The sequence below is a fragment of the Kribbella sp. NPDC050459 genome (genome assembly GCF_040655315.1).
Classification (GTDB): Bacteria; Actinomycetota; Actinomycetes; order Propionibacteriales; family Kribbellaceae; genus Kribbella.
Map to the genome: position 1 here is coordinate 56,744 of NZ_JBFAJQ010000019.1, position 56,993 is coordinate 113,736.

Below are 56,993 nucleotides of genomic sequence, written 5' to 3' on the forward strand. Positions count from 1 at the left end.
CATCGGCTTCGGCGAGCAGGCGCACGCTCGGGTTGAAGACATCGAAGACGAACCGCGCTCCAGGAGCCAGGTGCCTGCGCACCGACCGGAAGCAGCTCGTCAGATCCTCGGCCTCCTGCAGATGCAGCAAGGAATTGGCGGTGATGAACACGAAGTCGAACGTGCGGCCCAGATCGAACGATCGCATGTCGCCCTGCACCCATTCGACCACTGCACCACGATCGCTCGCCTTCCGCCGAGCCTCAGCCAGCATGTCCGGCGAGAAGTCCAGTCCGACGCACTGATGCCCGTCTGATGCGATCGGGATCAGCTTGTCCCCGGTGCCGCAGCCGAGCTCCAGCACGCGCCCACCGTGCCGAGCAACCGCGGCCCGGTAGAAGTCGACCGCCGGCCCGCCACCCGGAAACATCAGGTCGTACAACCGCGCGTGCGAGTAGAACTCTCGACTCACCAAGCACCCCTCCTCAGTTGAAGTGAATGACGTTGGTCAGCAGGCTGGTCAGGTCTTCGCCGAAGGGGCGGTCGGTGGTGATTGGGGGGATGGCGGCGTCGACCGAGTGCATCAGGTTCTGGAGGCCTGGTGGGATGTCTCGCCTGGACAGGGCGAAGGATTGGCGTACGGCGAGGAGTTCGCAGGCGAGGGTGGTGCGGGTCAGGCGGATTGCTTCGAGCAGGTTGCCGGCGGCTTCCCAGGAGAAGGTCTGGACGTCCTCCTGGCCGTTGGACGTCTCCGCCGTACTGATTGCCGTCGGCAACGTCAGGCGGCGGAGCTGGTGGGTGGTGGCGACGGCGCGTTTGTGGACGGCGACCAGGCCGGCCTGCGGACCGGGATCGTGGGCGAGCTGCGCGGGCAGGCCTGTGACCGCCGGGTCGAGCAGGCGGTGCAGCCGCGCGGCCGAGACCTCCGCGGCGTGCGCCAACGCGGCGGTCAGGTGATCGCAGGACGCCGCGAGCTCGATCCCATGGAAACCGGCGGTGCTCACGAACTCGCCGTCGAGGTACGCCGGGGAGTCCGTCACGCCGCTGAACGCACGCTCGATCGCGCCGTCCAACTGCTCCACCGTGCGCCGCACATGCGCCACCACGTGTCCCGCCACGCGGAACGAGACCGGCGCCTGGAGACTCCGCGGCTCCGCCTCGGGGCCCGCGAGCTCCCGCAGCCGCGCCAGCTCCGCCGCCAGTACGTCGTCCCCACGCCCCGCGGCTCGGCGGTACGGATCCCGGCCGGCCCCGACCACCGCGATCGCCCCCGCCCCCACGGCCGTGAGCTGATCAGCAAGCTTCCGTACACGATCCGCGGCAAGAGCCGCGCGCCCGGTCGCACCGGGGATACCCGCCAGCAAGGCGATCCCCTCCTTCGCCCCGAGCTCGAACCCCGGTAACACCCCGGCCGCGGACCGCACGCCCTGGCCGTCGTGAACCCATCCGAGGCCGACCAAGGGGCCCGCGGCGTGGGCCAGCGGGATGATCTCACCGGCGGACCCGGCGCCCTCGGCGGGGATCGCCGGCGTGAAGCCGCTGTTGATCAGGGCCACCAACTGATGGATCAGGTCGACAGAGACCGCAGCGTCGCCGGTGAGGAAGGTGCGGAGACGGGCGATCAGGACCGCGCGGGCCTCGTCGGGCGGGAGCCAGGGCGGGCCGCCGACAGCACGGCCGAGCAGCAGGTTGTGTTGGTGGACGCGCTGCTCGGCCTCGGTCAGACGGATCTTGCTGAGGTTCCCCATGCCGGTGTTCACGCCGTACACAGGCTCACCGGACCGGAGCGTTTCCAGCGCGGCGCCACGGATCGCGGCCAGGCGGTCGAGGAGGGCCGGCGCCGGCTCGATCGGTTCCGGGCTCGCCGGGTCCAGGTCGGCGGGATCGTCGACGATCATCAGTGGAACCGCAGCATCGTGCCGGCGTCGGCGGCTTCGGCGCGGCGCAGGATCAGGTGGGCGATCGCGACGTCCAGCAAGGACAGGCCGCGATGCCAGAAGAGGTTGCGCTCGGCATCGTTCTCGCGACCGGGTCTGCGGCCCGCCACGATCTCCCCGATCTCGGCGTACAGCGTCTCCGGCGACAGCCGCCCGCTGTCCACGTGCCGGCGCAGCGACCCGAACCGCCCGGACTGCGCCTCGCGCCAGTCGTCCACCACGACCTTGTCCATGACGTCGAGCAGGTCGAGCTCAACGGCCGACACGGTCCCGTACGGTACGACGAACGCACCCGGCCGCACCGCCGCCGTACGCAGCAGCGGCTCGGGCTCGGTGAGCCGCGTCGCCTCGACCAGGACGTCGGCGCCGTCGAAGGCCTCCGCCGCGGTCGCACACACCCGCACCGGCGTGGTCAGCTCCGCGGACAGGTCCGCCGCGAACTTCTCCCGCGACTCCGGCCGCCGCGACGTCACCCGGATCTCGTCGAGATCGAACAGGTCGTCGAGCATGGTCACGTTCCACCAGGCCGTGCCGCGGGCGCCGGCGTGCGCGAGGATCTTGCTGTCCCGCCGGGCCAGGTGGCGGGCGCCGACGGTCGTCATCGCACCGGTCCGGGCCGCGGTGATCATCGTCGCGTCGAGAACGGCCAGCGGTACGCCGGTGGTCGGGTCGAACAGTGTCGCCATCGCGAGCTCGCTCGGCAGGCCCTGGCGGTAGTTCGGCACGAAGTCGCCGACCACCTTCACGCCGGAGATCCCGTGCTCGCCGAGGCCGTCGAGGTGCCCGCGGAGGATGTTGAAGTGCCCGATCCCGCCGTTGTCCGGGGTGAGGTGCACGCGCGGCTCGAAACTGGTCCGCCCCTCGCCGTGCTCGCGTACCGCGTCCTCCACGGCGTCGACGATCTCCAGCCGGGTCAGCCCCAGCCCGTCGATGTCCGGACCGCTGAGGAACCGCAGCCAGATCCCGTCCGTCACGTGGCTCCTTCGGTTGCCGTCGGTCGATACTTTAGTTTCACGCCGTCACGCTACGTTCGTGCCATGGGGTCGACGACTGCGGATCGCACGGTGATCGGGCATTCCGCCGCGGACAAGGCGCTGCTGTTCGGCGGGCTGCCGCTGGCGGGGCTGGTGCTCGGGTTCTTCCTGCCGCGGATCGCCGAGTGGGCGGCGGGTCGCGAGTGGGTGCCGTTCCAGGGACCGTTGCGGTTGATCGCGGCCTGGGACGGCTGGTGGGTCGTGGTGATCTGCGTGGCCGTCGGGCTCGTGGGCGGTGTCCTGCTCGCCGGGATGGCGCTGGACGACACGTTGAAGGTCACGATCACCGGCCAGTCGGTGGAGTTCCTGAAGAACCAGACCACCGTCACCGTGCCGCGGGTGAAGGTCGCGGTGGCGTTCCTGGACGGCAAGGAGATCGTCCTGCAGGACGCGTCGTCGAAGGAGTTGGCCCGCGAGAAGCACGACCAGTTCGCGTCCGAGAGTCCGAAGATCGCCGCCGCGTTCCGCGCGCACGGCTACCCGTGGTCGGAGGCCGGCGACCCGCACGCGTCGGAGTTCCGCCGCTGGGTCGAGGCCGATCCGGACCTGTCCCCGGCGGCCAACGCGCTGCTCAGGGCCCGTTCCAAGGCGTTCGACCAGGGCGACAAGGGCAAGGCCGACCTGCGAGAGCTCCGCGGAGAGCTCTCGGGCCTCGGCTACAGCGTCAAGGACAAGGACAAGAAGCAGTACTGGCGCGCAACCGGCTAGGCGTCCAGCAGTTGGAGGACTGCTTCGGCGTAGGCCTGCTCGGCGTCGTCCGCGGTGCAGGAACCGCTGGTCAGATTGACCCGGTAGCCGTCGGGCGTGGCTTCGAGGGACCGGAAGTGCGGGCCGAGGAGGGCGCGCAACTGCTCCTCGCGCGGAAGCCAGATGACTTCGCGCTGCTCGATGCTGTCCAGGGCCCACTCGGTGGTGCCGTTGAAGCCGATCACCTTGCTGCCCTGGTAGTCGTGCACCTCGACGGTCATGTCGCTCACCACGAACACGTCCTCGTCCATGTCGCGGTCCGGTACGACGAAACGATCCCCGGCCGAGGGCGTCCACAGCACCCCGGCCTTGCGCAGTCGTCCGGCCTGCTCGATCGTGATCACCCCTCCATCCTCCCCACAGCGGGCAAACCGCGCAGGTCCACGCGAGCCGCCACCACCGAGACGCGGCTCGCGCGGAGGACGCGGGTCAGCGCTCGAGGGCGGTGCGGAGCTCCTCGGCACGGTGGGCGATGCGGTCGCGGCACTCGGTGGTGAGCGGCAGGTCGATCAGCGCGGTCGCCTGCAGATGGCTGAGCCCGAACTCGTCACGCAGGCGACGTACGGCGGTCGAGCGGTCGGCGGCGGCCCGCAGCACCGCGGCGACCTCGTCGCGACGCTCGAACGCGGCCAGGATGCCGTCGTAGATCTCCAGCTGGGTGTACGCGGAACGATCCGGCTCCGGCATCGTGTGCTCCGTCTTGTCACCGGTCCGGATCACCTGGCGCCACAGGGCGGGTACGGCGAGCCGGGCGCGCGTGTAGCGCCGGGTCAAGGGCTGGGCGTAGGTCATGGTCATCGGTAGATCCCCCTAGTAATCAATCTGCCTTGGCCACCGCGTGCGGTTCGCGCGGCGGGCACTTCGTGCCGGGCGTTGTGAGCGCCTCGAAGTGCCAGGGTTCGTTGTCGTACCGGCGGCACACGCCGTACCGCCAGCCGTTCTTGTTCAGCCAGGTCATGGCGGCCGTCGGACCGATGTCCACGGCCTTGCCCTGCACATGAGCGGAGTACTTCGGCGGCAGCACCCAGCGCGTCGCCGCCTTGTACGAGCCGTACTTCTTGATCGCCTCGTTCAGCAGCCGCTGCTGCTTCGCCGCGCTGCGCCGGCCGGAGGTGATCCGGATCGTGACGCCGTCGGCCTTCGCGGCCGCGATCGCCTTCGTCAGCCGCTTCTTCAGCGTCGGCGAGAGGCCGTCGATGCTCTCCTCACGGGAGATCTTCGCGGGCTTCTTGGTGGGCTTCTGTGTCGGCTTCTTGGTGGGAGTCGTGGCGGTCCTGGGCGGAGTCGTCGGGGTCGCCGGCGTCTTCGTCGTACGGCGCGACGGCGTCGGAGTGATGAGCGTCGTCGGCGGTTCACCGATCGCGGGTGCGCCGACTGTCGACACCACGGGCGTCTTGTCCGCACCGAGGCCCAGCACGTCGGTGACCTGCCCGTGCCACAGCAGCAACGATCCGACGACCGCACCGACCCCGACCACACCGATCACGGACAGCAACCGGGTCCGCGCCGCACCGTCCCGGCGCGGCGGCAGGTCGTCACTCATGGGGTACAGCCTTTCGGATCGGGGCGGCGGGCACATCGGTCCCAGGGACCGTTCTGATGCCCCATCTGTAGCCCCTGAGTATCAGTTCGGACGCCGAGCCTCCTCCAAAAGTTGGAGCGAGCGCCCGTCCGGGCAGATGAAGCTTTGGCGAACACAGGCTGACTACCCTGGGCGACGTGAAGAGTATCTGGCGCCGATTGTCGCAGGGGCAGCAGGATGCGCTGCTCGCTGCGGTCATCGGGCTGGTCTGGTTCGTCACGCTGAACTTCGTCAACGGCACCGGTCTGCGCCCGCACAACCCGGCGGTGTCGGTGGTGACGGGCGTGTTCCTGGTCGCCACCGTCGCGTTCGTCCGCCGGATCCCGCGCACGATGCTCGTCACGGTCTCGTTCCTCTACCCGTTCCTGTACGCCGCGGTCGGCACCGGCCTGGCGGCGCAGCTCGGCCTGGCGATGTTCGGCCAGCCCGAGATCAGCGACGCGGCGCTGCAGTCCGAGATCCACCTGGTGCCGCTGCTCGTCGTCGGGTACCTGGCGGCGTCGGCGGGCGTCCGGCGGTTCACGTGTCTGTTCTTCACGATGGGCAGCCTGGCCGGGTTGATGATCGGGCTGCCGACCGTGGTCGCGATCGTCCTCAGCCGCGTCAACCGGGCCATCCTGTACGGCGACCGGTACCGGAGCCTCCCGCGGGACGTGCCGAGCCTGTACTCGTACATCGACGTGTCACTGTTCGTGTTCGCCGAGGCACTGATCTGCGGGATGGTGCTGCTGGGTGCGGACGCGCGCCGGCGCCGCAAGTCCGTCGCACTGCTCGAGCAGCGCAACGCCGAACTGGTCCGGCTGCGCGCGGTCGAGGCGGAGCGGGCCGCGGTGGCCGAGCGGACCCGGATCGCCCGCGACCTGCACGACGTGATCTCGCACCACGTGAGCGCGGTCGTGATCCGGGCGCAGGCCGCGGACCGGGTGGCCGACGAGCGACCCGAGGTCCTGCGGGAGGCGATCCGCTGGATCATTGCCAGCGGCAAGGAGGCGCTGACCGCGATGCGCGAGACCGTCCGGGTGCTGAACACGGCCTCACCGCAGATCGCGGGCGACACCGGCTCGGGCGGCGGGACCGCGCCGGTTCCGGACCTGGCCGATGTGGCGCGGATGGGTGAACGGCTGAAGGCGGTCGGGATCGACGTCACGATGGACCTTCCGCCGCGGCAGCGGCAGCTGACGTCGGCCACCGACCTGACCGCGGTGCGGATCATCCAGGAAGCACTGACCAACGTGATGGTGCACGCCAAGGCGACCGCGGCGCGGGTGACCTGGCAGAGTGGTCCGCAGGGCGAGCTGCTGACCATCGACGACAACGGGAACGGCGGGCCGCCGCCGGTGAACGTGCTGGAGACTGCGCGCCGCAAGGAGAGCGGCCGCGGCAACGGACTGATCGGGATGCGGGAACGGGCCACAGCGGTCGGCGGCACGCTCGCCGTCGCGGCCGGCCCCCTGGGTGGATGGAGAGTGCAGGCATGGCTGCCGCCGCAGAAGTGAGCGAGCCGATCCGGATCCTGGTGGCCGACGACCAGGGCGTGATCCGGATGGGCCTGGCGATGATCCTGGACCACGAGCCGGACCTGACCACGGTCGCGCAGGCCGAGAACGGCGAGGAGGCGCTCCGGCTGATCGAGCAGCACGACCCGGACGTCGTCCTGATGGACATCCGGATGCCGGTGATGGACGGTCTGGTCGCCACCGAGCGGATCACCAGCGCCAACCGGGAGACCGGGCGCGCGCGGCCCGCCGTCCTGGTGCTGACGACGTTCGACGACGAGGCGTACGTGCTGGCCGCGGTCCGCGCGGGAGCGTCCGGGTTCCTGCTGAAGGACACCGATCCGGATCTGCTGGTGTCTGCCGTCCGGGCAGTGCACCGCGGCGACTCGCTCGTCGATCCGGCCTCGACCCGGGTGCTGCTGGAGCGCTGCATGGAGCTGGAGCGCCAGGTCGACGGCGGTACGGCGGTCAGCGCGCCATCGCGACCGGACGCCCGCTGGGCCGGACTGCTGTCCCAGCTGAGCGAGCGGGAACGCGAGATCCTGGTGTGGATGGCGCGCGGTCTGTCGAACCGCGACCTCGCGACCAAGCTGTTCGTCAGCGAGACCACGGTAAAGACCCACGTGAGCTCGGTGCTGTCGAAGCTCGGCCTGTCCAGCCGGGTCCAGGCCGTCGTCGTCGCCTATGAGGCGGGCGTGGTCCGGCCCGGCGAGGCCGACGTGCGCTGGGACACCTAGGCGAACAACCAGAGGCCTACCGCGGCGGCGGCGAGCAGGATCACGACGGTCACGGCTTGGCTGAGCACCGACGCCTTGCGGCGTTGCGGCAGGAAGTCCCCGGTCATGATTCCAGGGTGCGTCGCGAAAACGCCGTACCCATCGGCCGTCAGGATGGTTCCGGACTACTACCAGAGGATGACCGGTCGTTGCCGGGGGCACCCGAAAGAGCCGCCCGGCGGAGACGATCGGACAGGGCGAGGAGCGCGGCCGAGAGCTCGGGCGCGTCGAGGACCTCGAAGTCGACGTCCAGCAGCCCCAGGTAGAGCGTCAGCATTTGCGGGGTGTCGGAGCCGAGCCGGATCAGACAACGGTCCGGGCCGAGTTCCTCGATCTCCACCGGCAGCGGCAGCTTGGCGCGGATCTCGGCGGCCGGCCCGTGCAGGAGCACGCGGGCGACGTACCGCCAGGTCGCCGTGCCGACGCCGCGCTGCAACCTCGCGGTGACCTCGGCCTCCGGCAGCTCCCGGGGCGTGAACCGCGGACCGCCGGGGATCTTCGGCGTGATCCGGTCGGCGCGGAACGTCCGCCAGTCGTCGCGGTCCGGGTCCCAGGCGATCAGGTACCAGCGGCGCCCCATGACGACCAGCCGGTGCGGCTCGACCTCGCGGCTGCTCGCGCTCCCGTCGTGGCTCGCGTAGTCGAAGCGCAGCCGGTGCTCGGAGCGGATCGCGGCCGCGATCGCGATCATCACGTCGGCGTCGACTTTCGGTCCGGTCGCCGGTACGGCGAGCGTCGCCGACTGCATCGCCCTCACCCGATGGCGCAGACGTGGCGGCAGTACCTGCTCCAGTTTGGCCAGGGCGCGGATCGAGGTTTCACCGATGCCCTCCACGCCTCCGTTGGCGGCCGTCCGCAGCCCGATCGCGACCGCCACCGCTTCGTCGTCGTCCAGCAGCAGCGGTGGCAGCGCGCCGCCGGCGCCCAGCCGGTAGCCACCGGTGAGACCGGGCGCGGCCTCCACCGGATAACCGAGCTGCCGCAGCCGGTCGATGTCGGTGCGGATCGTCCGGGTGCTGACGTCCAGCCGCTCGGCCAGCTCGGGACCGGTCCACAGCGCGCGGGTCTGGAGCAGGGACAGCAACCGGAGCAGACGAGCGGACGTGTTCAGCATTTCTCCAGAATGGCGCACATTGCGGAAGGAAGTCTTCCGCAATGGCTTTTACGGTCGAATCATGACGAACACACCGGAGATCCACCCGTTCCTGATCGACATCGACGACGCCGAGCTGGCCGACCTGACGTTCCGGCTCGAGCACACCCGCCGGCCGCGGCCGGTCCCGGGCGACAGCGACGACTGGAGCCGCGGTATCCCCGGCGGCTACCTGTACGACCTGGCCGAGTACTGGCGGACGTCGTACGACTGGCGGAAGGCGGAGCAGGAGCTCAACAGCTATCCGCAGTACACGACCGAGATCGACGGTCAGGTGATCCACTTCTTCCACGTCCGCTCCCCCGAGCCGGATGCGACACCGTTGCTGATCACCCACGGCTACCCGGGGTCGGCGGTCGAGTTCCTGCGGCTCCTCGGGCCGCTGTCGGATCCGGTCGCGTACGGCGGCGACGCTGCCGACGCCTTCCACGTGGTCGTGCCGTCGCTGCCGGGGTTCGGGTTCTCGACCCCGTTGTCCGGCGGCGGCTGGGAGCTGGGGCGGACCACGGCCGCGTTCGCCGAGCTGATGACCCGGCTCGGGTACGAGCGGTTCGGCGCGCAGGGCGGTGACATCGGCGCCGGCATCACCGGGCATCTGGGCGCCACCGTGCCTGACCGGGTGATCGGCACGCACGTGAACAGCGACCGGGGGACGCTCAGCCTGGCCGGCGAGTTCGTACCGCTGCCGGACGACCTCGACGAGCAGGACCTGGCGGTCGTCCAGGAGGCCAAGGCGGTCTGGCAGGCGGGACGTGGCTACCTGGATCTGCAGAACCACACGCCGGACACGATCGCGGCCGGGCTGACCGATTCACCGGTCGCGCAGCTGGCGTGGATCGCGGAGAAGTTCCAGCTGTGGACGGATCCGGCGAAGTCGCCCGAGGAGTCGGTGGACCGGGATCAGCTGCTGACGCTGGTGAGCATCTACTGGTTCTGCCGTGCGGGTGCGAGCGCTGCCCGGTTCCTCTACGAGGCGGCGCACTCCGATCTCGGCTGGGGTGCGCAGTCGACGGTGCCGTCCGGCTGGGCGGTCTTCAACAGCAGCCCGGTGGTTCGCCGGATCGCCGATCCGGAGCGTCGCGTCGCGCACTGGTCGGACTTCACCGTCGGCGGGCACTTCCCGGCGATGGAGTGCGGCGACTTGCTCGTCGAGGACGTGCGCGCCTTCTTCCGTACGCTTGCCCGATGAACGCATCGATCCGCGTGCTGAGCCGGCGGGACCTGAACCGCGCGACCCTCGAGCGTCAGCAGCTGCTGCGCCGCGAGAGCGGACCGGTCGCCGAACTGATCGAGCGGCTGGTGGGGATGCAGGCGCAGGCCCCGCTGGCCGCGTACGTCGCGCTGTGGTCGAGGCTCGAGGGCTTCGATCCAGCCGAGCTGTCCACGCTGATGACCTCACGGCAGGCCGTTCGTGCCTCGCTGTTGCGGTCCACGATCCACCTCGTCACCGCCGAGGACTGCCTGATGATGTGGCGCCTCGTGCATCCGGTCGCGGACCGCGGCCTGCGCGGCGCGTTCGGCAAGCAGCTGGCCGGCGCCGACATCGACGCGGTCGTTGCGTTCGGCACGGATCTGATGAGCCGGGAGCCGTACAGCCGCAGCCAGCTCCGGGAGGTGCTCGGCGAGCGCTGGCCCGACTGGGACGCGAACGCGATGGCGTACGCCGTCAGCTATCTGGCCGGCACCGTCCAGGTGACGCCCCGCGGCGTCTGGGGTGAGACCGGTCCGGCGGCGCTGCAGACCATCGAGAGCTGGCTCGGCCGGGTGCCGATCACGAATCCGTCGATCGACGATCTGGTGCTGCGGTACCTGGCGGCGTTCGGTCCGGCGAGTGTCGCCGACGTCCAGCTGTGGTCGGGGCTGACGAAGCTGCGTGAGGTCGTGGACCGGCTCCGGCCCGGGTTGCGCCTGTACGCCGACGAGGACGGGCGGGAGCTGTTCGACGTACCCGACGGGCCGCTGCCGGCGGCGGACACGCCCGCGCCGATCCGGTTCCTGCCGGAGTTCGACAACCTGCTGCTGTCGCACGCGGACCGGCGGCGGGTCAACCCGTTCAAGCGGGCGGTGCCGCTGCCGCCCGGCAACGGCGCCGCGATGGGCACCGTCCTGATCGACGGCGACTACGCGGCCGACTGGCGTCACCACCGCGGCGCCGACGCGAGCCTGCGGGTCACCACGCACGCGCCGGTCACGGCGGCCGTACGAGACGCGATCGAGGCCGAGGCGGTCGCGCTGCTCGGGCTGATCGGCAGCAAGGACACGCCTGTGGTGGTCACGTCCTAGGTCCCGAAGAACTCGGCGCGGACCTTCTTCGGGACGCACAGCGCCCAGGCGTCGATGATCAGCTCGCGGAGCTCCTCGCGGTCGAGTGCCGCGAGGCGGACCTGGATCCACTGGTAGCGCTCGTCGGAGGGGCGCGGCGGGAAGAACTTGTCGGGCTCGGCGGCGAGCGCGGCGGCCCGCTCCTCGCGGGGGAAGCCGATGCCGATCGTCTCCTCGTCGCGGGAGACCGCGAGATAGACGATCTGGCCGACGCGGAACTTGATCTGGTCGCGGACCAGCACCTCGTAGCTGCGCGGGAGGTCCGCGGTGATGTCGCGGATATCGGTGAGATCGACCACCTTCCTACGATAGAACCTCATCGCTGACAGCTGTTGTCAGTGTTTCCGTGGGTACGGTGGTCGGATGGTCGTGAGCGCAGTCGAAGGTGCCGAGGTGGTTTTCCGCCTCGGCGACACCGCGCATGCGTTCACGGGCGTCCGCCTGTGGCAGGAGCTGGGGCTCGCGGCGGAGTTGCTCGAGTTCAAACCCGTCGACTACGGCTGGGAGTTGCGGCTGCCGCGCCCCTCGGTGCACCGGATGGAGTACCTGTTCGACATCGCCGACCTCGGCATGCGGACGGACCCGACCAACCCGCGGGTGGTCGGCGGCGCGTTCGGCGACCACTCGTGGCTGCCGCTGCCCGGGTACGTCGAGCCGGCCTGGATCGCCGTACCGCCGCTTCTGTCGACGCTGACGCCGCTCGCCGTCGACTCGCCGGTCGGGCCGGTCGACGTCCAGGTCTGGGCGCCGGACGGGATCGCGCCGGCGTTCGAGCTGCCGCTGCTGCTGTCCCACGACGGGCCCGAGTTCGCGTCGTACGCCGGTCTGACGCACTACGCCGGCGCGATGGTCGCCTCCGGTGCGCTGCCGCCGTTCCGGCTGGCGATGCTCCGGCCGACCTCCCGCAACCTCTGGTACGCCGCGAACCCGCAGTACGCCGAGGCACTGACGCAGTACGTCGTGCCGGCCGTGCGGGAGCAGTACGGGAGCCGGCGGCCCGTGATGATGGGCGCGAGCCTCGGGGCGCTCGCGGCGCTGCACGCGGAATGGCAGTTTCCGAACACGTTTTCCGCGCTGTTCCTGCAGTCGGGGTCGTTCTTCACGCCGCAGACCGACCCGCAGGAGTCCGGGTTCGAGTTCTACGCCGAGGTGACCGGGTTCGTCGAGCAGGTGCTGACGGCAACCACGGCGCCGAGCACCCCCAGGATCGCGATGACCGCGGGGACCACCGAGGAGAACGTGCACAACAACCGGGTGATGGCCGCCCGGCTGGCCGAGCTCGGGCTGGACGCGACACTCGACGAAACTCCCGACATGCACAACTTCACAGCGTGGCGGGATGTGCTGGATCCTGATCTGACGGAGCTACTGCGACAGACCTGGGGTGGGGCTGATGGAACGGGAACAGGTCGAGCTGGAGGCGCCGGGGCTTGACCGCCGCGGCACCCTGATCCGGTACGGCCACTACGGCCGGCCGGTCCTGGTCTTCCCGAGCGAGCAGGGACGCGCCTGGGACTACGAGAACAACGGCATGGTCGACGCGGTCGCCCCGCTGATCGAGGCGGGCCGGGTGAAGCTGTACTGCGTCGACTCCTACGACCACGTGAGCTGGTCGGACCGCAGCATCCAGCTCGAGGACCGGGCCCGCCGGCACGAGCTGTACGAGTCCTGGATCGTCGACCAGGTGGTGCCGACGATCGGATCGGACTCACCGGGCGTCAGCGACATCATCACCACCGGCTGCAGCCTGGGCGCGTTCCACGCCCTGAACTTCGCGTTCAAGCGCGCCGACCTGTTCCCGATCGCGATCTGCCAGTCGGGCAACTACGACGCGGCCAGTTGGCACGCGTGGGGCGAGCGCGGCGACGCGACGTACTTCAACAACCCGGCCGACTACCTGCCCAACCTGTCCGGCGACCACCTGGAGTGGCTGCGGAGCCGGCTGTTCATCCTGCTCACCGTCGGCCAGGGCGACTGGGAGACGCACCCGACCGGCTCCCTGCCGTCGGCCCGCGCCACGGCCGCCGTACTGAAGGACAAAGGCATCCCGCATGAGCTGGACCTGTGGGGGTACGACGTAGCACACGACTGGCCCTGGTGGCGGCAGCAGATCGCCCACCATCTGCCCCGATTCTGCTGAGGAGACTCACGTGAGTGATCGTTCGCGTCATCTGATCGGGTTGTTGCTCGGTGCCGAGGAGGACTGGCCGCAGGCGTTCGAGGCGCTGCTGCAGCGGGTCGGGCCGGTGACGATCGACGGGCGCGAGCACGAGTTCGGGTCCCGCCGGCTGACCATCGAGCCGTTCGACCTGAACGACCCGGTCCGGGTCGGGCTGGTGATCGACCGGCTCGCGTACTGGTACTACCACCCGCGCGAGTGGCTGAAGAAGGCCGCGCTGATGAACGGCACCTACCTGCTGAACTCGCCGTTCACGTTCCAGTCGATGGAGAAGCACTCGGCGTACTGCGCGATGCTCCGGCTCGGGCTGAAGATCCCGCGGACCGTGCTGGTGCCGTACAAGAACCCGGTCGACAACGTGCGCTGGGCGTACACGTCGGCGACGTACAACCGGCCCTTCGACCTGGACGCGATCGCCGAGGACCTCGGGTACCCGCTGTACATGAAGCCGTTCGACGGCGGCGGCTGGCGCGGCGTGTCCCGGATCAACAACAAGGTCGACCTGCACCAGGCCTACGACCAGTCCGGCGAGATGCTGATGCACCTGCAGGCCACCATCGAGTACGACAAGTTCGCGCGGGCGCTGTCGATCGGCGCCGAGACGATGGTGATGGACTTCCGGCCGGACGAGCCGATGCACAACCGGTACGCCGTCTCGCACGACTTCCTCAGCCCGTCCGCCGGCCACGAGGCGGTCGCGATCAGCCGGATCGTGAACGCGTTCTTCGGCTGGGAGTTCAACTCCTGCGAGATGCTGGTCAAGGGCGACGCCGTGCACCCGATCGACTATGCCAACGCCTGCCCCGACGTCGCGGTCACGTCCCTGCACTACTACTTCCCGTGGGCGCTGAGCGCGTTGGTGAAGTGGTCGGTCTTCTGCCTGGCGACCGGCCGCCGCTCGTCCGTGGACCTGCACACCGAGCGGTACTTCGAGATCGCGGACGACGAGTCACTCGACTACGAGGCCAAGCTGAACGGGTACCTCGCACTCGCCGACGAGCACTTCGAGACCGCGAAGTACCACGAATGGTGCGCCTCGCACCTGGGCGACTTCGACCTGCGGGTCCGGGACTGGGTGGCCGGCCCCGACTTCGACCGCCTGCTCCGCGAGACCGTCACCGCGACCTACCCGACCCACGAACACGAGAAGTTCTTCGCCCACTTCAAGGGCCTCACCAACCTCTGGCTGGCCGATCAGGCAGGCTAGTGGGCGTGCGAGATGTTGAGGTACCGGCGTGGTGGCGGCGGCTCGGGCTGGACGGGCTGGTGGACGTGCATGTGCACTTCCTGCCGGACCGGGTGCTGAACGCGGTCTGGGCGTACTTCGACCAGGCGTCGTCGCACTACGGGACGGAGTGGCCGATCACCTACCGGACCTCGGTGGAGGAGCGGCTGAAAACGCTGGATTCGCTGGGGGTGCGGGCGTTTCCGGCGCTGGTCTATCCGCACAAGCCCGGGATGGCGGCCTCGTTGAACGCGTGGGCGCGGGACTTCGCGGCGGTGACACCTGGCTGTGTGCCGAGCGGGACGTTCTTCCCTGAGCCCTCCGCGGCCGACTATGTGCGCACGGCCTTGGAGTTGGGGACGCGGATCTTCAAGGTCCACGTCCAGGTCGGCGACTACGACCCGCGCTCCGGTGAGCTCGACGACGTGTGGGGCCAGCTGGCCGAGGCCGGAGTACCCGTCGTCGTCCACTGCGGCTCCGGTCCGATCCCGGGCAGGCACACCGGTCCGGGGCCGATGGGTGAGGTCCTGCGGCGGCACCCGCGGCTGACCGCGGTCATCGCGCACCTCGGCATGCCGGAGTACGCCGAGCACCTGGCGCTCACGTCGTACCCGAACGTCCACCTGGACACGACGATGGCCCTGACCCCCTTCACCGAGGCGATGATGCCCTTCCCCGGCGACCTGATCCCCCGCCTGGCCGACCTCCAGGACCGCATCGTCCTCGGCTCCGACTTCCCCAACATCCCCTACGAGTACGCCGTCCAACTCGCCTCACTCGAGGCACTGGACCTCGGCGACACCTGGCTCCGCGCCGTCTGCTGGACCAACGGCACCCGCCTCCTCGGCCTGCCAAGCGCCTGCGCCGCGCCCTGACCAACGCCCGGGCAGGCTGGGACTGGCCGTTGCCCGGGTCATTTCAACGTTGTAAAGTGCTGCCGTCCCGCCATCGACCAGCATCACGGGAGAGCACATGTCACAGCCTCGTGCGGAGTACCCGCGTCCGCAGTTCGTCCGGCCCGAGTGGGTGAATCTGAACGGCGAGTGGCAGTTCGAGATCGACCGGTCGGACTCCGGACTGGAGCGCGGCCTGCGCGAACGCGAGCTCCCGCAGCGGATCGTCGTGCCGTTCGCGCCGGAGACCGAACTGTCCGGGATCGAGGACGTCGACTTCATGGAGGCGGTCTGGTACCGCACGACCGTGACGATCCCGGCGGACTGGGTCGGGAAGGACGCCGTCCTGCACTTCCAGGCCGTCGACCACGACGCCACCGTCTGGGTGAACGGCGAGGAGGTGGTCCGGCACCGCGGCGGGTTCACCCCGTTCAGCGCGAACCTGCGCCACGTCGCCCGGCCCGGCGAGCAGGCGACGATCGTGGTCCGCGCCCGCGACAGCCACCGCGGCCCGCAGGCCCGCGGCAAGCAGAGCCAGCTGTACTTCAACCACAGCTGCCTCTACACCCGCACCACCGGCATCTGGCAGACCGTCTGGCTCGAAGCCGTCCCGACGGTGCACCTGAAGCGGCCGCGGATCACCCCGGACGTCGCCGGCTCCAGCTTCCACCTCGAAGTCCCGGTCTCGGCGAACAAGACCGGGTACAAGATCAAGGCCACCCTGAAGGACGCCGACGGCGAGATCACCACCGCCGAGGTCCGCGCCGACCTCGACCTCGCCCCGCGCCTCACCCTCCAGGTCCCGGCCGGCCGCGTCCGCCTCTGGGACACCACGGACCCGCACCTGTACGACGTCCGCCTCGAGCTGATCGATGCCGACGGCAACGTCGTCGACGGCGCCGACTCGTACGCCGGCCTGCGGTCGGTGAGCATCAACGGCAAGGCGATCCTGATCAACGGCAAGCACGTGTTCCAGCGGCTCGTGCTCGACCAGGGGTACTGGCCGGAGAGCCTGATGACGGCCCCGTCGGAGGAGGCCATCGTCCGCGACATCGAGCTCAGCCTGGCGGCCGGGTTCAACGGCGCGCGGCTGCACCAGAAGGTGTTCGAGGAGCGGTTCCTGTACCACGCGGACCGGCTCGGCTACCTGGTCTGGGGCGAGTTCGGCGACTGGGGTTCGGGCGGCGACACCAGCGAGAACAACCAGCAGCCGACGGCGTCGTACGTCGCGCAGTGGCTCGAGGCGGTCGAGCGCGACTACAGCCACCCGAGCATCGTCGGCTGGTGCCCGCTGAACGAGACGCACCAACTGCTGCACGACCGGATCACGCAGCTCGACGACGTCACCCGGGCGATGTTCCTGGCCACGAAGGCCGCCGACACCAGCCGCCCGGTGCTGGACGCGTCCGGCTACAGCCACCGCGTGCCGGAGACCGACGTCTGGGACTCGCACAACTACGAGCAGGACCCGGCCGAGTTCGCGAAGCAGATGGCGGACCTGGTGAACGACAAGCCGTACGGCAACACCGGCGGCCCCGACGGCAAGCCGATCTCGCTGGCCTACGACGGGCAGCCGTACTTCTGCAGCGAGTTCGGCGGCATCTGGTGGAACGCCGAGAAGGCTGCCGCCGGGAAGAGCGGGAACTCGGCGGACTCGTGGGGCTACGGCCAGCGGGTCGCGAACGAGGAGGACTTCTATGTCCGCTTCGCCGGCCTGGTCGACGCGCTCCTCGACAACGAGTTGATGTTCGGCTACTGCTACACGCAGCTGACCGACGTCTTCCAGGAGGAGAACGGCATCTACAACTTCGACCGCAGCAACAAGCTCGACGTGCCGCGCATCAAGGCGGTCCAGGACCGCCAGGCGGCCTACGAGAAGGACTGAAGCACCAGCGAGCCGACAGCGACCAGGGCCCAGAGAATCGCTCCGAGCAGGAGCGGCCTGGGCCCTGCGTCGCGTAGCTCACGCGGGCGCAGGGACAGGCCGATCGCAGCCAGCGCTGCGGTGATCAGACAGGTCCCGATCACGGTCAGCGTCGGCAGCCAGGACTCCGGTACGGCGCCCGCGGAGCGCAGGCCCGCGGCGGCGACGAAGCCGATCAGGAACAGCGGGACGAGCTTGCGCCACGGCAGCGGCTGACGGATCGAGGCCGTGGCGCCCTTGTACGACCCTTCACCGACGGCGTCGAGGGCCCGCGCCGCGCGGTTCTCGCGGCGGATCTTCAGCGCGGCCAGCGTCAGCACGATCGGGATCAGGGTCAGCGACCGGGTGAGCTTGACGACGATCGCCTGGTCGCCGGCCGCCTGGCTGTACGCGTACCCGGCCGCGACGACGGACGACGTGTCGTTGACCGCCGTACCGGCCCACAGGCCGAAGGCCTCGGAGCTCAGGCCGAGCAGGTGCCCGAGCGGCGGGAACGTCAGCACGGCGACGATGTTGAAGGTGAAGATCGTCGCCAGCGCGTAGGCCACCGACGAGCGCTTGGCGCCGATCGCGGCGGTCGCGGCCGCGATCGCGGAGCCGCCGCAGATCGCCGTACCGACGCCGATCAGCGTCTGGGTGTCACCGCGGACGCCGAGCAGCCGGCCGAACACCCATGCACCGCCAAGGGCGAGGGCCAGCGTGCCGAGCATGACCGGCAGCGACGAGACGCCCACCCGGGCGACCTGCTGCAGCGACAGCCCGGTCCCGAGGACGACGATCGACAGCTGGAGCAGTGTCTTCGAGGCGAAGTCGTACCCGGGACGCCAGACGTCGGAGCGCAACGCCGGGATCACACTGCCCGCGATCACGCCGAGCAGGATCCCGAAGACCGGCCCGCCGACGAGCGGTACGAGTCGCCCGAGCGGCACCGCCACGGCGGTCACCAGCAGCACGATCCCGAGGCCGCGCAGGCGCCGTACGACCGGATCCAGGCGGCGGTGGGCGGTAGCGACGGCGGGGTGGCTGTCAGGTGTCCTAACCTCGAACTGCACCACCAGCCGGTCCCCTCCTGCGAGAAATGTACGTACATTGAAGGTAGGAGATGACCGGACATTTGGCAACTCTGGAGGGAACCCGCGTGCGCAAGCTCGAACGTGGCGGCGGCGAGCCGCTCTGGAAGCAGTTGCAGGCGGACCTGGTCCGGCGGCTGCGGTCCGGGGAGTTCGACGACGCGTTCCCGGGTGAGCTCGCGCTGGTCGAGGAGTACGCGGTCAGCCGGCACACCGTCCGCCAGGCACTCGCGCAACTGCGCACCGACGGCCTGATCCTCGCCGAGCGCGGTCGGCAGCCGCGGGTCGCGACAGCGCCCGAGATCCGGCAGCCGATGGGCGCGCTCTACAGCCTGTTCTCCTCGGTCGAGGAGTCCGGCCTGCCGCAGCACAGCGTCGTCCGGGCGCTCGACGTCCGCGCCGACGGGGTGCTCGCGGCCCGTCTCGACCTCGAGGCGTCGATCCCGCTGCTCTACCTCGAGCGCCTCCGGTACGCCGGTGACGAGCCGCTCGCGCTCGACCGCGTCTGGCTGCCTGCCACCCTCGCCGAGCCGCTCCTGGACGCGGACTTCACGCACACCAGCCTCTACAACGAGCTGGCCGAACGGGCCGGCATCACTCTCGACCACGGCCGCGAGGACATCCGCGCCGTCGTCCCCACGACGGCCGAGCGCGCGCTCCTGCACTGCCCGCCCGAGGCCGCGGCGTTCTCGATCATCCGTCAGGGAACGTCACAGAACCGCCCCGTCGAGTGGCGCCACACCCTCGTCCGCGGCGACCGCTTCGGCCTGTCCGCCGAGTTCTCGGCCCACACCGGCTACCGCCTCACGCCGTCCACCACCACCGCCCTGACCCAGGCCTGGTGATCAGCGGAACGGGTCGTCGGCCGGCAGCCAGGCGTCCGGGTCGAACTCCACCTTCACGTCCCGCGTCAGCGCCTCGATCGCCGCGAGTACGGCCGGGCGCTCCTCGTCGCGGCGTGCCACCAGAGCCCAGGTCCAGACCGGGATCGGGTCGACGACCTGCCGCCGGGCGAAGTCGCGCGGCAGCGGCGTCGCGTCCCGTTTGGGTGAGCTGACGACCGGACGGCGCAGACGGCGTACGTGCTCGTAGAACGCCGGCCCGGTGATGCCGTGGTCGTCGATGCGCGCCACCGACGCACCGGTCGCACGGGCGAACTCGATCGCGTAGATGTTCCAGGAGGCCCAGGCCTCGGTGTCCGCGTCCACCAGTACGACGGTGTCGCGCGCTCGCACCGGTGAGTCGTCGCCGATCGAGACCGCGAACAGCCGGTCCGCCCCCAGCAACGAGCCGGACAACTCCTGTTCCGCAAGGTCGGTCGCGCGCACCCAGCAGATCGCCAGGTCGATGCTCCCCTCCGCGACCCGGCCTGCCTGCGTGTGCGACGGCATCACCCAGGTGTCGACGAGCAGTTGCGCGACCCCGGACACCCGCTCGGCCAGATCGGGCGGCCGCCAGCTGACGTATCCCAGCCGCACCGGCTCGCTGGCCGCGAACCCCCGGGCCGTACGCCGGAGCGCGTCGGCCTGCTCGAGCAACGCTCGCGTCTGCGGCAGCAGCGTCTCCCCGAACGCGGTCAGCCGCACGGTCCGGCGATCGCGTTCGAACAGCGGTACGCCGAGGTCCCGCTCGAGCGACTTGATCTGCTGCGACAGCGACGGCCCCGCGATGTGCAGCCGCGCCGCGGCCCGGCCGAAGTTCAGCTCCTCGGCGACCGCCACGAAGTACCGCAACTGGCGCAGCTCCACGCCCCGCAGCCTAGTAGGCCGAGCCTCCCAGCTGAGAGCAAACCGGTCGTGGAAAAGCCTCCATGGTTCGACAACTATCGAACTACAAGCAGCACCATTTCCCGAACAGGAGCACCATGAACCACCAGAAAGTCGCCGTGATCACCGGAGCCTCCCAGGGCATCGGCGCCGGGCTCGTCACGGCCTACCGCAAGCTCGGCTACGCCGTGGTCGCGAACTCGCGCACGATCACGCCCTCCGACGACCCCGGCGTCCTGACCGTTCCCGGCGACCTCGCCGAGCCCGGCACCGGCGCCCGGGTGATCGAGCAGGGTCTGGAGGCGTTCGGCCGGATCGACACCCTGGTCAACAACGCGGGCATCTTCGTCGCGAAGCCGTTCACCGAGTACACCGACGAGGACTACGACGTCGTCACAGGCCTGAACCTGCGCGGTTTCTTCGACGTCACCCGGCGGGCGATCGCCGCGATGCTCGAGAACCCCGACGGCGGTCACGTGGTGAGCATCACCACGACGTTCGCCGACCGCGGCTTCAGCAATGTCCCGGCCGTCCTGGCCGCGCTGACCAAGGGCGGTATGAACTCCGCCACGAAGTCGCTGGCCACCGAGTACGCCGCGCGCAACATCCGGGTGAACGCGGTCGCTCCGGGTGTCATCCGGACGCCGATGCACCCGGAGGAGACGCACGAGTTCCTCGCGGCGCTGCACCCGGTCGGCCGGCTCGGTGAGATCGAGGAGATCGTCGACGCGGTCACGTACCTGGAGACCGCCAAGTTCGTCACCGGCGAGATCCTGCACGTCGACGGCGGCCAGCAGGCAGGTCAGTGACATGAAGCAGTGGCGCCTGGCGGGACAAGGCGCGGCGGCACTGGCCGGCGGTATGGGCATCGGCCGGTTCGCGTACACGCCGATCCTGCCGCTGATGCACTCGCAGGCCGGCCTTTCGCCGCGTCTCGGAGCAGCGCTCGCGACGGCCAACTACACCGGCTACCTGGCCGGTGCGTTGGCGGCGGTCGTCGTACCGCGGCTGCTGCACTCCCGCTGGGCGCTCCGGCTGTCGCTGCTGATCCTGGCCGCGACCCTCGCGCTGATGCCGGTGAGCTCTTCGCTCTGGCTCGGTCTGCGCCTGGTCGCGGGGATCGCGAGCGCGTTGGTGTTCGTGATCGCTGTCAGCGCCGTACTCCCCCGGCTGCAGAGCCATCACGTCGGCTGGACGTTCGGCGGCGTCGGCGCGGGCATCGCCGTGTCGGGCATGGTCCTGGTCGGCGGCAGTTGGCGTACGGCGTGGTGGATCACCGCGCTGCTGACGGTCGCCTGCGCGATCCCGGCGTGGCACCTGACCGGCTCGTCGACGCCTGCCGCTGGTGGCGGCGGGACCAGGTCACGTCACTTCACCGCGCTGCTCACCAGCTACACGCTGGAAGGGATCGGCTACATCATCGCCGGCACGTTCCTTGTTGCCGCGATCAACGAAACCGCCTCCGGTCCGGTCGGCAACGGCGCCTGGATCGTCGTCGGGCTGGCCGCCGTACCGTCGACCGCGCTCTGGGCTCGGCTCGGCCGGCGCTGGTCACGGTCGGCGCTGCTGCTGGTCGCGTTGCTCGTCCAGGCAGTCGGTATCGCGTTGCCGGCCGTCCTCTCCAGCGTTGCCGCGGCGCTCGTCTCGGCCGCACTCCTCGGCGCCACGTTCCTCGGCGTCGCCAACCTCGCTATAGCGCTCGGCACCGAACTCCGTGTTCCGCACGCCGTTGCGATCCTCACCACCGGCTACAGCCTCGGCCAGATCGTCGGCCCGCTGGCGGTCGGTCCGCTACTGCACAACGGATACCACCAGGCGCTCCTCGTCAGCGCCGGCGTCGTCGCGCTGGCTGCGATCGCCGCTCATCCCCTCAGGAGAATCGCATGAACCACGTCCTCACCACCGTCCTCGCCACCGTTCTGGAGCAGTGGAAGTCGGGTATCGACGACCACGATCCGTCCCGTGTCGCGGCGCTCTTCACGAAGGACGCCGTTTTCCAGGGCTTACACCCGTACGGCGTCGGGCGCGACGCGGTCGCCGAGTACTACGACTCGCAGCCGCTCGGCCTGTCGCCGCGGTACCGGATCCTGGAGACCCGGGAGCTGGCCGACGATCTGATCCTCGGCTATATGACGGTCGACTTCACGTTCACCGACCGGCCGACGCTGACCGTCAACCTCGGCGTACTGCTGCGCCGGAGCGACGAAGGCTGGCTGATCGCGCACTACCAGGTCTCGCGGTTGTAGATACTGGCCGCATGAGTGCCAAAGAGCTTCGGCTGGTGGTGACGGTTGACGACTACGACGCCGCGGTGACGTTCTACCGGGACGTGCTCGGGCTGCCCGAGCGCGAGTCCTACACGACGGGCGATGCCGAGGTGATGATCCTCGAGGCCGGACGCGCGACGCTCGAGATCGCGAATCGCGCGCAGGCCGAGTACATCGACGAGGTCGAGGTCGGGCGGCGGGTGGCCGGCAAGTTCCGGGTCGCGCTCGAGGTCGACGACTCGGCCGGGACGACGGCCCGGCTGGCCGCGGCCGGCGCCGAGGTGGTCGCCGAACCCACCCGGACGCCGTGGAACTCGCTGAACGCCCGCCTCGAAACCCCGGGCGGCATCCAGCTCACCTTGTTCACGGAGCTTGACCTCAAGTGAGCTGGAAGTGTTGAGGTAGCGGGCATGTGGAACATCGACAGCCTCGACCTGGACGCCTACCTCGCCCGGATCGGGCACGACCGTGTGCAGCCGTCGGCCGACGCACTGCGCAGCCTGCATCAGGCGCACGTGCTGGCGATCCCGTTCGAGAATATCGATGTGATCCTCGGCACCCACCCCGGGATCGGCCTCGACGCGATCCAGTCCAAGCTCGTCGGACGGCAGCGCGGCGGGTACTGCTACGAGCACGCGCTCCTGTTCGGCGCCGGGCTCGAGCAGCTCGGGTACGACGTCGTTCGGCGGGTCGCCCGAGTGCAACCGCACAAGGCCGGGCCGCGGACGCACGCGCTGCTCAAGGTCGGCGTCGACGGGCAGGAGTTCCTGGCCGATGTGGGGTTCGGGGCCGGGCAGCTGTACCCCACGCCGCTCAAGGACGGCGCCGTCGTCGACCAGGCCGGCTGGGACCACCGTCTGGAGTTGCAAGGCGACGTCTGGACCCTGTCCAAGAAGACCGCCGACGGCTGGATCCCCCAGCACGCCTCCAACGACGAACCGGTGCGGCCGATCGACTACGAGGTCTACCACCACTACGTCTCCACCCACCCCAACTCCCCCTTCACCGGCCGCCCCGTCGTCATGCGCGTCGCCGAAGGCGTCGTACGCCGCCTGGTCGGCGACACGCTGACCGTCGAACACGCCGACGGCCGCAACACCTCCCGCGCCGTGCCCGCCGCAGACCTCCCCGACGTACTGAGGTCCCTCGACGTAATCCTCACCGACGAAGAAATCGACCGCCTACGCCTGATGTAGGCGGCCGCCATCGCCGAGTCGTGGGAACTGGCTGCGCCGGACGACCACAATCCACGACTCGGCGGAGGGGGCCGGAGCCAATCGCCACGACTCGGCTCGCGTCACGCGTGTCTTGGGGTTTCGGTGCGGAAGGATTCGCCCAGCTCGGGGCCCAGGCCGTAGTAGTGGCGGAAGTTGTAGACGAGGGGGGACCAGGCGGCGGGGTCGACGTGCGAGGTTCCTGGTACGACGATGTGCTCGGCGGCGTGGACCCGCCGGACTTCGGCCTGGGCGATCAGGAAGTTGCCGCTGGCATCGAGTTGCGCGTGGACGACAGTCGCTTCGAACTGGAGCGGGCATTCGGCGACACGGGGCGGGGTGACGAGATCGGAGGGCGTCGGGGTGAGGCCAGCTGCTTTGAACTTCTCGCGTTCGTGGTGGAAACGGGCGCGTTTGTGCTCGGGGACCAGGTGCGCGGCGGTCAAGGGCGCGAGGCGTTCGACGGCCTTCCACTGGTCCGGCGACGGGTAGTTGATCACGACGTCCGGGCGCGCACGCAGGTTGATCGCCGTCTGCCCGGAGACACCGACCCCCAGGACCACCACGTCACCGAGCGCCCACGCGGACGACATCGGGGCGAGGTTGACGGTGCCGTCCTCGTTCTCGGTGCTGAGCAGGGCGACCGGCGTCCCGACGTACAGGATGGATGGTTCGATCGTCAGGTGCGTCACGTGGATCGAGGCTAGGCCCGGGACTGTTTGGTGAGGACCTAAGTGTGGGGGCGGGATGATGGGGTTATGAGTGCCGAAGGTGAGGAGTTGGCGGGCTGGGCTCGGATGTTGGCTGATGGGACTCGGGCGACGGTTTGTCTGGCGTTGCTGGATGGGCGGGCGTGGACGGCGAGTGAGTTGGCCAAGGTGGCGAAGGTGTCGCGGCCGACGATCAGCGAGCACTTGAATCTGCTGGTCGGCGGCGGGCTGCTGACCGAAGTACGACAGGGCCGGCACCGGTACGTGAAGCTGGCCGGACCGGACACGGCCGAGTTGCTCGAAGGGCTTGCTGCGCTGGCGCCGCGGCGGGCCGAGGTGGTGAACAGTCTGGCGGCCGTGAGCAAACGGGACGCGTTCGCCCGGGCGCGGACGTGCTACGACCATCTGGCGGGCAAACTCGGCGTCGCTCTCGCCGACGCGATGACGGAGCGGGATCTGGTCGACTGGTCCGAGGGGATCAGCCTGACGCCGAAAGGCCAAGCCTGGCTGGACGATCTCGGCATCGAGCTCAGCACCCGCCGCGGACGCCCGGCAGTCAGGTCGTGCCTGGACGTGACCGAACGACGACCGCATCTGGCAGGTGCGGTAGGCGCGGCCTTGTGTGAGCACGCGTTGCGCCACGGCTGGGTGACGCACATCCCGGGTGGCCGCGCTCTCAAGGTGAACGGCGCGGTCCAGGCGTTCGGATTCTGAGAACCGGATGCGGGAACACGCTTTCAAGAGGCGCCGCGGCCGTTTTGCACCTAGCCTTCGGCCATGACTGAGTTCGAGCCCGGCACCGATCTGGTGTCCCGACTCCCTCTGCCCAGCCATGTCGTCGTCCTGGTCGATGACACCTGGCGTCGCGGCTGGCTGATCGGCCGCGATCACGAGGAATCGGGATGGACCGCTCTGGTGCAGTACGAGGGCGACGACGGCAACGAGCGGACGGAACGCCTGCCGGCCGACCGGATCGCTCTGCCCGCGTCGGAAGGCCCGACTGAGCAAGCGTCCTAGGGAGGGTACGCAACGCGAAGGCCCCCGGTGGTGATGAATCACCGGGGGCCTTTGCACGTAACGCTGCCAGGGCGCCTCAGAAGCATCGAGCACCCCGGCCCAGGCCCTTCGGGCGGTTGACCTGGGACGGGGTCCTCGGTGGCGTTACACAGGGTGTATCGCTGGTGACGGCGCGAGTGTTACAGATTCCCCAGAACTTTCTTGCGGCCCGGTCACGACGTACGGCGACCCCGGCGCACGTCCCTGAACGCCGGGGTCTGGAACGACGGCCTCTCGAGCGACTGTCGTCCCTTCACCTCTAGGTGCCCCGACAGCGTGTGTGCATTCGTGTTCAGAAACGAACTGCCAGTAACACTCGTCCGGTTTCGGAGCTGCGGATGTCCAGGGCCCGGATCTCGTTGCGCCGCAGCTTCGTCGTCGCCGCCGGTTTCACCGTCGTCCCGGGCGCGGACGTCCAGCTCGCGATCAGCTGCACCTTGCCGGACGTGTCGGTGACGTACAGCTCGTATCCGCGGGCGCGTTCGCTCGGCGTCGCGAGCTCGTCGTACCGGCAGCTGATCTCGATAGTCGTCCCCCACGGCTCGGGCACCAGCCGGGCGTCCGCGGACAGTTTGCTGGACACCGTCTGGGCGAGCACGACGTAGTCGCCCTTCGGCTCGTCGCGGGTCAGCGGCAGGACGACGAGCGCGCCGATCACGGCGGCGGCGACCGCGATGCCGGCGGTCAGCGCACCGAGCCGGATCCGTTGCCGGCGCCGGTCGCGCTGGACGGTGCGGACCAGGCCGGGCAACAGGTTCGGCGGGTCGGCCGCGACGGTGGCCATCGCCCGCTCGGCCGGCAACGCGGCCAGCACACCGGGTACGCCGGCCAGCGACGCGACCCCGGCCGAGCATTCCGCACAGGTGTGCAGATGCTCCTCGTACACACGCCGGTCCTTCGCCGACAGCGCGCCGAGCAAGTAGGCCGCGTCCCAGTCCCGGTACGGGTCACTCACTGGCTTGTCACCCCCTTCTCCTGCAGCGCGAGCTTCAGCGCCCGCAGCCCGTAGTGCAGCCGCGACTTCACGGTGCCTGACGGGATGTCCAGCTCTTCGGCGATATCGGTGACCGTACGGCGTCCGTAGTACGCGCGAACGATCACCTGCCGGTGTTCCTCCGACAGCTGCGCCAGTGACTCGGCCACCAGCCAGGCGTCGAGTACGGCGTTCGCGTGGTCGGCGCTCGGGTTCTCCGGGAGGTCGTCACTGGCGACCTCCCGGCTGACCCGGGCGCTGCGCCGGTCGTCGATGACGAGGTTGCGCGCCACCGTGAACAGCCAGGCCCGGGCCCCGGCCTCGTCCTCGGTCAGGATGTTCGGCCGCCGCCACGCGCGAAGCAGGGTCTCCTGGACGACGTCTTCGGCCAGCCGGTCGTCGCCGGTCAGCCGGACGACGAACCGCCACAGCGCAGGCGCGTGCACGTCGTGCAGCTCACGCAGCAGCATCGCCCGGTCGTCGGCCATCGGCGCTCCTGCTCTGTGGACAGCGGGGTGGAAGATCGGTCCGGGCACGTCACTTGGTCGCTGCGGCTTCCTCCGCTGTCGCCACCCGCCGCACCGACCAGGCGCCGTTGCCGAGGAACGCGATCAGCAGGAAGGCGAAACAGAAGAGCGCCGCCTTCTCGCCACCATTCTGCACAGGCAGCAAAGCACCCGCCTGGTGCACTGTGAAGTACGCGTAGGCCATCGAGCCGGAGCACAGCAGCGCCGCGTACCGGGTGCCGAGCCCGATCATCACCAGCGCACCGCCGACGGTCTGGATCAGCGACGCCCACCAGGACGGCCAGACGAACAGGCCGACCTGTTCGGTTCCGAGGACGCCGAACAGCGCGGCCGCGCCGTGGGTGGCGAACAAGAACCCGACGACGATCCGGAAGACGCCGATCACTTCCCTCTGATAACGCTCGAGCACCTGCACAGGGCCTCACTCCTCGCGGTGTGGTTGTGGTCGTGTGCCTGGTTCGAACGATTGAACGCTCTACATGGTTCAACGGTGAGTGATTTCTAGATCACACTCCGGATCGGTTGCCTTCCGGGTGGCGAATTGGTACCCGCGCGCGGCGACGGTCAGCCCGGCGCCCCAGACGACGTACGCCGGGACCGCGACCCAGAAGAAGCTGTCCGGCAGACCGACATCGCCGTACACGGGCTCACCCCCGACCGCGTTGACGATCATCTGGATCAGCCCGACCGTGAAGTACGCCGTGATGCCCGCGCCGAGCGTGAAGCCGGGGAGCAGGAGGAGCCATCGCGGGAAGTACCGGCCGATGCGGTGCACGAGCAGGAACGGCAGGAGCGTTCCCGCCAGCACGAAGCCACCTTCGAACAGAAGGACCGACAGGTTGCCGTCGTACGGCATCTGCCCGAAGCCGACGACCGCCTGCGCCGCGAGCCTGGTCAGGCAGCCGGCGACGGCCAGGCAGGCTCCGGCGACCGAGACCCAGTGCGGCCACGGCTGGGCCGCGGCCTGATGGGCTTTCGCCAGACGGCCGAGCAGTACGGCGCCCGCGACCGCGCCGAGCCGGCTGAGCATCCCGAGCAGGTCGAAGGGAATTCCGAGACCCGGCAGGACCATCGCGACCAGGTCGAGCAGGATGAACCCAGCCGCGGCGAGCCAGCCCGCGGCGAGCACCCAGAGCAACCGCGGCCGGACACGGATCACGGCCAAGGCTGTGACGAGACAGCCGATCGCCGCGACCCAGTTCGGAATCAACAGGTCACTGCCCGGCAACTTCCACTCGAAGGCGTGCCCGGTCGCGAACCAGACCCGCAGACCGCCGTACGCCACTGCCCACACCACGACCGCTCGCTTCATGCCGCCAGTCTGTTGAGCTCCGGAGGCGATCGGATCACTCGCGCGAGGGAACGGCCTCCACCGTCAGCGTGAGTGCAGCTCCTGCAGGATGCGGAGGAAGGCCTTGCGATCGGCCGGCGTGAGCGCGGTGAGGACCTGCTCCTCCTGCGCCTGGATCTCCTTGCGGACGGTACGGCGTACGCGCCGGCCTTGTGGCGTGATCGCGAGCAGCCGGACGCGACGGTCGGCGGGGTCCGTGGTGCGGTCGATCAGCCCGGCCTGCTGGAGCTCGTCGAGGGTCCCGATGATGCGGGACTTGTCCGCACCGATCGCCTCGGCGAGCGCGGCCTGGGTCCGGACGGGGGTGTCGTCCAGCGCGGTGAGCACCGAGTAGCCCCACATCGAGACCTCGTGGGCGGCGAGCACCGGCAACTCGAGCGCGATCAGCTCCCGCACCAGCGGGTACAGCATCGCGGCCAGGTCGGGACGCTCGGTTGCCATGCCGGGAAAGGTAGCACTGGCGCAATCATATGCTGGCGCATACGATAAGCGCATGCACACTATTGACTACGTTCCGCTCGACGCCGAGGCCGTCCGGGCCGGCATCAAGCTCGTCTCGACCGCGACCCCCGCCGACCTGTCCCGGCCGACGCCGTGCCGGGCCTGGACGCTGTACGGTCTACTCGCCCACATGGCCACCCAGCACTACGGCTTCGCGGCCGCTTCCCGCGGCGAGTCCGATCCGGCGGTCTGGAAGCTGCGCGACCTCGGCGACGACCCGGTGAAGGCGTACGTCGAGTCCGCCGAGCACGTCCTGGACGCGTTCGCGGAGCCCGGCGTCGCGGACCGCACGTTCCCGCTCGTGGAGTTCGGCGCCGACTTCCCCGGCGGGCAGGCGATCAGCTTCCACTTCATCGACTACGTCGTGCACAGCTGGGACGTCGCGAAGTCCCTCGGTACGACGGTCGCCTTCGCCCCCGCCACGCTCGAAGCGGCCCAGGCCGTCGCCCAGGTCGTCCCGACCGGCGAGGTCCGCCTCGCCCCCGGGACGCCGTTCGCACCCGACGTCGCGTGGTCCGGAGACGACCCGCTGGACCGCATCGTCGCCCACCTCGGCCGCGACCCACGCTGGCCCAACTAGCGGTCAGTTCCTTTCCTGATCCGGCCAACCCCGGCCGCCGGGGTCATCGGCGGCCGAGCGTCGTACGCATGAATGACGAACGGTTGACGGTGCCGATCGGGCACCTCGTCGGCGCCGGCCGGGTACGGCGCGGCACCGGCTTGGTCGAGCTGGACGATCGGCAGTACGCGGTCTGGGCACTGGCGCACGGCACGCCGCACGCGGTGGAGGAACAGGTGCCGTGGCAGCGCGAGTCGATCGTCGAGCTCGCCCGGCACACAGGTATCGCGAACGCGGCGGAGATCGTCGAGGAGCTTCTCGGCATCGGGCTGCTGGCGGAGTTCACGCTCGGCGGTGAGGAGGCCCGCGACTTCGCGCGCGGCCATCAGCTGACGCCGTTGATGCTCGGCCTGGGGAACACCGCGACCGAGCCCGGCGGGTTCGCGATCGGCTTCCTCGGGCAGCCGGTGCTGCGGGTCGACTTCGCCGTCTACGACTTGTGGCAGTGGTCGGCGATGGACGACTCGCTGTGGGCGGTCTGCGAGAGCGCGGCCGACGTGGCGCGCCGATCTGCTGAGGCCCGGACGGACGCCGAGACACTGCTCACCCGATTCCTCACCGCCCTGCACCCGCTGCTGCTCGTCAACGCGGCGTACGTCGATGTCAGCTTCCGGTTGAGTGGAGTGAGCGCATGAGCAACGCACTGATCTTCCCGGTCGGCCACTACCTCGGCGCGAACCACCCGGGCGAGCAGCACATCGTCCGGATCGGCTGGCAGCAGTACGAGCTCAACGCAGGCGATGAGCTGGCCGTGTGGGCGCTCGCTCACGGCGTACCCGGAGCCGGCGACGCTCCCTGGACCCGGTCATCCGCCGAGGCCGTCGCCCGTGCCGGCGGCATCGCGGACGCGGCGGCTGTGATCGACACGCTGCTCGGCCGCGACTTGCTCGTCGAGATCGAGCCAGGGACCGCGGATGCACTGGAGTTCGCGCGCAGCTGCCGGATCCGATCGTTGCTGGTCGGCTCGGGTGAACATCCGAGCGCTCCCGGGCGGTACGGCCTCGGCGCGGTCCCCGCGAACCCGACGGCGCGTGTCGACGGATTCAGCTACGAGCTGTGGACCTGGGGCCATGCGTGCGACAGCCTCTGGCAGACGTGCGAGTACGTCGCTCGCGCCGGCGCCGGAGCAGGGACCGACGAGGTGAACGCCGAGCCGACGCTCGACCGCGTTCTCCCCGCGGTGCAGCTGCTCCTGGCGAACGGTGCCGCATACCTCGACGAGTCCCGCGACGACTGACCTCACTCCGGTGCGCGGCGGTTCAGGGTGAGCCAGTAGAAGCCGTTCCCGTCGAGCGTGACGGCGTACGGCAGGTCGTCGATCGCCCGGAACCGCTGCTGCCCGAGGATGTCGGTCGGCCGCCGACCGGCCCAGGCACTCAGGTCCAGGTCGGTCGCCTGGGTTGTGCCGGCGAGGTTGAAGATTCCGAGCACCACCTCGTCGCCGTCCTGCCGGGCGAACGCGAGCACGTGACCGTTGCTGCCGGCGAGGTCGGTGAAGGTGCCCACGGCAAGCACAGGATGCTGCTTGTACGCCCCGATCAGGTCGCGGGTCCAGTACAGCAGGGACGACTCGTCGTACAACTGGTGCTCGACGTTGACCTCACGGAAGCCGTCAGGCGAGCCTGTGACCGGCGGCAGGTAGAGGTGCCGCGGGTCGGGATCGCCGTTCGACGGCCGGTACGGCGCGGCGACCGAGAAGCCCGCGTTGCGGTCCGGGCGCCACGGCATCGGGGTGCGCTGGGCGTCCCGGTCCGGCAGCGCCGGGTTGTCGCCCATGCCGAGCTCGTCGCCGTAGTAGATGATCGGCGACCCGCTCAGCGCGAACAGCAGTCCGTTGGCCAGCTTGATCCGCGCGGGGTCGTTGCCGAGCAGCGGCGCCAGCCGTCCGACGAAGCCGTCGTTGGACTTGCGCTGGTGCGTCGGGTCGTACGTCGCGTGCAGGTACTCGCGTTCGGCGTTGCTGACCATCTCGGTGGTGCGCTCGTCATGGTTGTCCAGGAACGTCATCAGCGCGGCGCTCGCGGGCAGGGCGGGGCGATGCCGGACGAGCTCACGGATCGGCTCGGCCACCTCGCTCGCGAGTGCCATGTACAGGCGAGGCATCAACGCGAAGTCGAACGCCATCTGGAAACCGTCGCCGCCCTTGGCCGGGTCGCCGAAGTACGCCATCAGGTCGTCGAGCGGCTGGTTGGCCTCGCACAGCACCATCGCGTCGTACCGGACGGCGAGCGCGCGCATCCGCCGGACGAAGGCGTGCGTCTCCGGCAGGTTCTCGCCGTTCGTGCCTTCCCGGACGTACAGGTACGGCACGGCGTCCACCCGGAACCCGTCGACGCCGAGGTCGAGCCAGAACTCCTGCGCGTCGAGGATCGCCTGCTGGACCGCGGGATTCTCGAAGTTCAGGTCCGGCTGGTGGCTGAAGAACCGGTGCCAGAAGTACTGGCCGCGCACCGGGTCCCAGGTCCAGTTCGAGGTCTCGGTGTCGGTGAAGATGATCCGCGGACCGATCAACGGTTGGCCGGACGCCGACGTGATGCGCAGCCAGGTCGACTCCGGGTCGATGGCCCGCCGCTCGCCGGTGTCCGGATCGACGATGTACTCGCCGCCGTCCGGATCGGTGTGCAGCGGGGTGTAGAACCGCTCGGGCGTGTCCGACCAGACGTAGAAGTCGCCGTACGGGCCGTCGGGATCGCGGCGGGACTCCTGGAACCACGGGTGTTGGTCGGAGCTGTGGTTCGGGACGAAGTCGACGATGATCCGGATGCCCCGCCGGTGGGCCTCGGCGAGCAGTTCCTTGAAGTCGTCGAGGGTGCCCGCGCTCGGGTGGACGTCGGTGTAGTCGCTGACGTCGTACCCGCCGTCCTTGAGCGGCGACGGGTAGATCGGGTTCAGCCACAGGCAGTCGACGCCGAGCAGTTCGATGTAGTCGAGCTGCTCGATCAGACCGCGGAGGTCGCCGTAGCCGTCACCGTCGCCGTCGCGGTAGGCCCGGACCAGCGCCTGGTAGAACACGGCGCTCTGGTACCAGTGCCCGCCGTCGCCGCTCCCGGGGTAGACCACCTCTCCGATCTCCTCGGGACTGCGCACCTGGTGCGCTTCGATACCGCGGTAGACGTCGACGGTCTGCTGCGCGATCACCTCCCAGTGGTACATCGGGGACAGCGCCTTCTCCCGGGCGGCTTCGGCCCGCCGCCCGGCGCCGGCCGGATCGTCCAGGACGCCGAGGATCGCCGTGGCCAGCTCGTCGACGGCTCCGGCCGGATAGGCCAGACCGTTGCTCTGGTCAACGAATCCGATCTGGTCCGAGGCCACCAGCGGCAGCCCGGCGGTGGCCAGCTCGTTCGCGACCACACCGAACGGCTCGTAACGGCTCGGGATCACGCCGACGTCGGCACTGGCCACCAGCTCCGGCAGGCCCTCGGCGTGGCCGATCCGGCCGAGGAAGACGACGTCCCCGGCGGCGAGGCGCCCTTCGGTCACCAGCGCGGACACCTGTTGCTTCAGCTCGGCGGCGAACTCGCCCGTGTCGTCCCCGACCACCCGCAGTTTCGCGCCGGGGTAACGCCGTTGGACGGCCGGCAACGCAGCGATCAGGTCTTGGACGCCTTTCTCCTTCGCCAACCGGCCCTGGTAGTAGATCACCGTGTCCTGCGGCCCCGCCTGCAGCCGGGCACGCGCCGAGTCACGATCCACCGTGGCGCGGTCGATCTTCCACCGGCTCGGGTCGGTGCCGTTGGGGATGATCGTGACGCGATCCGGTGTCAGGTGGAAGGCCGCGACCGCCTCCTCCTTCATCTTGGGCGAGTTGACGATGACGTGGTCGGCCCGGCGCACTGTGCGCCACTCCAGCGCATGGATCCTGCGACTGGTGTCGGTGTCCAGCCGGCCGCCACGCCGGCCGATCTCGGTCGCGTGCACGGTCAGTACCACCGGTACGCCGTACGCATCGGCGAGGTCGAACGCGGACCGGGTCATCCATCCGTCGTGGGCGTGCAGTACGTCGGGCAACTGGTCGGGGTGCGCGGCCAGGTACTCCTGCCAGGCGGCCAGCGTCCGGTCGCTCATCGCATCGGACCAGCCGACCTCGTCGGCCTTGAGGTGGTCCTCGGTCCGGTAGCCGTCGGGCGGCGGGATCAACATCACCTGCAGGCCCCGGCCCTGGCTGATCAGCTCGGTCAGTCCGGCCGCGCCGAAGCCGAACAACTGCCTGGTGACGTTGAGCGCGTAGTGCCCCAGGCCGACCTGCGCGGGCAGCAGCGCCTTGACCACCGATCCCAGGCCGCCGACCTGCGCGCCGAGGCCCTGCAGTGCCGACTCCCAGGAGTTGTGCGCGATTCTCAGTGGCCGCGCGGCGTCGGGCGCCAACGACACCGCGGCCACGTCCTGTCCCAGTACGTCGACGCGCGACGCGACGCGATCGATCAGTGGGATCAGTTCGGGCTCCAGAAGAGCGAACCGCTCGGACTCGGTCCCAGGCATCAGGCCGAGGCTGGTGACGGTGTCGAGCAGAGCGAGATCGGCCCGTACGCCGGTCTTCGGGTCGGACTCCGGCGCCTGGTCGGCCACCCAACCCAGCACGGCCAGCTGGGTCTCCTGTCCGCGTTCGTGCGCGCCGTCGGCCGGGGTCCCGACCAGCAGCTCACCGATCTCGCGGAGTTCGTGCCCGACCGCCGGGAACACCTCGACGGCATCTCTCAGCAACCGCGAGACGGTCACGGTGACGCTGTCCTCGTCGGCCTCCCATTTCGCCGGCGCATGGTTCTCCACATCGCCCACCACGAACATCAACTGCCGCGAGCGACCGTCCCGCTCCACCCGGACCCGCAGCGGATCGGCCGGATCGACCTCAACGCCGTCGAGCTTCGTCAGCAGCTCCAGCAGCGCCCTCGTCCTCCCGTCGGCGAACAGGCCGGCCGTCATCTGGGCGACCGCGGCCGAGTTGTCGACGGTCCGGCCCTCCGTGGTGAACAGCTGCCCCAGAGCCGCCGCGTTGCCGTGCTGGTCGTCGTCCAGCACCGCCCGCAACGCGCGCTGCTTGGTCTTGCCTTCCGCAATCGCCCCCTCGGCCATCCGGTGATACCCCTGCAGCGCCTGCTTGCCCGCGCGGAACCAGTTCAGCGGGTAGTGGCCGGCGGTGCCGGTGATGCTGGTCAGGACAGCGTTCACCGAACCGGTCGTCACCTCGTCCTTCGCGGTCTCCCCGGCTTCCGTCACGGCAGCCACGGTCGATCCCAGGGCGCTGACCGCGGCGAACTCGCCGATCCCCGGCAGCAACGCGGTCAGCGGGAAGATCTTCCGCCAGAACGGCGGCATGATCGGCGCCTGCGGTTCGGCGCCGACGAGGTCCGCGACGACCTCACCCGGTACGGCCGGCCGAGTGCCGCCGGACTCTGCCAGCGCGGACCAGACCAGGTCGTGGACACCGCCCAGCAACCGGTCGTCGCTCTGGCGGCTGCGGACCAGCGACGCGTGCGCGAGCTGGGCGGACGTGAGATCGGTGTAGTGCGTGTCGAGGTCGCCGTACCCGCTTTCGACCATGGCGTTGATCCAGGTGTTGACGATCGTGTTGCCGGCCTGGACCGCCGCCACCACAGGGCTGACGAACAGACCGATCGCCGTCCCGGCCGCGCCTGGCGCCAGGATCGTCGGGTACCGGACATCAAGGACCTGGCCGATGTCCAGGCCGCGGTTCGGACGCCGGTCGAACACCGGCCGACCGAGCTCGTCGTCACTGACCCGGCGAGCGAGCAGGGTGGTCGCCGCGGCGGGCGGGGTCTGTCCGGCCTCCCGGATCAGCGCGCTGATGCCGAGTTGCAGGTTGCGCGCCCGCAGCGCTTCCTCCTGCCGGCGCGCGTGGATCCGGCGCACGTCGTCGAACTGGCCTTGCCGCAAGCGATTCGCGACGTCATGGCGGGTACGGCGCCGTTCGCCGAAGGACGCGCCGACGTACCCGAGACCGGCCGTGACCCCGAACACGGCAGCCAAGGCCCACTGACCCGCGCCGGCTCCGACCAGCGCGATGGGCTCGATCGTCGACATCACGCCGTACGGCAGGTTGGACCACAGGTGATAGCGCTGTGAGCGCTGCAAAACCCAGGGCTCGCTGTCGTACGTCGACCAGCGGCGTGCTGTTGGCGCCGGTCGTGCGGGTTCTGCTGCCGGGACCCTGACCACGTTCTCCAGCAGCGGCCGGATCACGTCCCGGACGTCGTCGCGCAGCATCGCGGCCTGGGCCGTCTCTCGCTCGGCTCGCAGCGCGGCGCCCCGGCCACGGACGGCCTGCTCGAGCTTCTCGCCGGCCAGCTGGCCCCGGTACATCAGATAGCCCTGTCCGCAGCCCTCCGCCAGGCCGTAGCCGATCGCGAAGGTGGCGCCCAGCCACGACGAGTTGTGGAACAGGGCCAGGCCGAGTGCGGCGTTGCCGACGCCGATGAGCAGCTTGTCCAGCGCCATCCCACCCAGGAAGATCGCCCGCCGCGGCACTCGGGAGGGCTCGGCTTCACCGCGGTCGAGGCGCTCCTCGAGCTGCTCGGCCATCGCCTGGGCCGATCGCGCCCGGCCGCGCCGGGTCAGGACTCGCCGCAGAGACGAGGGGACGAGGTCGTTCAGCTCCGTCAGTGCTTGGTCGTCCAGGCCGAGCTCGGCCAGATGTTCGGTCAGGTCCTTGACCAGCATCCGGAACGTGCGCCAGCCGGCGGCGGACACCAGTTGCTGCTCGAAGCGCGCGAGCACCGCCGCGATTCCGGGCGGCAGCTCCGTCGTGCTGTCCAGGTGCTCCGCGACCACGGCGTACAGACCCTCGATCGTGAGCCGTTCGCCCCGCAACCGGTCGACGCCCGGTGGAGTCCGGAGGTGGTACGTCGATGCCTCGGCGCCGCGCGCCACCTGGCCGTGCCGGGCGGCGAGCCCGGCGCCCGGCTCGACGAGGACGGTGACGACATCCGGCGCGCCGTCGGTGCGCGGGACGGTGATCGCCACGGTGTTCTCGCCCAAGCGGGTGAAGGACAGGCCCCGGCCGTGCGGGCCCTCCTCGAAACGATTGAGCCAGGAGGCCAGCCGGACCAGGTCGCTGCCGTCGAACACCGGGATGACCGCCCGGCTCGGCTCGATACCGGCCTCGCCGAGCGGGCGGGTCTCGATCAGCCCGCGGACGCGGGTGACCCGGCGCGCGCCGTTGTGCCTCAGCACGTAGTCCGCGAGCTCCCGGTCCAGGCTCCGCAGCGCGGCGAACTTGCGCTCGTAGTCAGGGCTGCTGGGCAGCAACCCCTTCTGATAAAGGAATTCCCGCAAGGCCCGCGCGTCCCGCCAGGTCGGTTCGGCATGGTGCAGGCTGAAGCTGCGCAGCCAACCGACCGCGGCCTGGTCGTTGAGACTGAGCTCGTGACCGGCCTGGCCACCCAGCGCCTGCCAGGTCAGCAGATCCGCGGACACCCGGTCAGCTGCCGACCGGTGACTCTCGATCGCCTTCGCCACCCGTCCGGCCAACTCGTGAACACTCGGATCAGCTTCGCGGTCCGCCTCGAACGGCACCACGACATCCGCGGCCGGATCGGCCGACGGCTGGCCCTGCCCGTCCAAGCGAACCGCGAGGGTGAAGGATTGGTGCCCGTTCACGCTGACCGTGACCACACCGGCCTGCTCCGTCGGCGCGAGCGTGGCACCCACCGCCTGCTGGAATCGCGGTCGACGCAACGTCTCGTCCAGCCAACCACTGTCCACGGTCACCGGCAGTCCCGCGACCAGGCCCGGTCGCGCGCCGTACTCGAGAGCGAGCTCGACGAGTGTGCCGTAGCCGGAGCGGTCGAGCAGCCGGAACCGGTCGAAGTGGTTCACGGCACCGATGTCGAGCCCGGCCGCCGACACCGCCTCGCGCAGTCTGGCGCGGCGCCGGCGGTTCAGTCGCCGGGCGTCGTACCGGCCGAGCTGGTCCGGCGTTCCGGCGTTCAGCCGCCGGTGCCGGACCTGGAGCTTCGTTGCGGTCAGTACGTCGGCCGGCGTCATCCGGTCCGGTACGTCGTACCCGCGGCGCAGCACTGCGCTTCCGCCGAGCTGCGCGGCTGCCTGGCTCGCGGCGGTTGCGAGCTCGTGCAACGCTCCCGAGGCCGGGAGCTGTGTGTGAGCCGTCCGCAAACGGTCGGCGGCGAGGGCCAGGTTCGCCGGCCGGTACGGATCGTCCAGTCCCGCGCTGATGTCGGCCAGGGCTTCGCGCACCGTTGACCAGTCGACGAGCGAGACGTCGGCCGGCGGCATCGCGAACGCTTCGTCCGCCGCCTGCAGACTCGCCCTGACCGGCTCCACGATCTCGAGCTGCGCCGCGAGCGCCGCGATGTGCCCGGCCGCGGCCGCCTCGACCCAGTCGGCGTCCAGCTGTGCGTCGATCAGCTGCCCGAAGGTCAGGTCGGCCAGCTCACGATCGATGCCCTCAGCAACAGTAATCACGAACGCGGCCGACTCGTGGTCGCCGACGCGTTCGACCGTCACCTCACCGTGCGCCACCGGCCCACGCCGTACGCCGGCCAGCAGGGTCAGGCCACCCCGGGTGGTGACCCGCAGCCAGCCGGGGCCGATCGGCTCGATCGCGGTCACGTTCTCGATCGCGTCGGGGAGCGCCGGGGCGTCGCTCCAGAACCGCACGAGGCTGTCGTCCGCGGGAGCACGCATCGGGGAACCGCGGTCGATCCGGGCGAGGACGGCCGCGTGCCGGTCGGCAGGCAGGTGCAGCAGTTCGTCCGGCGAGACGGGAGTCTCGGCGCCGTACTCGTTGTGGGTACCGATCGGCCTGCCGGCGAAGGGCACCGGCGTACCGGCGGGATCCAGTACCAGCGCCTCGACGCTGACGACGTCGGACCTGGCCTCGCGGAGGATGTCGCTGCGCTCGACGTCCTGCTGGTCGCTGTCGACGTACCGCGGCCGGTTGCCGGCGCTGTGCAGCACGAGCCGGCGGCTGGACCCGTCCTCGCGGGTCAGCACAACGAACGCGCGATGATCTTCCGTCACGGTGGTCTCGAGCTGACGGATCGCCGCGAGCACGGCGTCGCGCCCAAGCTGTCGACCGGCCTCGTCGCGGCGAAGCACGAACACGTCTGCAGCCTCGTCGAGTGTCTTCTCCAGCGCGGCATCAGGCAAGCCGCCCTGCTCCAGAGCCAGGTTCCAGGCCGCGATCGCCTGATCGAGCCGCTGCTGGGCGGCCGCCAACTGCCGCTGCACCCGGGCACCCTCCAGCGTCGGATGCGCTGTCTCGGTGGCCGGCGCGTCCCGAACGTCGACGACCACCTGCAGCGCACCTCCGCTGCGACGAACGGCCTGGGCGAAGCTGTCGGACTGCTCGCTGCCGAGACTCGCCCTGGTCTGGTGGTAGTTGGCCGGATGAATTGCGCGCTGTCTGCCTTGGAGAGCGGTGCGCAGCACGCGGTAGAACGGGGCCAGGTCGTGGTCCCGGCGGGTCCTGGCGTCTCGCAGCGTCTCGGGGCTGACCAACCCGAGGCGGACGCAGATCCGGCCGAACGTCCCGGTGACGACGCCGTCGAGCCAGGTCCGTACCGCCGACGGCACGTCGCCGAACTCCTCGACGATGTGCGCGTACGCTCTCGCGAGCAACTCCTCGTTGACCAGGTGGCGGGACGACCCGGCGTACAGCTCGGTGATCTCCTGCCGCCACTGCCGGACGAGCGGTGTGCTCGGGATCCGGTCGATGTCGTTCTGCAGCTGGAGTTGTTCCGCCGGGCTCGACGCGGCGAAGACGAGATGCGCGGCTTCATGCAGAACGGTTTCCAGGATCGCGGCGCGCGTCGGGTTGGCGTCGAGGGTGATCACCAGCTCGGCGCTGCCGTCCGGATTCGGCTGGAAGTGGCCTCTGCGCAGTTCGGTGATGCGCTCGACCTGGCGAAATCGCTGGTAGAACGCGTCCTGGGTCGGTGGCGTGACCAGGTCGATCCTGTCCAGGACATGCTTCGGCAGCTTCAATCGGCCGAACGCTTCTCTGGCGATCCTTTCCCGCTCCTGGAGGGGCAGGCCGTCCTCGACGACTGCGTCTGTCGCAGCCAGCAGCGACCTGTCGCCCTGCTGCCGTCTCGCGTTGGCGACGGCCGCGTCGAGCAGTTGACGCCGTACGGCGCGGCCGATGAACGACCCGGTCCCGTGACTCTCGATCGCCGTACGACGAGCCGCCGGCTCCGCCGGGAGCGCGGCGACGAACTCGAAGTCGATCGGCCGGAGGTTCCCGTCGCCGTCGACGAAGACCTGTAGGTCGGTCCGGACGTAGTAGCCGGCGTCCAGCAGCCGTTGGAGGTACTGGTCGTACTGGCGAACGGTGTCGAAGGTGACAGCCGCACGCCACTGCTCGGTCTCCGCGGGGTCGACAGCACTCGTACCGATGAAGCCGCCCGGGGCCTGAGCCATTGCGACACCGGCGTAGTCCTGCCCGGCGATCGTCGCCCGGACCAAGCCGTACGGCGTCGGTCCGTAACCCGTCGCGGCGGCGCCGAGCAGGCCTGCGTACTCCGCGATCGCCTGCGCCCGGTACCGGCTCCCGTCGGGCCAGAGCTTCACGACCCACTCGCTGCCGTCAGGTCGCTCGATCAGATAGACGCCGGAGTGAGGGCCGAGCCGCGCGACGGACCCGGCCTCCCCGGCACTGCTCATCCGCGGCAACGACGGCGGCAGCTCACCGAGATCGGTGGCTTCGGCCCAGTCCGCCGGCCGGGCTGTTGGTGCGTCCGGTACCTGCGGCGCTCCGGTCACCTCGCCATCGAACTCGACGCCCTTGCTGAACACGTCCGCATACTCGAGCTCGACCCAACTCTCGACCTCCGCCCTCAAGGCGTCAGGGCCGAGCGCCCGAAACCCCGGACTGATCAGCACAGGCCTGAGCCCGTCGAGCAGCACCGCGTCGTTCCCGGTGACCGCTTCGACGACGGTCACCATCCGACGCTGCTCCTCGAGCGTCAACCGCCGGTACGACGGCACCTGCTCGAACACCTCCGCGACAGCGTCGTCGCCGCGCGGCCCGGAGACGCGACGGGCCCGACCGGAGTCGTGATTGCCTGCCGCCCGCTTCACATTCTCGATCGCAGCCGCCAAAAGCTCGTCACCGAGCAGCGGGCCCCCAGGGACCGCCTCAGCGAACTCGATGGGACGGAAGATGCCCCGCTCGTCCACGAACCCGCGCAGATCGGCAGCCGGTTGGTGGCCAAGAGCAACCAACCGACGGACGTAGTCGTGAAGCTGCAGCACAGTATCGAGCGTCACCACCCGCCGCCAACGAACAGCCTCCGCCCGAACACCCGGACCACCGCTCAGCGCAGCGCCCTCAAGATCAGCCGACCGCCCGTCACCCGGCGTGGTGATGGAGCCTCCGTCGACGGCGTCTGTTGCGAGGCCGACGTACTGGGTGCCGTCGAGCTCCGCTGTGACCAGGCCTCGGGGCGGCGGGCCGTAGCCGGTGCGTGCCGCGAGGTGGGCGCGCTTGAGCTCGGCGACAGCGCGGTCGCGTGCTTCCGGGGCGTCGGGGTAGAGCTTCACCAACTGGTCGGCGGTTCGGCGGATGCCGACACCGTCCGGCGGCGCGGAGAGCTCATCCGGTGTGAGGCGAGTCGCCGTGGTCCAGTCGTACGACGTGGGCTCGAGGTTCTCGTTGAGGGGTGGGGCGCCGCGCACGGCGGCCGGCGGGGTGAAGATCCGTTCGGCGCCGAGACCGTCGGCCGCCCACGCGATCCACGCGTCGACGACCTCGAGCGGGTTCGACCCGGCGCGGCTGAAAACGGCGAGGTTCACACCGCCGGGAACAGCCGGCGGAGTCGTGGACGGCAACGGTCGGACGCGGCCGACGTCGTACGCCCAGAACCGACCGTCCGGGTCAATCCCGAACTGGAGGTCGGTGATGACCAGGTTGTTCGCAACGAAGAACGCACGGATCGCGAGCAGGCTGTCGAGAGTCGCCTGCGTCGGACGGAGCACCTGCGGCCCGTGGAAGTCCGGGATGCTCGCCCAGATGTCGCGGCTGATGGTCGGGAAGCGGTCGGCGACGAACGCGTCGCGTTCGAAGACAGTGGTGTACCGGAGCGGCGCGATGACGTCGGCCGCGCCGGGTTTGGTGAGCAGGTCGAGCGTCCGGCGGAGCTGCTTGAAGAACGACACCTCGATCGTCGGGAGCGCGATCAGCACGACCTTGTCGTAGAACGCGAAGGCCGCCTTGGACCCACCGACGCCGAGCAGGCGGCCGAGATGCGGCTCGAGGTCGTCGACCGGTACGCCGTCGGGGTTGTCCGGCGTACGCAAGATCAGCGTGTCGTCGGGGCCGAACTCGACCGTGCCCTCTTGGTGCGGCATCGCCCGCGGGCGCAGGCTCTGCCAGCCGTCCGGCGTACGGACGATGATGTCGACGCCCATGATGTCGGCGAGCTGCTGTGCCAGGGCCGCAGCCTGCGGCGTACGGGTGTCGAGGACGATCGACACGTTGCGGTAGAGGTCGGTCATCACCGCGAGGTGGTGCGGAGTGAGCCGCGCACCTTCGATCACGAAATGCCGCTCGTCCGCGTCGGTGACGAGGAATCGCTTGACCTTGCTGTCCGGCGCGACCGGAAGCGCTGCGGCGAGAGCTCGTTCGTCGAGCGAGCCGTCGAGCAGGTCGCCGTACGACGACTCGACGACACCGCTGGTGAACGCGGGCAGCCCGCCGCCGTCGTACCGGTTCTGCTGAGCGGGACGGATCCGCGAGATGTTCGGCCCGGGGCGGGACGTGCGGGATCGCGGCGCGACCAGGGACTCGTGGACCGGGCGGCCCCGGCGGATGGCCCTGACCAGGGAGCGAAGGATCGTGTGCAGCGGTTCGAGGTGGTGGTCGCGGCGGGCGCGCTCGAGGGTTTCGTTGCTGATGGCACCGATGCGGAGGAAGGCGTCGCCGAGGCGGGTGGACAGCAGGTGGTTCCAGGCCTGCCTCAGACGACCGGGTACGCCGTCCTCCGCGAGCGCCGCGAGAAACTCCTCGTCCCGGACCTCCACGGGCTGGTCGGGGTACAACTCGTCGATCTCGGCCGAGAGCTCGGGGTCGAGGCCGCGGAGCTCGTGCACCGCGGCGAGCACTTCACTGCGCGTCGCCGGACTGAACAGCCGCCAGCCGAAGTGGCCGACCACCTCATGCCAGACCGACGCCGCCACGTCGTCGGCCGACAGGTGGTCGTAGGCGGACAGGTAGACGACGCCGGTGCCGTTCTCCAGCCGGAAGTACGCGGGCCGCGGACCGGCGGCGGGCTCGATGCCGTACTCCTCCACCAGTACGCCGTTGTTCGCGCCGACAACGACCTTCACCGGCAGCCCACGCGGCAACCGCATCCGCCGCAACACGCCGTCCACAACCCCCTGAACCTCCCCAACCCGCATCCCGCCCGCAGGCCGCACCCCGTCCGCAGGCCGCACCTCCTCCGGTCGCCTGCGTCGTGCCCGACCTTCGCCCTCCGCCTCCGCCGCCCTCGACCGCCGGATGATTCGCGGCGGCACCTTCTTCGCCGACGACGCCCCTGAGGCCGGGTCGCCGGAGACCGAGGTGCCCGGCGCGGGCGTGCCGGAGCCCGGCGTACCCGAGACCGGCGTACCGGGGGCCAGGATGGCGGGGGTCGTGGGGGTGGTGGGGGTGGTGGGGGTGGTCAGTTGGGAGGCGGCCCAGGTTAGCCAGGTGTTGAGGGTGGTGAGGGCGGGGTCGTCGGGGCCGGTGATCTGGCGGGTGCCGGCTATGTCGTACGCGTGGAACCGGCCGTCGTGGGTGATCGCGAACTGGAGGTCGCCGGGGAGGACGTGGTTTTCGACGGCGAAGGTGTGGAGGGCCTGGAGACTTTCGAGGGTGGCCTGGGTGGGCAAGCCCGGCATGCGGGAGTCGGGGTCCGGGGCTTCTTCGTCGAGGACTTCGTGGCTGGTGGTCGCGTATCGGTCGACGACGATCGCGTCCCGGCCGAAGAGTGTGGTGACCTGGTGGATCGGGGCTATGACGTGCTCGCCGCCAGGGAGGCTGCGAAGGTGGTTGGTCTGCGCCACCTCGGCGGCGAGGGACACGCCCGGGTGGGCGACCAGGACGACCTTGTCGTAGAACGCGAACGCGGTCTTCGAGCGGCCGGCGCCGAGGCGGGTACCGAGGGTGTCCTCGGTGATCTCGAGCTCGATGCCGTACGCCGAGTTCGCGCGGGGTTTGCGGATGAGCTTGCCGTCCTCGAGGACGACGACACCGTCGGGGCGCAGAGCGGGATCGTCGGCCGGGGTGAGCACCTGCGTGCCGTCGGACGAGCGCAGGACGACGTCCTGCCCGGTGATGTCGGCGAGTTTCTGCGCCAGGGCGGTCGCGGCGGGAGTCAGTGCGTCGGTGACGATCTCGTGGTTGGCGGCGCGAGCGAGGGACGCGAGCTCGTGCGGGGTTAAGCGGCGATCGCCGTACACGAAGTGGTTGTCGTCAGCAACGGAAACCCGGCTCGATCCCCCGGGGAGGTGCGGATGGGTACCGCCGCGGCGGGTACCCGCGAAGACCTCGCCCGGGCGCGATCGGCGAGGCCGGCCGGCCGGGTCGAGCGTCGGCGCGCCTCGGCGGATGACAGACGTCGCGGAGACCGTCCCGGCGGGTGAGCCTGCAAGTACTCGCCCGTCCATGGTCTGGGCGCTCGGGTGCGAGGCCTCCTGGTGGGACGACGCTGTGGTCTGCCTCGTGTCCGGTGCGCCGGGGACGGCTTGCGGCGTCGGACCCCCATGCGCGCCGGGGCCTCTCGGCGACGCCTGAGCGGTCGCGTCGGCTACCGCGGTCCGGGCACGCGAGGTCGCGTCGCCTTGCGTGGTCTGGGCTTGCGAGGTCGCGTTGGGTTGGGCGGTCTGACCTTGCGAGGTCGCAGAGCCTCGCGTTGCCTGGCCTTGCGAGGTCGCGTCGGCCTGCGCCGTCTGGGTGTGCGGAGTCGCGCCGGGTTGGGCGGTCTGACCTTGCGGGGTCGCGTCAGCGTGCCCGGCCTGTGCTTGGGCCGTCGCGTCAGCCTGCCCGGCCTGCGCCTGCGCCGTCGCGTCCGCCTGCCCGGCCTGGGCCTGCGCCGTCGCGTCGGCCTGGGCCTGCCCGGTCTGGTCGGCCTGCGCGGTGTGGTCGGCCGGGGTGGTCTCGTTGGAGCCGGAGGCTTGGGCCGTTTGGTCGGGGGTGGTGAGTTGTTCGTCTGTGGTGTCGTTGGGGCCGGTGTCGCTGGGTTGGGTGGCTGGGTTCCGGCGTACGGCGGTCTCTTGGTCCGCGCGGGATTGCTGGGTGCTGGTTGGGGACGACGTACCCGGCTGGGCTGGGCGACCGGCCGTGGTGGTGCTCGTGGTCGTCTGACCGAGGCCTGCGCCGACCGGGGCCAGCGTCTGCTGGGTGGAGCTCTGCGTTGCGTTCTGGGCGGTGTTCTGGCTGGCAGCCTGGCCGAGGTCCTGGCCGCCGTTCGCCGGGGTAGTCTGGCCGGCCGGCGGGGACTGGAGTTGGCCGCCGCCGTCAGGGCCGCCGCCGCCGGGTGGAGGGCCGCCGGGGACCGCGGAGATGATCTTGTTGCCGATGTACTCACCGGCCTTCTCGCCGATCGACTCCAGTGGGCCGTGTACATCGCTCGGCGTGGAGTTGCGCACCGCGCCGTGGGCGCCGGCCAGCCAGGCCTCCTGCAGGGTCGGGTTGTGCCAGCCCTCGCCGAATCCAAGGGCGGTCAGCGAGCTCGACAGCGGCGACGTGATCGCGTTGTTGACGAACGTACGGCCGATCTTCCCGAGCCCCGGCACCTTCGCGAGCCCAGCCCCGACCCCGTGCGACAGCGGTACGCCGACCACCGCGCCGACCGTGGTCATCGCCGTACCCCGCCAATCCCAGTCGTGCGTGGTGACGAAGTTGCCGTCGGCATCTTTCACGGGCCGGCCGTTGCCGTCGACGACCAACCGCCGGTCATGGCCGGTCGCCTCGCCCCACCAGCCGGCGAGCGCGTGCGGAATGACCTCGTCGGCCACCTCCGCGCCGACCAGCCCGAGCACCTTCGGCACCATCTGCCGGCTGAACACGAACTTGCTGGTCTGCTGCGCCGCGTTCGCCACCATCTCGCCGACCATCCGCGCCTGCAGCTTCTTCGCTTCCCGGTTCACCAGCTTCTTCAGCAACTGGAGCAGCAGCCGTTTGACGCCTTCCTGCCCGAGCTTGCGGATCAGCGTCCCCATCACCGGCCCGAGCCCGGCCAGGATCGTGATCCAGCTGACGATGCCGATGATCAGCAGCTCACGCTTGGTCCGCAGGATCGTGTCCCCCATCGTCCGGAGGAACTCCGCGACGTGCTTGACGTCGTCCGCCATCGCGACAGGGCCGCAAGCATTGGCGTCGGTCGCATACCGACGCAGGTACTCGCTCAGCGCGCTCCCGGCCTCGCCCTGGTACGCCGCACCGAAGCCGTTGCCGGCCGCCTGGATCGCCGCCGACAGCTCACCCGTGAGGTACGCCGCGCACGCGTCGTACTGGTCTGCCAGCGCGTAGAGCTTGTCCTCGTCGGCCTGCGGCTCGTACCCGCCCTCCAGGATCGCCTTCAGCCATCCCGGCAGATGGAAGCCCACGGCGGCTACTCCGCGCTCTGCGGGGCCGGTTCCCAGTGGTCCCCGACGCGCGCCAGCCCGACATCCGTGGCCCGCACCTGCTGGGCCGCGTCCGAGTCGGTCGCTTCGGTCCGGTCGGCGCAGGCGGTCATCTGGTAGCCGCGGCCGAGCAGCTCGGCCTCGATCGACTTGGCGCCGTCGGGGAACTGCGCTGCTCCGCTGTTGGTCCAGCCGTCCGTGATCTGCTTGCCGTAGTCGTCGTGACCCGCCGCGCTCTCGATCGCCTGTTGCGTCAGCCCGAGCATCAGACCGGTCAGTTTCGCGCGGGCGTCGCCACCGGCCTGCCGGCACGCCTCCGCCGCGCTGTCCACGCCGTTGAGGTCGACCTGGATCCGGTCAGTCATCGAGGTCCTCCTGGAAGGATTCGTACGCGGCCTGCATCTTGGCGGCCGCCGCGGCGTGCGCCTGGCCGAGGGTCGCGAGGATGGTCGCGGCCAGCGCCTGGGGATTCTCGGTGCGGTAGATGCCGCGGTCGAACTCCAGCTCCCGTACGTCGCCGCGCCCGGTCACGGTCACCTTGACCAGCCGGTCGGGCGAGACGGCGGTCGCGACGATCTCGTCGAAGGCACGATCGAGCGCAGCCGCTGCCGCGGTCAGCCGCTCCAGCCCGCTGTCCAGGCCGAGTGCGGCCAGCTCCTTGTCGAGGTTGAGCTTCGACACGTCCATGATCGACACCTCCGAGTCACCAGGGTGAGGTGTCGGCGGCAACGTGGTCAGTCGTTGGCCACAAGGGGTCAGAACCCGTGTCACGATCGGGCCGCGCCGTACGGTCCGGAGCGTGATGACTGTCAGAGCAGCAGCGGCGACCGCCGTCCTGGGAACGCTCGCCGCCACCGCGACACCGGCGTGGGCCGGCCCGCCGGCCGGGCAGTGCCAATCCGCGGAGGCCGGCGGACCGACGATCACCAAGATGCCATGGGCAACTACCTGGCTCGCGCCGGAACGCGCCTGGCCGATCAGCACCGGCCACGGTGTGACGGTCGCGGTGATCGACTCCGGCGTGGACGCGGACCATCCGCAGCTCGCCCAGCCGGGCGCAGTGCTGCCGGGCAAGGACGTCCTGACACCGGGTGACAAGCGCGCGAACTTCGACTGTGTCTCGCACGGCACGGCGGTCGCGAGCATCATCGCCGCGCGACCGGTGGCCGGGATCGGCTTCCGCGGCATCGCGCCCGGCGCGCGGATCCTCCCGATCCGGGTCAGCGAACGCGACGCGAGCGAACAACAGGGCGCGGCCGTCGACGCGACCGTGTTCGCCGGCGCGATCCGGTACGCCGTCGACGCCGGCGCGACCGTCGTCAACATCTCGCTGTCGCTGTACGTCGACCAGAAGCCGGTCCGCGACGCCGTGCGGTACGCCCAACGGCATGACGCCCTGATCGTCGCCGCGGCCGGTAACGCCCACAACCAGCAAGGACCGGATCCCGTCACGTACCCGGCGGCGTACCCAGGTGTCCTCGGCGTCGGCGCGACGACGATCGACGGCTCGCGGCTGCCCGGTTCGCAGGTCGGGTCGTACGTCGACATCTCGGCGCCCGGCGGCGGCGTACTGGCCGCAACCCGCGTTCGCGGACACCGTTACTACGACGGCACGAGCTTCGCGACCGGCTTCGTCAGCGGTACGGCGGCCCTGGTCAGAGCAGCAGATCCGCGCCTGTCCGCGGCCCAGGTCGCGGGCCGGTTGATCGCCACCGCGACACCGGCGCCCGGCCCGGCCGATCAGTACGGCGCCGGCGTGGTGAACCCGTACCGCGCCGTCCAGGACGTCCTGGGCACCACGCGTCCCGCGGCGCTGCCGCCCGTGAAACCTGTGAAGGTGGATCCCGTGGCGGAGCGGCGTACCGCCGTGCGGCACGCCGCAGGTCAGCAAAGCCGCCGGATCGCGGTGCTGGCGGGGGTTGCCGCGTTGCTGCTGGCCGTCGGGGCGATCGTCGTACCTCTCGGCCGCCGCCGCGGATGGCGAGCCGACTGAGACGACAACAGGAGCCCGGCCCCGAGAAGTATCGGGGCCGGGCTCCGGTGGTTGGGTCAGACGTCGAGCGCGGTCGCGGCCGACCTGTCGGCGCGCGCCATCCGGATCCAGGCGTCCTCGAGGGCGCTGCCCCGGCGGCCGAGGATCAGGTTGATCTCCTCGTTGGCCTGCGTCCACAACTGCTGTACCTGCTGCAGCTGCGGCGAACCGGCCTCACTGCGCCAGGCCGACAGCAGCGCCTGCATGGCGGTCTGGAACTGGCTCTGCAGCTCGGTCACCTTCGTGTTCGCGGTGCCCATGTCGACGGAGCCCTGCATCATCGCGGAGCCCGGGTAGTTGATCATCATGACGGCATCCCTCCTGGAGCCTGTCTAGAGCTTGGTGACGTCGAGGACGGAGCCGCCGGACGCACCCAACTGGTGGAACGCGGCCTGACTGCCGGTGTCCTCGGACTCGTAGCCGGTCTTCGAGGTGGTGATGCCGTCGGACATCTGGTGCAGCTTCGTGCAGAGCCTGCCGACCGCCTCGAGATGGTTGCTGTGTCCCTGCCAGAAGACGTTCTTGATCTGTCCGTCCATCGGGGTGAGGCCGCCCATCGCGTTGTCGAGCGCCGTCATCACCGCCTTCAGGTTGTCGCCGATCGTGGCGGCCTCGTGGGCCGTTCGTTGCATTCGCTGGAGTTCGGTCTCCACACCGGCCATGGTGTTTCCTCCTCGCTGGTTGCCGGCGCGTGATCACCGGTCGATGTCACGCTAGGTCCCGGTCCCGCGTCCTCCGGACGCGTTCCGGATGCGGCCACGGAATGGCCTCTTGTGCCGTCAGAGCTTCCACAGCTCCTCGTCGAGCACGTCGTCGACGGCGGTACGGCGGGGGCGCGCGGAGCTCCTGCGCCGGTGTGGCGGAGGAGCTCCGGCCGGAGTCCGTTGTTCGCCGTTCGTCCGGCCCTGCAGGTCGGACTGCACTCCCTGGCGGCGCAGCCGCTCGGACGCGGTGGACTCGGTCGGCACGGTGAACCCCGACTTCGCCGCTGCCGCTCCCGGGCGAATCTCTCCGCGAGCGGCGGGAGCGCCGGCACCCGCGCCGTTCATCGGCGGGTACATCGGTGGAGTGCTCGACTGTGTGCCGGTGGCGCCGGTGGTCGCGGTCTTGCCGCTCAGCGTGGGCTCGGCGCCGGCACCTCCAGCAGTGGTTGCTGAGCGCAACGATTGCGTTCCGCGATCCGTCGTACCGCTGGGCAGGCCGGTGTGACCGCCCCCTCCACCGCCGCCGAGGGGCAGGCCGATCGAACCCAGGCCGCTGTTTCCCAGGCCACCGCTGTGCGGAGTGGACGGCGTGTAATGGGTGGGGTTGAGAACCGGCTCCGTGCCGGCGCCGCCGGCCAGGGCGGGCTCGTCGGTGGGTAAGCCTTGCGGCACGAGGCTGTCCGGCGTCGAGGTGGACGGCGTGTCCGCGCCGAGCAGATCCTTCGCGTGCTGGGCGAGCGTCAGCCACTTGTCGAGGTTCTCCGGAACCTTTCCGGTCAGGTCGATGCCCTTGCCGATGACGTCGATGAGCTTGCCGGCTTCCTCCACCGGATCCTTCGCCTCCGGTTCCTTCGTCTCCGGGGTCTTCGGCGACGACGGCTGCTCCGGCGTCCCCGCGTCCGGATCCCCGGGCGCCGCCCCGCCGCCTCCGGAGTCTGCGCCGGGCCCCTGGGCACCTGGGGCTTGCGATCCGTCGTCCGCCCCGGGATTGCTCGGGCCTCCCGGAGCGGCTCGCGGTCCGACCCAGCGACCGGGGCGTTCCGGGTCCTTGTCGGTCAGCGATTCCCTCATCAACTGTGCGACCAGTTGCATCCGGCCGCGGGCGAGGTCGTCGAGACGGTCGATCTCCTGGGTGGCGCGGTTGCGTGCATCGATGTCGTCCGCCGCGGCGTCCCGGATCCTGACCTGCTCGGCGCGCGCGTCGGCGAAACCCCGGATCGCCGGCTGGGCCGCACCCAGCACACTGGCGACGGCCTGCAGCCGCAGCATCACGATGACGCCGAACTGGTTCCAGCGCCGTAGGACGTCGAGGTCGCGGTTGATGCGCTGGTCGAAGGCCGCCTGCGCCGCCGAGTCGTTGCTCTGCCGCCAGACCGTGATCTCGCCGCTCGCCGACGAGATCCCGGCCTCGACGTTGTTCGCGAGCACCGCCGTCTTTCCCCAGGCCTTCGCCGCGGCGCCCCAGGCGTCGGGATGCTCGGCCGCGACGATGTCGTTGAGCTCCGCGGCGTTCAGCTTGCTGTAGTCCATGTCGGCTGCCTCTGCTACTTCGGTGCGGGGTCGGGGAGCTTCGGGAACAACGGCGAGACGTCTTGCGCGAGGTACGACTCGACATGGCGGAAGGTCTCGTTGACAGCCCGCTCGCGGGCCGCGTTGTCGCCGTCCACGCCCGTGTAGGTGCCGATGACGTGGTCGGCGAACTGCCGCAGCGCCTCGATCCCCAGCGGGACGTCGGTGCCGAAGGACTCGAGCTCGTGCAGCAACGCGAGGTGGATCCGCTGGATGGTCTGGCTTTCCTCCATCCGGCCGGCCAGGTTCGTGCCGTCCTTGATCAGTCCGGCGACCTCGGTGAAGTCCGCCGGCGGCAGCTTGTCCCGGAAGTTGCTGACTTCGTCGGTGTCGAACAGCAGGCTCATACGGTTTCCTCCGTTGCCGGACAGTTCACGAGATGGATGAGGTCGGGGTTGCCGCGGCGGTCGACGTGCACGCCGCGGCCGGGCGGGAGCGACTGCGGTTTCGTGGCGCCGAGCAGCGGACCCTCGGACTTGTCGCCGCTCATCAGGAGGCCCGGCGTCCCGAGGTCGCGAAGCCGCGCGATCAGCGGCTCGAAGATCGCCCGGCCGGCGCCGCCGGTGCGGCGGGCGACGACCAGGTGCAGGCCGATGTCGCGTCCCTGGGCGAGGTAGTCGACGAGACCGGACAGCGGGTTCGCGGTGGTGCCGGCGACGAGGTCGTAGTCGTCCACCAGGACATGGATCTGCGGCCCGGTCCACTCGCCGGACAACCTGCGGTCGAGGACCGGGACCAGGTCCGCGACCATCGCCTCGACACCGCGCGGATCCGTGAAGGTTCCCATCACGTGCTCGGCGTCGACGGTCAGGGAGCGCCGGTAGTCGACCAGGATGATCCGCGCCTCGTCCGGTCGACGGCGCTCGACGATCGATCGCGCGATCCAGCGCAGGAACCCGGTCTTCCCCGTCTCGGTGTCCCCGAACAGCAGGAAATGCGGGTCGGCGTCGAGGTCGACGTACGCCGGTCCGAGGTCGCGCTCGGACAACCCGATGGGCAATCCGGTCGCCGGCCCCTGATTCCGGCTGACGACGGCACTCAGCTGCGCGGCGGACAACTGCAGCGGGAGCAGCCGGACGCGGGGGGCACCCGAGACCGGCCACGCGGCGGTGAGTTGGGGTCCCAGGTCGGCGTCCGGGGTGGCCACGACGAAGTGGTGCGCCTTGTCGGCGAGGCCGCGGCCGGGGCTGTCGGTCGGTACGCTCATCGCGGCCCGTCGGTCCACGATCGAGTCGGACGGGTCGCCGAGCCGGAGCTCGACGCGGGTGCCGAACAGGTCGCGGATCGTGCCGCGCAGGTCGAACCAGCGCGAGCAGCTCGCGATCACGTGCACGCCGTACGCGAGGCCGCGGCCGGCGATCTCCGCGATCGTCGTCTCCAGTTCCTCGAAGTCCGACCGCAGGACCGGCCAGCCGTCCACGACGAGGAAGACGTCGCCCCACGGGTCGTCCGCGAACTCACCGGCCGCGCGCCGTTCGCGGTACGACGCCATGCTTTCCACACCGTTGTCCGCGAAGTGGCGCTCCCGGGCGGCAAGCACCTGGTGTACCTCGGCGACCGTCCGGCGTACGGCGCCCGCGTCCAGGCGGGCTGCCACGCCGCCGACGTGCGGGAACTCGCGCAGCGCGGCGAGTGATCCGCCGCCGAAGTCGAGGCAGTAGAACTGCACCTCGCGGGGCGTATGGGTCAGCGACAGCGCCGAGACCACCGTGCGGATCGCGGTGCTCTTGCCGCTCCGGGGACCGCCGACCACCACAGCATGCCCGGCGCCGGCCGAGAGGTCGACGACGAACGGATCGCGCCGCTGCTCGAGCGGTTTGTCGATCAGGCCGATCGGCACGCGCAGGGCTCCGCGCGCCCTGGCAGCGGCAACCGTGAGGCCACGCTCGGGGTCGACGGTCAGCGCCGGCAGCAGGCTGGTCAGGGCCGGCGGGTCGTCCAGAGGCGGCAGCCAGATCTGGTGCGCCGGTTTGCCCTTGTTCTGCAGGCGATCGACGAGAATGTCGAGCAGCTTGTCGCCGACACCGTCCTCTTCGGGCTGCTCGTCCGGGTCGATCGTCGCGGCCGGAATCGACACGTACGCACTGATGTACTCGGACACGTCGTCAGCCACATCGCTTCCGGCGGCCGAGCTCACAGCAGCGCGGTGCACACCAGACACGTAGGCGGAGCGGAACCGGACCAGCGTCTCGGTGCCGATCTGCAAGAACCCGTGCCCGGGCGCCCTGGGCAGCTCGTACGCGTCCGGGATGCCGAGCACCACCCGGCTGTCCATCGCGGAAAACGTCCGCAGACCGATCCGGTACGACAGGTGCGCGTCCAACCCGCGCAGCCGTCCCTCCTCGAGCTTCTGGCTGGCCAGCAGCAGATGGACGCCGAGCGCCCGGCCGAGCCGACCGATCTGATTGAACATGTCGATGAAGTCGGGCTTGGCCGACAGGAGCTCGGAGAACTCGTCGCAGATCACCAGAAGCGTCGGTACCTCGGGCAGGTCGGCGCCGGCGGCCCTGGCGAGCTCGTACTCGCGGACGGACTCGTAGTTGCCGGCCCGCCGGAGCAGCTCCTGGCGGCGGATGAGCTCACCGCCGATCGCGTCGGACATCCGGTCGACGAGCGCGAGTTCCTCACTCAGGTTCGTGATCACGGCGCTGGTGTGCGGCAGCCGGTCCAGCTTCGTGAACGTGGCGCCGCCCTTGAAGTCGACGAGCGCGAAGTTCAGGCTGTCGGACGGGTGCGTCGCGGCGAGCGCGAGCACCAGCGTCCGGAGCAGTTCGCTCTTGCCGGAGCCGGTCGCACCGATCAGGAGTCCGTGCGGCCCCATGCCGTCCTGGGCCGACTCCTTGAGGTCGAGCTCGACCGGTGTGCCGTCCGCGGTGACTCCGAAGCGCACCCGGAGCCGGTCCCGGTTCGGTCTCGGTCCCCAGTGCCGCGCCGGGTCGAAGGTGTAAGGGTCGCCCAGGCCGAGCAGGTCCGTCAGGCCGAAGGCGGACGCGAAGCTCTCGTCGCCGTCGGTTCCCGCCGACAGCCGTAGCGGTGCCAGTCGGCGAGCGAGGGCTTCTGCGTCCTGGACAGTGAAGCGGTCCGCCGTACCGACCTCGGACTCGCCGTCCGTGGTGACGCTCGTCAAGACGCCGTCGTCGGCTACGTCCAGCAGCACGCTGGAGCGATCGAGCAGCCTGGGCGGCTGGGTGGTCAGGTCGATGACACTGACGCCCTCCACACCGCTGCCTGTCATCAGGTGGTCGGAGCCGGCGACGTCGCCGCCATCGATCAGCACGACGACATGCGGACCGTCGACGCGGCCGGTCGCTGCCGGGTCGAAGCGTGGTCGCTGTGCGAGCAGGTCGTCCAGCACCGACTCCAGATCCGGAACGCTCTTGCTGATCAGCCGGATCGGCCCGAGCGCATCAGCTTTCTCGGGATGGTGCGCGTGCGGCAGCCACTTCAGCCACTCCCACTCCGCTCTGGTGTCCGGATCGACCACAGCTGTGATCAGTAGGTCGTCCGGCGAGTGGAAGGTCGCCAGCTGCGCCAGCAGTGCCCGGGCCAGGCCACGGACACGATCCGGCTCACCCTCGACGTACACACGTGCGAAGCCGCGCAACGCCATTGCCACGGGCAGTCCCGGGACCGACGAATACGTCGTGATGAAACGGCGCAGGGCCCCGGCGGACAACGGCTCCAGCTCTTCCAGTGGGGCTGTGTCGGGCGGGGCAACCGGAGTGGCGAGCGGTTGCGCACCGGTGCCGACACGGACGATCGCGAAGTCGGCGTCGTTGCGGCGGCGCTCCCAGAGCCGGTAGCTCTCGACAAGCGTCCACAGCTGGGTGGGATCGGGATGCAGGTACGACAACGCCGTGCGTTGCTGGGCGACAGACCGCCTGGCGCGGATGCGCTGCTGGGACAGGTGCCGCAGGTAGCCACGACGCGCCCTGGCCATCTCGCGGCGCGGTGCGCCCTGTCCGGCGAAGGCGACCGCTGCCATGCCCAGTGCGGACAGTCCGAACAGGCCGCCGACGATGTAGCTCATCTTGCCGCCACCGCCGAGCGTCGAGTACATCAACGCCATCGCGGCACCGCCCGCGAGCATCGGCACCATCATCACGTACTGCGACAGCTGCCGGCCCGCGGGCACCGGCAACGCCGGCGGCGGGTCCAAGGTGACGTCGCCGCTCGGCAACGCCGGTCCGTCGCGCCGCGGCGGCCTGCTGACGATGACTGTCGACATGCTCCAGGACGTTAGGTCGCCGCAACGCCGTACAGCCGGCTGCGGCCACTAGCTGACTGGCCGCAAGCTGCAAGCACACGGCTGGCGCCGGTTGCCGCATGTCACGGTGACAAATGTGAGCATTCGTGGACTGGTCAAGGTCACCATCGACGCACCCGAACGCCGCATGGACCTGGCACTTCCCGAGCGGTCGACGGTGGCCGAGGTGCTGCCCGGCATCCTGCGGCACGCCGGTGACGACCTCGCCGACCTCGGCGCACTGCAGGGCGGCTGGATCCTGCGTCGCCCCGACGGTGAGGCGCTGCAGACACACCGGGACCTCGCCGCGCAGGAGGTCCGGGACGGCGAGGTCCTGCATCTCGCACCGGCACACCAGCACTGGCCGGAGCTGGAGTACGACGACCTGGTGGACGCGATCGCCACCGACGCACGGGCCGGCGGCCGGGCATGGACTGCCGGCGCGACCCGCTGGTGCGGGCTGATCGCGGGAGCGGTCGCACTGCTCACCACGCTCGTCATCCAGTTGCGCGGCGGGCAATCGTCGGACGACGTGGCGTTCTTCGCTCTGGTTGTCGCAGGAGTGTTGATGGCGGTGGGTGTTGTCCTGTCACGGGCTGTTGGGGACGCGGTCGCCGCTGCGTTGGCCGGCGCGATGTCGTTGGTGTTCGCGTTCACCGGTGGAGCATTGTTGCCTGGCGCAACTTTAGTCGGTGCGCCACAGCTGACCGCGGGCGGTGCTGTGCTGCTGTTGTTCGGCTTGCTCGGGTACGTCGGGATCGCCCGGCACACCGCCGTCTTCGTCGCCTCGGTGACTGCCGGAGTGCTGGCGGTGGCAGCCGGCTGGTTGGGTGGCGGGCTGGACGGGACCCGCTCCGCGGCCGTCGTCGGCGCCGTAGCGGTCGCGTTGATCCCGATGGCTTCTCCGTTCGCGATGCGGCTCGGCCGGCTGCCAAAGCCCGTCTTGCCCACCAGCGCGGCGGATCTGCTCGCCGATGCTCCCCAACCGCCACGTCGGCTGGTGTATGCCGCCGTACTGCGGTCAGCGGCGATCTACACAGGCATGCTCGCCGGACTGGCCGTCGGGCTGGCCGGATGCCTAGCGGTTCTCGCCCGTTCGACATCTACGCCTGCACGCATCCTGGTGATGCTCGTCGTCGGCGTCTGCTTGTTGCGGGCGCGGCTGCTGCCGGTGGTGGCGCATCGGCTCAGTCTCGTCGGCGCCGGTCTCTTGGGCCTCGGCTGCTTGCTGGTACTGACGCCGTACTCGCTGCTGGTCTTCGCAGCAGTCTCCGCGTTCCTCGGGCTTTGGTACGCGCGGCACAAACCAGGGGCTTACCTGGGCCGGTACGCCGAGCTGACAGAACTGGTCCTGGTGCTGCTGATCGTGCCGGTCGTGCTGTGGGTGCTCGGACTGTACGCGTACGTGCGCGGGCTGGGCGGGTGACCGATGGCGTCCAAGCGGGACCAGCTGCAGTCGCACCAGTTCGTACAGCAGCGCATGACACATGCCTTGCTGCTGCGGGAGACCGATCCCGAGTTCCCGCCGTTCCGTCGCGGGATCGTCGCGATGCTGGTCAGTATCGGGCTGGCGGTTCTCGTACTGGCGGGGGTGGGTGTCTACGGCCAACTGTCGCCCGGTGGCAAGACCTCGTGGCAGAGCGGTGACCGGGTCATCGTCGAGAAGGAGACCGGAACCCGGTACGTGTACCGCGACGGCGTGCTCTACCCCGCGGCCAACTACGTGTCGGCGTTGCTGCTGGCCAACAAGTACAGCGCGCCGCTCATGGTCTCCGCGAAGTCTCTGCTCGGCGTGCCGCGCGGCCAACGGGTGGGCATCCCGGACGCACCGGATTCCTTGCCGTCCAAGAGCCGACTGCTCGGGAGCGGTTGGTCGTTGTGTGGCCGGCCAGAGGTCGACTCGTCGGGCAGTCCGATCGTACGGTCGGTGCTGCTCGTGGGAACCGAGCAGTCCGGCACAGCGGCGGAGTCCTTGCTGGTCGTCGGGCCGGATGGCCGGCGGTATCTGATCTGGCGCGGCTACCGGCACCTGATCCAGCAGCAGGCGACAGTCGCCGCAGCGCTTGCTCTGAACACCGAGGCGTGGCTGCAGGTCCCGTCCGTCTGGCTGGACCTGGTCCCGTCCGGTCCACCGCTCGGACCGATCTCAGTCCCTGGCGCGGGCACGCCGTCGGCCCTGTTGCGTCCAGGGCGGATCGGCACGCTGTACGTCGTACAGACCTCTTCCGGGCAAGGACAGTACTACCTGCTGCAGCGGGACCGGTTGATGGCGATCAGCTCGTTGCAGTACGACGTACAGCGCGCTGCGCCCGTGACTCGTAAGGCCTACCCGGGGTCCGTGCCGGAGGCTGTTGCGCTGGATCCAACCGTGGTGGCACAGGTCGCAGGTGGGATGGACACGCCGACGACGGACTCGGCGCTGCCGGCGACGCGGCCGACGTTCGCGCGCCCGGCGTCCTCTGGGGACTCGGTGTGTGCGGTGTTCGGAGGTGGTGAGTTCCGCCCGCGCTTCACGCTGGCCGGATCGCTGCCTTCGGCCGGCGATGCCGGAGTG

At 70.1% G+C, this 56,993-nt stretch carries 48 protein-coding genes and 2 pseudogenes (2 of these 50 running past the window's edge); 24 read left to right on the forward strand and 26 right to left on the reverse strand.

The window, feature by feature from the left end:
* The 3 genes in view from AB0I12_RS39300 to AB0I12_RS39310 are tightly spaced (at most 13 nt apart) and all read right to left on the reverse strand, a layout consistent with a single transcriptional unit that may run on beyond the window.
* On the reverse strand, positions 1-451 hold the 5' portion of the coding sequence (locus tag AB0I12_RS39300) for a class I SAM-dependent methyltransferase (protein ID WP_359940473.1). 302 nt of this gene lie to the left of the window's left edge; the window shows 451 of its 753 coding nt (coding positions 1-451); the start codon lies at positions 449-451; the stop codon falls past the left edge of the window.
* Positions 452-464: 13 nt separating this feature from the next.
* Positions 465-1,877: an aromatic amino acid lyase gene (locus tag AB0I12_RS39305; protein ID WP_359940476.1), complete on the reverse strand. Its 1,413-nt coding sequence runs from the start codon at positions 1,875-1,877 to the stop codon at positions 465-467.
* The gene (locus tag AB0I12_RS39310; protein ID WP_359940479.1) at positions 1,877-2,890 is read right to left on the reverse strand and encodes an ornithine cyclodeaminase family protein; all 1,014 of its coding nucleotides are present in this window, start codon (positions 2,888-2,890) and stop codon (positions 1,877-1,879) included. Before AB0I12_RS39310 ends, AB0I12_RS39305 begins: the two co-directional genes overlap by 1 nt.
* 63 nt (positions 2,891-2,953) lie before the next feature.
* Here AB0I12_RS39310 and AB0I12_RS39315 point away from each other — a divergent pair, with 63 nt between their 5' ends.
* Positions 2,954-3,658, forward strand: coding sequence for a hypothetical protein (locus AB0I12_RS39315; RefSeq protein ID WP_359940482.1), 705 nt, complete (start codon positions 2,954-2,956; stop codon positions 3,656-3,658).
* Here the strand turns inward: AB0I12_RS39315 and AB0I12_RS39320 are convergent.
* From AB0I12_RS39320 to AB0I12_RS39330, 3 genes are all read right to left on the reverse strand, one after another.
* The gene (locus AB0I12_RS39320) at positions 3,655-4,041 is read right to left on the reverse strand and encodes a pilus assembly protein CpaE (RefSeq protein WP_359940485.1); all 387 of its coding nucleotides are present in this window, start codon (positions 4,039-4,041) and stop codon (positions 3,655-3,657) included. The genes AB0I12_RS39315 and AB0I12_RS39320 overlap by 4 nt on opposite strands.
* 85 nt (positions 4,042-4,126) lie before the next feature.
* The gene (locus tag AB0I12_RS39325; RefSeq protein ID WP_359940488.1) at positions 4,127-4,495 is read right to left on the reverse strand and encodes a hypothetical protein; all 369 of its coding nucleotides are present in this window, start codon (positions 4,493-4,495) and stop codon (positions 4,127-4,129) included.
* Positions 4,496-4,514: 19 nt separating this feature from the next.
* The gene (locus AB0I12_RS39330; RefSeq protein ID WP_359940491.1) at positions 4,515-5,240 is read right to left on the reverse strand and encodes a M15 family metallopeptidase; all 726 of its coding nucleotides are present in this window, start codon (positions 5,238-5,240) and stop codon (positions 4,515-4,517) included.
* A 176-nt stretch (positions 5,241-5,416) separates the two neighbouring features.
* Here AB0I12_RS39330 and AB0I12_RS39335 point away from each other — a divergent pair, with 176 nt between their 5' ends.
* Both AB0I12_RS39335 and AB0I12_RS39340 read left to right on the forward strand, forming a co-directional pair.
* Positions 5,417-6,775: a histidine kinase gene (locus tag AB0I12_RS39335; RefSeq protein ID WP_359940494.1), complete on the forward strand. Its 1,359-nt coding sequence runs from the start codon at positions 5,417-5,419 to the stop codon at positions 6,773-6,775.
* Positions 6,772-7,512, forward strand: coding sequence for a response regulator transcription factor (locus AB0I12_RS39340; RefSeq protein WP_359940679.1), 741 nt, complete (start codon positions 6,772-6,774; stop codon positions 7,510-7,512). Before AB0I12_RS39335 ends, AB0I12_RS39340 begins: the two co-directional genes overlap by 4 nt.
* Positions 7,513-7,660: 148 nt before the next feature.
* Here AB0I12_RS39340 and AB0I12_RS39345 read toward each other — a convergent pair whose 3' ends face one another.
* Positions 7,661-8,665, reverse strand: a complete 1,005-nt coding sequence (locus AB0I12_RS39345; RefSeq protein WP_359940497.1) for a transcriptional regulator — start codon at positions 8,663-8,665, stop codon at positions 7,661-7,663.
* Positions 8,666-8,726: 61 nt separating this feature from the next.
* On the opposite strand from AB0I12_RS39345, the gene AB0I12_RS39350 reads away from it, so the two are divergent.
* Together AB0I12_RS39350 and AB0I12_RS39355 are read left to right on the forward strand one after the other, a co-directional pair.
* A complete protein-coding gene (locus AB0I12_RS39350; RefSeq protein WP_359940500.1) occupies positions 8,727-9,893 on the forward strand; it encodes an epoxide hydrolase family protein in 1,167 nt (388 codons plus the stop codon).
* A complete protein-coding gene (locus tag AB0I12_RS39355) occupies positions 9,890-10,987 on the forward strand; it encodes a winged helix DNA-binding domain-containing protein (protein WP_359940503.1) in 1,098 nt (365 codons plus the stop codon). Before AB0I12_RS39350 ends, AB0I12_RS39355 begins: the two co-directional genes overlap by 4 nt.
* Here AB0I12_RS39355 and AB0I12_RS39360 read toward each other — a convergent pair.
* Positions 10,984-11,325 (reverse strand): MmcQ/YjbR family DNA-binding protein, encoded by a 342-nt coding sequence (locus tag AB0I12_RS39360; protein WP_359940506.1) that lies wholly within the window; start codon positions 11,323-11,325, stop codon positions 10,984-10,986. The two genes, AB0I12_RS39355 and AB0I12_RS39360, sit on opposite strands and share 4 nt — an antisense overlap.
* Positions 11,326-11,389: 64 nt before the next feature.
* Between AB0I12_RS39360 and AB0I12_RS39365 the strand changes: the two genes are divergently transcribed.
* The 5 genes from AB0I12_RS39365 (at position 11,390) to AB0I12_RS39385 (ending at position 17,208) form a co-directional block, all read left to right on the forward strand.
* Positions 11,390-12,460, forward strand: coding sequence for an alpha/beta hydrolase-fold protein (locus AB0I12_RS39365; RefSeq protein WP_359940509.1), 1,071 nt, complete (start codon positions 11,390-11,392; stop codon positions 12,458-12,460).
* Entirely contained in the window at positions 12,420-13,166 is a 747-nt protein-coding gene (locus AB0I12_RS39370) for an alpha/beta hydrolase-fold protein (RefSeq protein ID WP_359940512.1), read from the forward strand. Before AB0I12_RS39365 ends, AB0I12_RS39370 begins: the two co-directional genes overlap by 41 nt.
* A 10-nt stretch (positions 13,167-13,176) precedes the next feature.
* Positions 13,177-14,412, forward strand: coding sequence for a hypothetical protein (locus tag AB0I12_RS39375; protein ID WP_359940515.1), 1,236 nt, complete (start codon positions 13,177-13,179; stop codon positions 14,410-14,412).
* Positions 14,413-14,417: 5 nt separating this feature from the next.
* Positions 14,418-15,305, forward strand: a complete 888-nt coding sequence (locus tag AB0I12_RS39380; protein ID WP_359940518.1) for an amidohydrolase family protein — start codon at positions 14,418-14,420, stop codon at positions 15,303-15,305.
* Between the two features lie 97 nt (positions 15,306-15,402).
* The gene (locus AB0I12_RS39385) at positions 15,403-17,208 is read left to right on the forward strand and encodes a sugar-binding domain-containing protein (RefSeq protein ID WP_359940521.1); all 1,806 of its coding nucleotides are present in this window, start codon (positions 15,403-15,405) and stop codon (positions 17,206-17,208) included.
* Here AB0I12_RS39385 and AB0I12_RS39390 read toward each other — a convergent pair.
* A complete protein-coding gene (locus AB0I12_RS39390) occupies positions 17,193-18,302 on the reverse strand; it encodes a putative sulfate exporter family transporter (RefSeq protein ID WP_359940524.1) in 1,110 nt (369 codons plus the stop codon). The two genes, AB0I12_RS39385 and AB0I12_RS39390, sit on opposite strands and share 16 nt — an antisense overlap.
* 83 nt (positions 18,303-18,385) lie before the next feature.
* Between AB0I12_RS39390 and AB0I12_RS39395 the strand changes: the two genes are divergently transcribed.
* Positions 18,386-19,162 carry a GntR family transcriptional regulator gene (locus AB0I12_RS39395; RefSeq protein WP_359940527.1) on the forward strand — a complete coding sequence of 259 codons (777 nt, stop codon included), beginning with the start codon at positions 18,386-18,388 and terminating at the stop codon, positions 19,160-19,162.
* Here AB0I12_RS39395 and AB0I12_RS39400 read toward each other — a convergent pair whose 3' ends face one another.
* The gene (locus AB0I12_RS39400; RefSeq protein ID WP_359940530.1) at positions 19,163-20,065 is read right to left on the reverse strand and encodes a LysR family transcriptional regulator; all 903 of its coding nucleotides are present in this window, start codon (positions 20,063-20,065) and stop codon (positions 19,163-19,165) included.
* Positions 20,066-20,181: 116 nt separating this feature from the next.
* Between AB0I12_RS39400 and AB0I12_RS39405 the strand changes: the two genes are divergently transcribed.
* Genes AB0I12_RS39405 through AB0I12_RS39425 form a run of 5 tightly spaced genes read left to right on the forward strand, consistent with a single transcriptional unit; the run spans position 20,182 to position 23,546 of the window.
* Positions 20,182-20,892 (forward strand): SDR family oxidoreductase, encoded by a 711-nt coding sequence (locus AB0I12_RS39405; protein WP_359940533.1) that lies wholly within the window; start codon positions 20,182-20,184, stop codon positions 20,890-20,892.
* Between the two features lies 1 nt (position 20,893).
* Complete coding sequence (locus AB0I12_RS39410; RefSeq protein WP_359940536.1) at positions 20,894-21,970, forward strand: YbfB/YjiJ family MFS transporter; 1,077 nt, start codon at positions 20,894-20,896, stop codon at positions 21,968-21,970.
* A complete protein-coding gene (locus tag AB0I12_RS39415; protein ID WP_359940540.1) occupies positions 21,967-22,329 on the forward strand; it encodes an SgcJ/EcaC family oxidoreductase in 363 nt (120 codons plus the stop codon). Before AB0I12_RS39410 ends, AB0I12_RS39415 begins: the two co-directional genes overlap by 4 nt.
* Before the next feature lie 11 nt (positions 22,330-22,340).
* A complete protein-coding gene (locus AB0I12_RS39420) occupies positions 22,341-22,736 on the forward strand; it encodes a VOC family protein (RefSeq protein WP_359940543.1) in 396 nt (131 codons plus the stop codon).
* Positions 22,737-22,760: 24 nt separating this feature from the next.
* The gene (locus AB0I12_RS39425; RefSeq protein ID WP_359940546.1) at positions 22,761-23,546 is read left to right on the forward strand and encodes an arylamine N-acetyltransferase; all 786 of its coding nucleotides are present in this window, start codon (positions 22,761-22,763) and stop codon (positions 23,544-23,546) included.
* Positions 23,547-23,647: 101 nt separating this feature from the next.
* Here the strand turns inward: AB0I12_RS39425 and AB0I12_RS39430 are convergent, their stop codons facing one another.
* A complete protein-coding gene (locus AB0I12_RS39430) occupies positions 23,648-24,256 on the reverse strand; it encodes a flavin reductase (RefSeq protein ID WP_359940549.1) in 609 nt (202 codons plus the stop codon).
* Between the two features lie 66 nt (positions 24,257-24,322).
* On the opposite strand from AB0I12_RS39430, the gene AB0I12_RS39435 reads away from it, so the two are divergent.
* Together AB0I12_RS39435 and AB0I12_RS39440 are read left to right on the forward strand one after the other, a co-directional pair.
* Positions 24,323-24,988: a helix-turn-helix domain-containing protein gene (locus AB0I12_RS39435; protein ID WP_359940552.1), complete on the forward strand. Its 666-nt coding sequence runs from the start codon at positions 24,323-24,325 to the stop codon at positions 24,986-24,988.
* Positions 24,989-25,051: 63 nt separating this feature from the next.
* Positions 25,052-25,291, forward strand: coding sequence for a hypothetical protein (locus tag AB0I12_RS39440; RefSeq protein WP_359940554.1), 240 nt, complete (start codon positions 25,052-25,054; stop codon positions 25,289-25,291).
* A 331-nt stretch (positions 25,292-25,622) separates the two neighbouring features.
* Here AB0I12_RS39440 and AB0I12_RS39445 read toward each other — a convergent pair whose 3' ends face one another.
* The 5 genes from AB0I12_RS39445 to AB0I12_RS39465 all read right to left on the reverse strand — a co-directional run bounded on the left by AB0I12_RS39445 (position 25,623) and on the right by AB0I12_RS39465 (position 28,622).
* Positions 25,623-26,285: a zf-HC2 domain-containing protein gene (locus tag AB0I12_RS39445; RefSeq protein WP_359940555.1), complete on the reverse strand. Its 663-nt coding sequence runs from the start codon at positions 26,283-26,285 to the stop codon at positions 25,623-25,625.
* Complete coding sequence (locus AB0I12_RS39450; RefSeq protein ID WP_359940557.1) at positions 26,282-26,791, reverse strand: sigma-70 family RNA polymerase sigma factor; 510 nt, start codon at positions 26,789-26,791, stop codon at positions 26,282-26,284. The genes AB0I12_RS39445 and AB0I12_RS39450 overlap by 4 nt, the downstream gene beginning before the upstream one ends.
* A gap of 49 nt (positions 26,792-26,840) precedes the next feature.
* Complete coding sequence (locus tag AB0I12_RS39455) at positions 26,841-27,245, reverse strand: DoxX family protein (RefSeq protein WP_359940560.1); 405 nt, start codon at positions 27,243-27,245, stop codon at positions 26,841-26,843.
* Positions 27,246-27,314: 69 nt separating this feature from the next.
* Positions 27,315-28,142 carry a hypothetical protein gene (locus tag AB0I12_RS39460; protein ID WP_359940563.1) on the reverse strand — a complete coding sequence of 276 codons (828 nt, stop codon included), beginning with the start codon at positions 28,140-28,142 and terminating at the stop codon, positions 27,315-27,317.
* 63 nt (positions 28,143-28,205) lie between these two features.
* Positions 28,206-28,622 (reverse strand): MarR family winged helix-turn-helix transcriptional regulator, encoded by a 417-nt coding sequence (locus tag AB0I12_RS39465; RefSeq protein ID WP_359940566.1) that lies wholly within the window; start codon positions 28,620-28,622, stop codon positions 28,206-28,208.
* A 52-nt stretch (positions 28,623-28,674) separates the two neighbouring features.
* Here AB0I12_RS39465 and AB0I12_RS39470 point away from each other — a divergent pair, with 52 nt between their 5' ends.
* From AB0I12_RS39470 to AB0I12_RS39480, 3 genes are all read left to right on the forward strand, one after another.
* Positions 28,675-29,262 carry a TIGR03086 family metal-binding protein gene (locus AB0I12_RS39470; protein ID WP_359940569.1) on the forward strand — a complete coding sequence of 196 codons (588 nt, stop codon included), beginning with the start codon at positions 28,675-28,677 and terminating at the stop codon, positions 29,260-29,262.
* Between the two features lie 68 nt (positions 29,263-29,330).
* Positions 29,331-29,936, forward strand: a complete 606-nt coding sequence (locus AB0I12_RS39475) for a hypothetical protein (protein ID WP_359940572.1) — start codon at positions 29,331-29,333, stop codon at positions 29,934-29,936.
* Entirely contained in the window at positions 29,933-30,538 is a 606-nt protein-coding gene (locus AB0I12_RS39480) for a hypothetical protein (RefSeq protein WP_359940575.1), read from the forward strand. Before AB0I12_RS39475 ends, AB0I12_RS39480 begins: the two co-directional genes overlap by 4 nt.
* Before the next feature lie 2 nt (positions 30,539-30,540).
* On the opposite strand, the gene AB0I12_RS39485 is transcribed toward AB0I12_RS39480, so the two are convergent.
* The 5 genes and pseudogenes from AB0I12_RS39485 to AB0I12_RS39505 form a co-directional block, all read right to left on the reverse strand.
* Complete coding sequence (locus AB0I12_RS39485; protein ID WP_359940681.1) at positions 30,541-31,077, reverse strand: alpha-glucosidase C-terminal domain-containing protein; 537 nt, start codon at positions 31,075-31,077, stop codon at positions 30,541-30,543.
* A 3-nt stretch (positions 31,078-31,080) separates the two neighbouring features.
* Positions 31,081-32,388 (reverse strand): annotated as a pseudogene (locus AB0I12_RS39490) (alpha-amylase family glycosyl hydrolase); the annotation flags it as partial.
* A gap of 51 nt (positions 32,389-32,439) precedes the next feature.
* Positions 32,440-45,615: pseudogene (locus AB0I12_RS39495) on the reverse strand (glycosyltransferase); the annotation flags it as partial.
* 260 nt (positions 45,616-45,875) lie between these two features.
* Complete coding sequence (locus AB0I12_RS39500) at positions 45,876-46,253, reverse strand: hypothetical protein (protein WP_359940578.1); 378 nt, start codon at positions 46,251-46,253, stop codon at positions 45,876-45,878.
* Positions 46,246-46,575 carry a YbaB/EbfC family nucleoid-associated protein gene (locus AB0I12_RS39505; RefSeq protein ID WP_359940581.1) on the reverse strand — a complete coding sequence of 110 codons (330 nt, stop codon included), beginning with the start codon at positions 46,573-46,575 and terminating at the stop codon, positions 46,246-46,248. Before AB0I12_RS39505 ends, AB0I12_RS39500 begins: the two co-directional genes overlap by 8 nt.
* A 115-nt stretch (positions 46,576-46,690) precedes the next feature.
* Here AB0I12_RS39505 and mycP point away from each other — a divergent pair, with 115 nt between their 5' ends.
* Positions 46,691-47,881 carry a type VII secretion-associated serine protease mycosin gene (mycP, locus tag AB0I12_RS39510; RefSeq protein WP_359940684.1) on the forward strand — a complete coding sequence of 397 codons (1,191 nt, stop codon included), beginning with the start codon at positions 46,691-46,693 and terminating at the stop codon, positions 47,879-47,881.
* A gap of 56 nt (positions 47,882-47,937) precedes the next feature.
* Here the strand turns inward: mycP and AB0I12_RS39515 are convergent, their stop codons facing one another.
* From AB0I12_RS39515 to eccCa, 5 genes are all read right to left on the reverse strand, one after another.
* Entirely contained in the window at positions 47,938-48,228 is a 291-nt protein-coding gene (locus AB0I12_RS39515) for a hypothetical protein (RefSeq protein ID WP_359940584.1), read from the reverse strand.
* Positions 48,229-48,252: 24 nt separating this feature from the next.
* Positions 48,253-48,582 (reverse strand): hypothetical protein, encoded by a 330-nt coding sequence (locus AB0I12_RS39520; RefSeq protein ID WP_359940587.1) that lies wholly within the window; start codon positions 48,580-48,582, stop codon positions 48,253-48,255.
* 117 nt (positions 48,583-48,699) lie between these two features.
* Entirely contained in the window at positions 48,700-50,154 is a 1,455-nt protein-coding gene (locus AB0I12_RS39525; protein WP_359940590.1) for a hypothetical protein, read from the reverse strand.
* A gap of 14 nt (positions 50,155-50,168) precedes the next feature.
* Positions 50,169-50,540, reverse strand: coding sequence for a hypothetical protein (locus AB0I12_RS39530; protein WP_359940593.1), 372 nt, complete (start codon positions 50,538-50,540; stop codon positions 50,169-50,171).
* Positions 50,537-54,421: a type VII secretion protein EccCa gene (gene eccCa / locus AB0I12_RS39535; RefSeq protein WP_359940596.1), complete on the reverse strand. Its 3,885-nt coding sequence runs from the start codon at positions 54,419-54,421 to the stop codon at positions 50,537-50,539. The genes AB0I12_RS39530 and eccCa overlap by 4 nt, the downstream gene beginning before the upstream one ends.
* A 115-nt stretch (positions 54,422-54,536) precedes the next feature.
* Here eccCa and eccD point away from each other — a divergent pair, with 115 nt between their 5' ends.
* Positions 54,537-55,865 (forward strand): type VII secretion integral membrane protein EccD, encoded by a 1,329-nt coding sequence (eccD, locus tag AB0I12_RS39540; RefSeq protein ID WP_359940599.1) that lies wholly within the window; start codon positions 54,537-54,539, stop codon positions 55,863-55,865.
* 3 nt (positions 55,866-55,868) lie between these two features.
* On the forward strand, positions 55,869-56,993 hold the 5' portion of the coding sequence (gene eccB, locus AB0I12_RS39545; RefSeq protein ID WP_359940602.1) for a type VII secretion protein EccB. The gene runs 291 nt beyond the window's last position; only the first 1,125 of its 1,416 coding nucleotides appear in the window; the start codon lies at positions 55,869-55,871; the stop codon falls past the right edge of the window.

What these genes read in the sequence shown, in the direction of transcription:
- AB0I12_RS39440 (WP_359940554.1), top strand. Translation starts at nt 25,052, where the DNA reads ATGACTGAGTTCGAGCCCGGCACCGATCTGGTGTCCCGACTCCCTCTG.
- AB0I12_RS39315 (WP_359940482.1), top strand. Translation starts at nt 2,954, where the DNA reads ATGGGGTCGACGACTGCGGATCGCACGGTGATCGGGCATTCCGCCGCG.
- AB0I12_RS39370 (WP_359940512.1), top strand. Translation starts at nt 12,420, where the DNA reads ATGGAACGGGAACAGGTCGAGCTGGAGGCGCCGGGGCTTGACCGCCGC.
- AB0I12_RS39460 (WP_359940563.1), bottom strand. Translation starts at nt 28,142, where the DNA reads ATGAAGCGAGCGGTCGTGGTGTGGGCAGTGGCGTACGGCGGTCTGCGG.
- AB0I12_RS39420 (WP_359940543.1), top strand. Translation starts at nt 22,341, where the DNA reads ATGAGTGCCAAAGAGCTTCGGCTGGTGGTGACGGTTGACGACTACGAC.
- AB0I12_RS39325 (WP_359940488.1), bottom strand. Translation starts at nt 4,495, where the DNA reads ATGACCATGACCTACGCCCAGCCCTTGACCCGGCGCTACACGCGCGCC.
- AB0I12_RS39520 (WP_359940587.1), bottom strand. Translation starts at nt 48,582, where the DNA reads ATGGCCGGTGTGGAGACCGAACTCCAGCGAATGCAACGAACGGCCCAC.
- AB0I12_RS39465 (WP_359940566.1), bottom strand. Translation starts at nt 28,622, where the DNA reads ATGGCAACCGAGCGTCCCGACCTGGCCGCGATGCTGTACCCGCTGGTG.
- AB0I12_RS39425 (WP_359940546.1), top strand. Translation starts at nt 22,761, where the DNA reads ATGTGGAACATCGACAGCCTCGACCTGGACGCCTACCTCGCCCGGATC.
- AB0I12_RS39350 (WP_359940500.1), top strand. Translation starts at nt 8,727, where the DNA reads ATGACGAACACACCGGAGATCCACCCGTTCCTGATCGACATCGACGAC.
- AB0I12_RS39365 (WP_359940509.1), top strand. Translation starts at nt 11,390, where the DNA reads ATGGTCGTGAGCGCAGTCGAAGGTGCCGAGGTGGTTTTCCGCCTCGGC.
- AB0I12_RS39485 (WP_359940681.1), bottom strand. Translation starts at nt 31,077, where the DNA reads ATGGGCGACAACCCGGCGCTGCCGGACCGGGACGCCCAGCGCACCCCG.
- AB0I12_RS39500 (WP_359940578.1), bottom strand. Translation starts at nt 46,253, where the DNA reads ATGACTGACCGGATCCAGGTCGACCTCAACGGCGTGGACAGCGCGGCG.
- AB0I12_RS39470 (WP_359940569.1), top strand. Translation starts at nt 28,675, where the DNA reads ATGCACACTATTGACTACGTTCCGCTCGACGCCGAGGCCGTCCGGGCC.
- AB0I12_RS39415 (WP_359940540.1), top strand. Translation starts at nt 21,967, where the DNA reads ATGAACCACGTCCTCACCACCGTCCTCGCCACCGTTCTGGAGCAGTGG.
- AB0I12_RS39435 (WP_359940552.1), top strand. Translation starts at nt 24,323, where the DNA reads ATGAGTGCCGAAGGTGAGGAGTTGGCGGGCTGGGCTCGGATGTTGGCT.
- AB0I12_RS39355 (WP_359940503.1), top strand. Translation starts at nt 9,890, where the DNA reads ATGAACGCATCGATCCGCGTGCTGAGCCGGCGGGACCTGAACCGCGCG.
- AB0I12_RS39530 (WP_359940593.1), bottom strand. Translation starts at nt 50,540, where the DNA reads ATGAGCCTGCTGTTCGACACCGACGAAGTCAGCAACTTCCGGGACAAG.
- AB0I12_RS39505 (WP_359940581.1), bottom strand. Translation starts at nt 46,575, where the DNA reads ATGGACGTGTCGAAGCTCAACCTCGACAAGGAGCTGGCCGCACTCGGC.
- AB0I12_RS39330 (WP_359940491.1), bottom strand. Translation starts at nt 5,240, where the DNA reads ATGAGTGACGACCTGCCGCCGCGCCGGGACGGTGCGGCGCGGACCCGG.
- AB0I12_RS39515 (WP_359940584.1), bottom strand. Translation starts at nt 48,228, where the DNA reads ATGATGATCAACTACCCGGGCTCCGCGATGATGCAGGGCTCCGTCGAC.
- AB0I12_RS39345 (WP_359940497.1), bottom strand. Translation starts at nt 8,665, where the DNA reads ATGCTGAACACGTCCGCTCGTCTGCTCCGGTTGCTGTCCCTGCTCCAG.
- AB0I12_RS39405 (WP_359940533.1), top strand. Translation starts at nt 20,182, where the DNA reads ATGAACCACCAGAAAGTCGCCGTGATCACCGGAGCCTCCCAGGGCATC.
- eccCa (WP_359940596.1), bottom strand. Translation starts at nt 54,421, where the DNA reads ATGTCGACAGTCATCGTCAGCAGGCCGCCGCGGCGCGACGGACCGGCG.
- AB0I12_RS39385 (WP_359940521.1), top strand. Translation starts at nt 15,403, where the DNA reads ATGTCACAGCCTCGTGCGGAGTACCCGCGTCCGCAGTTCGTCCGGCCC.
- AB0I12_RS39475 (WP_359940572.1), top strand. Translation starts at nt 29,331, where the DNA reads ATGAATGACGAACGGTTGACGGTGCCGATCGGGCACCTCGTCGGCGCC.
- AB0I12_RS39450 (WP_359940557.1), bottom strand. Translation starts at nt 26,791, where the DNA reads ATGGCCGACGACCGGGCGATGCTGCTGCGTGAGCTGCACGACGTGCAC.
- AB0I12_RS39410 (WP_359940536.1), top strand. Translation starts at nt 20,894, where the DNA reads ATGAAGCAGTGGCGCCTGGCGGGACAAGGCGCGGCGGCACTGGCCGGC.
- AB0I12_RS39305 (WP_359940476.1), bottom strand. Translation starts at nt 1,877, where the DNA reads ATGATCGTCGACGATCCCGCCGACCTGGACCCGGCGAGCCCGGAACCG.
- AB0I12_RS39480 (WP_359940575.1), top strand. Translation starts at nt 29,933, where the DNA reads ATGAGCAACGCACTGATCTTCCCGGTCGGCCACTACCTCGGCGCGAAC.
- mycP (WP_359940684.1), top strand. Translation starts at nt 46,691, where the DNA reads ATGACTGTCAGAGCAGCAGCGGCGACCGCCGTCCTGGGAACGCTCGCC.
- AB0I12_RS39525 (WP_359940590.1), bottom strand. Translation starts at nt 50,154, where the DNA reads ATGGACTACAGCAAGCTGAACGCCGCGGAGCTCAACGACATCGTCGCG.